The sequence below is a fragment of the Bifidobacterium sp. SO1 genome (genome assembly GCF_018555335.1).
GTDB classification, from domain to species: Bacteria; Actinomycetota; Actinomycetes; order Actinomycetales; family Bifidobacteriaceae; genus Bifidobacterium; species Bifidobacterium simiiventris.
In genome coordinates, this window is sequence record NZ_JAFEJR010000020.1 from 1 (window position 1) to 53,908 (window position 53,908).

The following is a 53,908-nucleotide window of genomic DNA, read 5'->3' on the forward strand; positions in this document are numbered from 1 at the left end:
TACCGCTCGCGGCGCGCCTCGCACATCAGGCTCCGGGTCGCGTACTTGACACCGTCGAACACCCACTTGCCCACCTGATCTCTCCTCTCGGATCATCAGGCGTTGCAACGATCACTGGAACCCGCCATGCCATGATTACCCCCCCCGAGACACGAAAACCAGACAAAATCAGTCCAAAAATCTAGCTGCTACGTAGATCAAACCCCTGTTGCGCAAACGTATTCATTTCACCGATGCAACATTTGGCAAGCGCTTGCCATTGGCTACTTATCTTGATAAGTCAAAACCGTTCGAGACAACTGATATATAAATGTCAACAATTCACCTGCACACGTATTCAAAATGTGATCTAGGCGACACGCCGTCCCCCCGATTCCCCGATCACCCACCGACCCACATCCCGCATAGCGAACACCGCCAGCGCAAAATCCAACCGCCGCACTCGCAATTCCCTCCTCATCCACGCCGCCAGACAAGCCAACCCCAACATGGTTCTCCAAATTGGTTGGAAAACGTAGCAAAATCATCGGTTTTCGGTTTGAAAATGTAATTAGCCTCTACGCGAGAGACTCCGACGGACCGTGCAGCATATCTCGGGAAGGGAAAATCCTGTACGCACCCGTTTATACGATCGGGCTGCTCGAAAACGAATGACTACGCTGCCGGCGCAAATCCGGGGGTGGGCGTATACATAGGCACGTAAGTTTCAGGGAAGGTGAAAATCCTTACTGGCGGTAAACGCGCGGCCGACACCATAACGGCCGTCCAAGCGCAAGCCCGCGACCCGCGCAAGCGGCTGATCCGGTGAGAATCCGGGGCCAACGGTTACAGTCCGGATGGAAGAAACGGAGCTCGATATGAGTGTCTCTTCGCATACCACCAACGCCACTTCTACCGCCGCCGGCAGCGCTTCGTCGCGCCCGGACACCGCGCACTCGACCGGCGTGGCCGACTCCGGCCGCTGGTCCACCCGTCGCATCGCCATGTACGCGCTGTTCGTCGCGCTGGCTATGGCCACCAGTTTCGTGGAGTTCCCGATCATTCCGGGAATCCAGTGGCTCAAGTACGACCCGTCCGGCATCGTGGCGCTGATCGCCGGCTTCGCGTTCGGCCCGGCCGCCGCCGCGATCGTGAGCGTGCTCGGCTTCGTGCCACACCTGTTCATGGATCCGTGGGGCACGCTGATGGCCGTGCTCGTCGCGCTGTTCCTCTCGGTGCCGGCCGCGATCATCTACCGCAAGAACCGCACGCGTAACGGCGCGATCATCGGCCTGATCGTCGGCGCGGTGTGCGCGCTGGCCGTCGCGATCGTCGGCAACCTCATCGTCACCCCGATCTACGCGCACATGACCGTCGCACAGGTCGCGGCGCTCATCGTGCCGGCCCTGCTGCCGTTCAACCTGCTCAAGTTCGCGATCCACGGCGTGGTCACGTTCCTGATCTACAAGCCGATCACCACGCTGCTCGACAAGTAGTCCACGAAAGAACCGATAAACGGTCCGATTCCACCCACTTTTGGTCTCCGCAATGGTCTGAACGGCTCATGGATGGCCGAAAGTGGGTAAATCTGGACTCAAAATCTCACTGAATCTCAAAGGTGGGTATTTCAGCGCCATTTACAACCCGTATGACCGGGTTAGTGGTACGTAAATACCCACCTTTGAGATTTCCCGCTTTCTTGAGTCCGTATTAGCCCACCTTTGAGATTCTTTCGGAATTATGGGGTCGGATTGTTCCACGTTCCACTTCCGTACCCGACTCCACGCCCCCATCATCTATCCCCATCGTCAACCCCATCACTCGCCCCCAATACCGACCCATCGTCGGCCGACATTATTTCGAGGAGTCATGATCGAACCCGCAGCAATCCTCACCGGTATCCGTTTCAGCTATGACGGCGGCGCAAGCTGGGCGTTGGACGGTGTGAACCTCGTCATCGCCCCCGGTGAATACGTGTGCCTGACCGGCGTGAACGGCTCCGGCAAATCCACGTTGGCCCGTCTGATCGCAGGACTCGCCGCGCCCGACGCCGGCGATATCACGCTGCTCGGCCATCACGTGTTCTCGTTGGGTACCGCCGACGAGTTCGGCGCGAATCCCGCGGAATACCGGGCGGCCCGGCGCGGCATCGGCGCGGTGTTCCAGAATCCGGAGGACCAGCTCGTCACCACGGTGAGCGAAGACGATGTGGCGTTCGGCCCGGAAAACCTGGGATTGGACCGTTCGACGATCGGTTCGCGTATCAACGAATCGTTGGATGCGGTCGATATGGCCGCGCATCGGTTTGACGATCCGACAAGGATGAGCGGCGGACAGCAGCAGCGCGTGGCGATCGCCGGCATGTTGGCGATGCACCCGTCCATGCTGGTGCTGGACGAGCCGACCGCGATGCTCGACCCGGCCGCGCGGGCCGAAGTGATGCGGATTCTAGACGAGCTGCATGCACAGGGCACGACGATCGTGCATGTGACGCATCACGATGACGAGATGACGCGCGCGACCCGCGTGGTGCGGCTGGAGCAGGGTCGGATTGTTGCCGATGAGCCATCGCCGGTCTCCCTTGTCGTGTCAATCGCGCAACCCGACCCTGTCATGTCGGCTGAGCGACCCAACCCTGTCATCCCGCCCGAACACCACTCTCCTGTCATTTCGACCGAGCGAAGCGAGCGGAGAAATCTTTCATCGCCCGCGGCTTCAAAAGATTTCTCGACTTCACTGCGCTCCGCTCGAAATGACGGTATTGCAGAGTCAGCAGGGAACGCCATCGTTGTCAGGCATGTGACCTACCAATATCCGGGAGCCGATACTCCCGCGCTTGATGACCTGTCGCTGACGGTGAAAGCCGGCGAGGTCGTAGCGATCATGGGCGAGAACGGTGCCGGCAAATCCACGCTGGCACGCCTGATCTGCGCGCTCGAGAAGCCGCAGTCCGGGTCGATCGCCGTCGCAGGCATCCCTGTGGCTGAAGATCACGGCAAGCGCCCGCCTCGCACGCTCGGCCGCAAGCAACGCGAGGCGTTGCGTCGTGAGGTCGGATTCGTGATGCAGCATCCCGAACGGCAATTGTTTGCAGACACGGTCGCCGAGGATGTGGCATACGGGCCGCGCAATCAAGGTCTGAGCGAGGTCGAAGTCTCCGATCGGGTTGCAGATGCGATGCGTTTACTGCACATCGAGGATCTGGCCGATCGTTCGCCGTTCAGCCTGTCGGGCGGCCAGCAGCGGCTTGCGGCGATCGCCGGCGTGATCGCCTGCCGGCCACGCGTGCTGGTGATGGACGAGCCGACCGCGAGTCTTGATGCCGATGCAAACGCGCGTATTCATGAGCTGATCCGCACGCTCAAGTCACAGGGCGTGACCGTGCTCATCATCACCCATTCGCTCGACGAGGCCCACGCCGTCGCCGATCGCATCATCACGCTGAACACGAGCACAACCAGTCACCGTTCAATCACGTCATCCTCCACGTCACCCCGCCTAGCACATACGTCGTCCTTCGTCACGCGCCTCGATCCGCGCGTGAAAATGGTGTCGTTCCTCGCGATGATGTTCACCGCGTTCGCCATCAACACGCCGGCGCAGCTCGCGCTCGGCGCGGTGCTGGTCGCGGGCATCGTCGCGGCGTCACGCATCAATCCACTGCGATTGCTTGCCTCCGTACACATGTTCCTGGCGATGTTCGTCGTCATGGGCGCGCTCAATATCTTCTTCGTACGCACCGGCACCACGCTCGCCCAGCTCGGCCCGATTCCGATCACCGACGACGGCGTGACCATCGCCATCCTGTACGCTCTGCGGTTCGCACTGGTGATCATCCTCGGCGCGGTCATGCTGGAGACGACCACGCCGACCGAACTGACCGACGGATTCGGCTCGCTGCTCTCGCCATTGTCGAAAATCGGACTGCACACGCAGGAGATCGCGCTGGTGATGAGCCTGGCGCTGCGGTTCCTGCCAACGCTCGGCTCTGAGGCGAAGGCGATTGCCGACGCGCAGGCCGCCCGCGGCGGCAGTATCGAAACCGGCTCGCCCACCGCCCGGCTCAAGGCCATGACCGCGCTGTGCGTGCCGATGTTCGCCGGCGCGATCCGTCACGCCGACAATCTCAGCCTCGCGCTCGACGCGCGCTGCTACGAGGAGGGCATCCGCCGCACCCATTGGCACGAACTGCGCGTTCGCACGGCCGACCTCGCGTTCGCCGCGATCACCGTGATCTACATTGTCGCTCTGGTTGCGATTCCGGGGTTGTTGTACTGATTGGGGTGGAATCGCGCGTCGCGCGATGCTGCTTGTGTTGGCGGCACTGACGTGCCGCGACGCTCCCTCAGTCAGCCCTACGAGCTGACAGCTCCCTCAGCCGAGGGAGCCGAGGCTCCGCCAGCATCACATGTACTGGATCGTCGTACTGACTCACTTGTCGGATCGCACATTGCCTACAAACGCCGCCGGCGTTTGCTTCACGGCAATGTCCCAGTCGAGGGAGCCGAGGCTCCGCCGGATTCATTTCGGGCGATACCGTTCCCTGCTATAGCTAACACGCGTATTCCCAATGGTGCGAGTCGCTGAAGCCCTCCGCGATCCGCCCCGCCAAACCACTACGCCACCGGCGCGGTCCAGGCGTAGCCGACGGGGGCGTCGCCGTCGGAGCGGGTTTTGTAGGTGACGTGGATCTGTTTGCCGCCGAGCACCGTGTCGCAGAAGTCGAGCACGACGGACCAGTCTTCGGGCGTGTAGGCGTGGCCACCTTCGCGGTAATGGATGCCGCAGCGTTCAGGCACGCCGAGGAATCGGTACACTTCGCTGGCCGCCAGCCACGAGACCTGCGTGCCGAACTGGTTGGCCGCGCCGTCGTCCAATCCTTCGACCACGATCAGCCCGCGCGGCGCGGTGCATGCGGCGAGCGTGTTCGCATCGAACGGCATCTCGTTCTCCCGGTACGGCCGCTCGCCGTCCGGCGTGCCGTATGCGGCAGCTTCGGGCACGACCCAGTGCGGGAACCAGTTCGCCATGCGGCCGATGCGTTCGAAATGACCATATCCTTCGCCGAACCGGTTGCCTTGCAGCCGCATCGATCCCATGCCGCCGCAGCCGGAGCCGGCCGGCGCGGTCACTGCCACGCGCGTGTCAGTCAGGCCGCAGCACAGCGCGGTCTTGCCGAACCGTGAGTGTCCGGTGGCGACGATCCGATTCGCATCGATGCAATCGCGGGTCAGCAACCAGTCGATCACGCGGCTTTGCAGCCACGCCCATACGGCGAACGCATGCCACGTATACCCCGGGTATGCGCGGATGCACGGACTTGCGAAGAATCGTTCCGCGTCGTCGGGCGCGGCCTCGTCGATCTCGAATCCGGCGACCGCATACCCGCGGCGCACGGCCTCGCGCAGCATACTTTCCTCAACGCACAACCCACAGCAATGGTCGGGAGCAGCGTAATTCGGCAGCACCAGCGCACCGACCGGCTTCCCGTCATCCGCCGGCCGGCACACGTGCACGTTGAACGAGATCGGCACCCCACCCGGCGTATCGGCAATCGTCAACCGCACCAGTTCGAACACGGCCTTGCCGTCCAGCACCAAGGCACGCTTCACGAACTCGGCCGCAACCTGACCGGCCGCCGGCGCGGGCGGCATCGTGCCGTACAATCCACGCAACGCCAGACCAACCAAGTATTCGCGCTGTGCCGGCCACTGCTCCCCCGTGCGAATCCGCTCCCCGTCCGGCCCCTTGAACGGGTCGGGCAGCAGCCAATCGCCACGCATGGCCGTAGCGTCGTCGATCTTCTTTCCATCACCATCAGTCGTCTCTGCCATCTTGCATCCCCCATTCATGCGATCATCCGCAACACCGGTATGCGATCGAACTTCTGCGGCAGTCGCCTGCCCCGCCCAGTTCCGCAATCTCCGAACAGCCGAGACGCAGCATTCCGCCAAGCTCATCGCATCCACCAGTCTAATCCGTCTCGCAACGATGCGAAAACGTTCGACCAGAAGTCACCTCACAGCATACTTATGGCGTGTCGCCCGCCGCCCGCGCAACAATACAGTCATGACCGATAATCTGATTCACAACGACACCATCGATACCCTCCTCAACCGTCGCTCGATCCGCGCGTTCAAGCCGGAACCGCTCGACGAGCAGACCATCGCCACGCTCGAAACCGTCGCGCAGCACGCCGCGTCCAGCCAGTTCCTCAACGACTGGTCCGCGATCCGCATCATCGATCCGGCACTCAAGCAGAAGATGGCCGAATATGGCCGCCAGCCGTACATCGCAACCGCTCCCCTGCTGTACGTGTTCGTGCTGGACGAACACCGCAACGCCGCCATCGCCAAGGCGAAGGGCATCGACACGGACTCCGACGAGTTCACGCTCAAGACCAGCTATCGGTTCGCGCAGGCGCAGAACGACGCCGTGCTCGCGCTGCACGCGATGGAGACGGCCGCGTTCTCGCTCGGTCTGGGCTGCGTGATCCTCGGCTCGCTGCTCAACGACGTGAACGGCCTGATCGATTCGCTGAATCTGCCCGAATACACGTATCCGGTGCTGGGTCTGGCGATCGGCAAGCCGGATCAGGAGCCGGCCTTGAAGCCGCGCATGCCGCGTTCGATGCAGTTCTTCGAGAACACGTACCCGTCCGACAACGAGGCGACACTCGAACCGCTCGCCGAATTCGACAAGGCGGTGCACGAGTATTACGACCTGCGTCACGCCGACCGTCCGGTGGACGCGTTCAGCGATCAGATCGCGAAGAACGCGACGGCTGACATGTCCGGTCACGCGATGGCCAAGCCGGTCGCCGCGCAGGGCTTCCGTATCGATCGCTGACATCGCGGCACGACGCCGGCCACCGGAATCAGCATCCAGGATCGCGACCGGCCGCCGACTATTGCCAACCAACCGATATCGCGACCGATACAGCCGCATCGGTCGCGATCCGCCCATCTATGACCGCAGGTGACTCCCCGCCGGATCACCTGCGGTTTTTGTTGTCCGTTCACCGGCGCGTTGCCTGCGAACAGCATGACCGCCCGCCTATACTTGGGCGAATGGACAACACATTTGTTATTCGCAGCATAGTCAATGAAGATAGTTCTGCAACTGTCAGCGATTACGGCGCGCACGTGGTCAGCTGGACTCCCGCCGGCGAATCCGCGGTCGTCTGGCAGCCGAAGGCGATCTACCTGAACGAGGGCACCGCGATCCGCGGCGGCGTTCCGGTGATCTTCCCGTGGTTCGGCAAGGGCTACGAGCATGGGCACATGACCGACCGTGCGCCGAAGCACGGCTTCGCCCGCGTGAGCTTCTGGCATGCCGACACCGACACGATGACGGATCGCCACGTGCTGTACACGCTGGATTCCGCCGACATTCCCGCCGACGAGCTCGCGCAGATCACGGACGGCGAGAACCCGCAGTTCCACGCCGAATACGACGTGTCGGTCGGCAAGGAGCTGACAATGGCGCTGACCGTGGAGAACACGGGCGACACGCCGTTCACGTACGAGGCGGCGCTGCACTCGTACTTCCACGTCGGCGACGTGTGCTGCACGCAGATCTCCGGACTGGTCGACACGCATTATTACGACGCGGCCGACGGTTTCAAGGAACGCGAACAGACGACGAGCCCGCTCACGTTCGACGGCAGCATGGTCGATCGCATCTACGATTCGCAGAACACGCTGCTCATCCACGACGAGGCGCTGCACCGTACGATCATGGTTTCGAAGACCGGTTCCGAGGCGACCGTGGTGTGGAACCCGGGCGAGGAGGCCGGCAATGCGATCTCCGATCTGGCGCAGGGCGAATGGCGCGACTTCGTGTGCGTGGAGGCCGCGGCGAACCGCGACCACGCGATCACGCTTGAGCCGGGCGAATCCCATACGCTCAGCCAGACGGTTGTGATCAAGTAGCGAAGACCGTATCGATCTCTAGCAGCATGACGACGGCCGACAATCGGCACGCTGCCGGAGATGACGAAGGCCGGCCGGATCATGGTTTCCCGTGGTTCGGCCGGCCTTCGTCATATGGTCAGATATGCCAGATCTATGGTCGGCATCGCCGGTCTCAGCGCTGGCGCGCGGCGCGGATGCGGAATGCGGCGACCAGCGAAATGATCGAGATCACGCAGATCACGATCATCGTGGCGAACACGCATGCGCCGCCGACCGCCGTGGCATGGCGGAACGCGGCCGATCCTTCCTCGCCGGCGCCGGCCTGTGCCACGCCGAGGATCGTGGAGAACAATGCGGTGCCGACCGCGCCGCCGAACTGCAGCGAGGTCTGGAACACGGCGTTGCCGTCCGGCGTGAACTCATGATCGATGCCGCTCAGTGCGCTGGTCATGATGTTCGAATAGCCGAGCGCATAACACAGGCCGAAAATGAAGTAGAATCCGGCCAGCAACCCGGGCGTCAAATGCATAGAGAAGACAAGCAACAGCACCGGCCCAAGCGTGGCCGTGCCGATCGCGGCGAGCACCGGTCGGGGCGCGCCGAACCGATCGTAGAGCATACCGCCCACGGGAGCGAAGAACGCGCCGATCAGCGCGCCCGGCAGCACGAGCGCGCCGGCCACGAACGCGGACGTGCCGAGCGACATCTGCGCCACGTTCGTGATCACGTATCCGAAACCGATGCCGTTGATCGGCATGAGCAGATACGGCAACAGGTGCAGCAGCACGACCGGATCGCGCAGCCACCCGAGTCTGATCAGCGGCGAGAACGAACGTTTCGACGACCAGCCGAAGAACAACAGCGAGCCGACGCCGACGACCAGACTGACCGCGGCCAGGATCGCGGAGCGAACCGCGCCGGATCCGCCGGACACGGCCTCGCCGACCGCCACGCCAGCCTGGTTGAGCGAGAAGATCAGCCCGCACAAGGCAAGCACGATCGCGGCGAACTGCAGCGGGTTGAGCTGGGCGGCCTCGGTCGGGCGGGTCTGACGGATGCACTTGAGACCGACCGGCAGGGACAGCAGCAGCACGATCGGAATGACGATGACGAAGATCGCGCGCCACGGCAGCACGCTGGAGATCGCACCGCCGACGGTCGGGCCGATGGCCGGCGCGACGGTAATGACCAAGGAGCCCACGCCCATGAGCTGGCCGACCTTGGAACGCGGCGCCTGCTGGAGGATGATGTTCATCATGAGCGGCGTGGCCACACCCGAACCGACGCCCTGGATGACGCGCGCGAGCAGGATGAGCGGGAACGCATGGCCGACGATCATGATGAGCGAGCCGGTGACGGCCAACACGACGGCCGCGATGAACAGCGTACGCAGCTTGAACCGGCGGTTAAGGTACGACGACAACGGCATGGTGGCGGCCACAACAAGCAGGTAGATCGTGGTGATCCACTGCACGGTGGCGGTGTCGACGTTGAATTCGACCATGAGCTGCGGGAACAGCACGGTCATGACGGTTTCGGTGAGGATACCGACGAAGGCGAGCGAACCGACCGCGACGATCGAGCCGATCAGGCTCAGCGGGATGCGTTCGCCGGGTTGCGTGACGGCCGCGGAGCTGCTCTTGAGCGCATTGGACGCGTGTGCACGCGCGGCGCCGGTATTCGTGGTATGTGTGATGTCGGTGCGTTCCGTTTCGGTATTGCCTGTCTGATGCGTCGTAGGCGATTCCATACGTACTCCCGTTTCCTGTCTCTCAACGCTCATGACGGCAGTCGCATGGCGGCGACCACATGCGGTCATGATATCTGCGGAATGTGGTTTGCCAACCGTTCGGGCGTCTTGTCTCGACGGATCGCAACCGGTGTTCGGCCATCCGTTTCCGCCCCTAACCACCGCACACCTTAGTCGATCATGCTGGACAATCACGCCGACCGGACGATACGGCCGTGCATCTCGTTTCGGGGAGCGTCACTCCCCTTCGTGAAGGATTTTGCGGATCTTCTCCAGTCTCGGCTTCACCTCATGCTCATAGCCACGGTCGTTGGGATGATAGTATTCCCGCCCGCGCAGCTCCTCGGGCAGGTATTCCTGCGGGGCGACCGCGCCGGGCCAGTCGTGCGCGTACTTGTAGCCTTCGTGGTTGCCCCACTCCTTCATGAGCTTGGTGGGCGCGTTCCTCAAATACAGCGGCACCTGGCCGATCAGCCCGGCATCCACATCAGCGAGCGCGGCGTTGATCGCGTTGTAGCTGGCGTTGGATTTCGGAGCGGTGGCCACGGCGATGGTCGCCTCGGCGAGGATGATGCGCGCTTCGGGCATGCCGATCATCGCGACGGCCTGCGCGGCGGCGACCGTGACTTGCAGGATCTGCGGCGCGGCCATGCCGACCTCCTCGGCAGCGGCGATCATGATGCGCCGGGCGATGAAGCGCGGATCCTCCCCCGCCCGCAGCATGCGCGCAAGATAGTGGATGGCCGCATCCGGGTCGGAGCCGCGCATCGATTTGATGAACGCGGAGATCACGTCGTAATGGTCGTCGCCGTCCTTGTCGTAACGCACGGTCGCCACATCCATCACCTTGCTGACGATGTCGGGCGTGATGATCGGCCGGCGCGCGCCCTTCTTGCGCTCCTGGTCTCCGGTGGCAGCGCCCGCCGCCGCCTCGAGGATCGTCAACGTCTTGCGCGCGTCCCCGCCGGCAAGGCGAACGATCTCGTCGACCGCCTCGTCGGTGATCTTCACCTCGCCCTTGAGCCCGCGCTCGTCTTCGACGGCACGGGTGATGAGCAGTTTCAGATCATCCGGCTCGAGCGATTCGAGCTTGACGACGACCGACCGGCTGAGCAGCGGCTTGATCACCGAGAAGCTCGGATTCTCGGTGGTGGCGGCGATGAATGTGACATCCCGGTTCTCAACGCTGGGCAGCAGCGCATCCTGCTGGGATTTGGAAAAGCGGTGCACCTCGTCGATGAACAGCACCGTCTCCTTGCCTTCGGCGACCAGACGGTGCCGGGCGCGGGCAAGCACATCTCGCACGTCCTTGACGCCGGAGGTAACGGCCGACAACTCCTCGAACGCACGGCCGGACTGCTTGGCCACGATGTACGCCAACGTGGTCTTGCCCACGCCGGGAGGCCCGAACAGGATGATCGAACTGGGAGCGGTCAGAGACCCGCGCGAAGCGGGATTGGCCAGACGACGCAACGGACTGCCCTCGCCGAGCACCTGCGACTGCCCCACCACCTCGTCGATGGTGTTCGGCCGCATGCGCACCGCCAGCGGGCGCGTCATCGCCTCGTCGCCGCCGGCACTCGCCTCAAACAGATCGTTGTCGCTCATGCAGTCCACCATACCCCAAGACTCGAACATTCGTTCGAGTCGGAGTGTTTGGCGGTGTACCCGTGGTCGATCACTCGCCTGCGGTGGCGTCCGACTGCGTTGCGGTACCGGCGTTCGCGTCACCGGATGCCGTACCGGATTCCTGACCAGCCGTGCCGTTCGCCGTTCCCTCGGTGGTTCCGGTGCCCGAACCGGAGCCGCCGGTGCCGTTCTCGGTACCACCTTCCGTGCCGGTGCCGCCGTTTTCGCCGGTGCCACCGGTGGCTCCCGAATCGGTGCCGGGAGTCGTGGTCGTGCCGGAACCGGCGTTGCCGTTGCTGCCCGTGTTGCCGGCATTGCCCGAGTTGGTGGCGCCGCCATTGCTCTCGGATCCGGAGTCGCCGCTACCGGTATTGGCGTTGTTGTTGGCGTTACTGTTGGCGTTGTTGTTCGCGCTGCCGCCGTTGCTTGAATTGCTCGAATTGTTCGAATTGCCGGCGCTGCCAGAGTTCGTGGTGCCGCCGGCGTTGCCGGTGTTGGCGTTCTGCTGCGTCTGGGACTGCTGGGACTGTTGCTGCTGTTGCGCCTGCTGCTGGGCTTGCTGTTGCGCCTGTGCAGCCGCCTGCTGGTCCGCCTGTGTCTGCGCGGAGGCATTCACGTCGTCGCTGGCCGTCTGTAGCGCCTTAAGTGCCGTCTCAAGCTCTTTGACCGTCGGTTTGTCCTTCTTGAGCAGGTCGCTCGCCGATGTGATCGCCGTCTGCAGCGTTTCACGCGTTGTTTCATCCGCCACGGCACCGAGCGTGTTGTCAAGCAGCGTCTGCGCGTCGGTCACGGCGGCGTCCAGCTTCTTCTTGGCCGCGTCGCGTTCCTCATCGGTCTTCTTCGTCTGGCTCTCCGTCACCGCGTCGGCGGCCTTGGTCAACGACGTCGCCAGCTCTTTCGCCTTGTCGGTCGCATCGTTGACGGCGGCGGTCTGCTTGGTCAGGTCGTCCACGCTGGCATCGGTGCCGCATTCGCTGACAGCCGAGAGGTTCTTCGCGTTGCTGACGACGGTCTTCAGCGTCTCGACGGTCGTCTTGTCAACGACTTGGCTGGCAGTGACCTTCTGCGTGACGACGGTGTCGTTGAGTGCAGACTGTAACGCGTCGGCCGCGTCCTGGTACTTCTGGTACGCGCTCTGGCATGCGGCCAGTTTGGACGCCTGCGTCTGGTCGGATTGGCGGACGTTCCATACATGCGCGCCGCCGATGGCCAGCGCGATGACCGCGACGAGCGCGACACCGCAGATCGCGATCATCTTCGGATTGAATCGGCCGGACGCGGCTGCGGCGGCCGCCCCCTCGACGTTCCCCGCATGTTCCGAGGCGCCGGAGGATGCGCCTGCGCCCGTCGCGGCGCCCTGCGGAGGCATGATCGGCCCTGTCTGCGAGATGCCGGAAAAGTCCTCGGCGCCGGCGTCGACCACGTTGCTGCTGCCGATGATGTCGGCCGGCGCGCCCGGTACGGTGTCGTCGCCCGGCAGCGCCGGATTCAGCGGCAACGCCTGGGTCATGGGCGGATTCGGCACCGGCGGGGTCGGCGGCATCACTTTGGTCTGACCGTCGTCGACGGCACCGGCCGCGATGGTCGACGGATCGCCGATCACCATCGTCGGCGCCTCATCGAGGGCCGTCTCCTGACCGGCACCGGCCGTTCTGCCGGTCTTCATCCCATTGTCGGCCGTCGCAGCCGGCATCACGCGGGTCTCGCCGTCGTCCGCCGCGTTTGCGGCATCCGACGCATTCCGCGCACTATTCGCCGCATCATCGGATCCAGCGGCATCGTCCACGCCGATCGGCTCCAGTACGGGCTTCATATCATCGTCCACCGTCCACTGGCCGCCGATCGGGGGAATCGAAATCGTCGGGATGTCGGTCGACACGTCGTCGTTCGGCAGTAACGATGTCGGCGCATCGTCGGACAGCACGCTGGGCACCGCCACCGATCCTGTCTCGATCGACGGAAAGCTGAAATCCACCACTGTTTCGGGCTCTTCGGGCTCTTTCGACACGTCGAACGACAGATCCGCCTTGTCCGGGCCGTTCGTACCATCAACGGCCGGGTTCACCACACCGTTCCCATCCGTCTTCACGCCGGCGTTCTCGTCGTCCCCCGCCGGATTCACCACGTCGTTTGCCACTGTTGTTGTCCTTACTCGCTGCCGTGACCGACTACACTCGTGGTTCATCATAATAGGGGGCGTGCAACAAGTCGGCCCGTTCGCTCGCGGATCGGCGCACGATCCGCATTCCGCGCCACGCAACGGCCCGCGTATGCCACAGGCTGTCTCAGACAACGCTCAGGAAACGTTCACGAACATCGTACCGACCGGGCAGGTTCGATCCAGTCACGATCCAGCCCGCTGCCACGATGACGCGGTTTCATAACGGTATCGGATCGCCCAAGTTCGATCCGCAAGGAAAGCACAAGACCATCAACTAAACGGAACCGCGCCGGACGCGCCCGTCCAGACGGACGCCCGCACGGCACCCGCGCAAAGGATCATCATGTTCGTAGTGAAAAACGCATGGCGAAACGTCATACGCAACAAGGGGCGCAACATTCTCATCGCCATCATCGTCGCGATCATCGCGGCGGCGGCCACCATCGGTCTGGCCATCCGTCAAGCCGCGGTGACCGCGCGCGAGACCGGCCTCGAGAACACCACCATCACCGCGCAGATCAGCTTCGACCGCAGCAAGGCGATCAGCGAGATGCGCGAGTCGTCCAGCTCGTCATCCGATTCGTCATCCTCGTCGGACAGTTCCGACTCGTCCAATTCGTCCGACTCCAAGCCGGACTTCGACGCGATGCGCGAAGCGATGAGCGACAAGCAGCTTTCGCTGTCCGACTACGAGAAGTACGCGAAGGCGTCCAGCGCGGTGAAGTCGACGTATTACACCGAGACCGCGGGATTGGCTGAAACCGACGACGTGCAGCCGGTCGAGGATTCCTCGTCGTCTTCGTCATCCAGCTCGTCCTCGTCGTCATCGTCGTCCAGCTCTTCCGACTCGTCCGACTCTTCCAATTCTGACAGCGACTCCAACGGCGGCAACAAACAGTCCGGCGACGGCCAGCAGGGCCAGCCCGGCGGCGATATGGGCGGCGGCATGGGCGGCATGACCATGACCTCCGGCGACTTCTCACTCGTCGGATTCTCCTCCGACGAGGCCGTGGCCAACGCCGAGAACGGCACGTTCACCATGAGCGACGGCGAGGTGTTCGGCTACGACTCCGATTCGGACGGCGACGTGATCATCTCCAAGGAACTAGCCGACTTCAACAACCTCAAGGTCGGCGACACGTTCACGCTCGAGAACACGAGCGACGAGGACACCACCTACACGTTCACCATCGTCGGCATCTACGAGAACAGCACCGAATCGTCCAACCAGATGGGCGGGCCGATGGGCTCGACCGCATCCGACCCGGCGAACGCGATCTACACGTCCGTCTCCACGCTGAAGTCGCTCGGCCTCGACTCCGACTCGACCACCTCCTCCACCGATTCGAACGGCAACACGACCGAGACCGCGGCCGCGCAGCTCAACTACACGTATGTGTTCTCCAGCAAGGACGATTATGAGCAGTTCGTCTCCGACGCCACGAAGGCCGGCCTGAGCGACGACTACACCGTCTCCTCCGCCGACGTGGAACAGTACGAGTCCAGCCTCGTGCCGCTCGATAACCTCGCGCAGTTCGCGCTGACCCTGCTGTGGATCGTGCTTGGCGTGGGCGCGGTGGTGCTCGTGGTGCTCACCCTGTTCAACGTGCGCGAACGCAAGTACGAGGTCGGCGTGTTGACGGCGATCGGCGTGAAGAAGGTCAAGGTGGCCGCGCAGTTCACGTTCGAGCTGCTCGTGGTCACGATGATCGGCCTGGCGCTTGGCGCGGCGGGCGGTGCGATCGCCTCGGTGCCGGTGTCGAACCAGCTGCTGGCCGCGCAGGTCGAACAGCAGGAGTCTCAGGCGTCCAGCCAGAACGCGCAGTTCGGCCGCGACATGCAGGGGCCGGGTGCGCCGGGCGGCTCGTCATCCAGCTCTTCTGATTCGTCCGACTCCGATTCGTCCAGCAACAGCTCGTCGTCTGACAGCTCGTCGTCCTCCGAGTCGAACTCGAACAGCGCGCCGAGCCAGCCGAGTGGCAACGGGCCGCGCGGCATGATGGGCCAGGCCGTGAACTACGTCTCCAGCGTGAACGCGACCGTGAACCTCAAGATCGTCGGCCAGCTCCTGCTCATCGGACTCGGTCTGACTTTGGTCGCCGCGCTCGTCGCCGTCGTGTTCGTCATGCGCTACGAGCCGCTGCAAATCCTCGCGGACCGCTCGTAATCACCGGCCCATGGCTCCCCTCCCGCCGAGGGGAGCCATCCATCACACTTCATCGCACAAGGACTTTCATCATGACTGAACCAACCCCTATTCTCGAACTCGACAACGTCAGCTACTCGTACACCAAGGGCGGCAAGAAGGTGCTGAACAACATCAGCCACACCTTCCGCACCGGCGAGGTGTATTCGATCACCGGCCCGTCCGGCGCAGGCAAGACCACGATGCTCTCGCTCATCTCCGGACTGACCTCCCCCCCCACCGGCGGCAAGGTCGTCTACAACGGCAAGGACCTCGCCAAGCAGGATCGCTACGACTACCGCAGCCACGACATCGGCGTGATCTTCCAGAGCTTCAACCTGCTGCCGCAGCTGACGGTGGCGGAGAACATCATCCTGTCGATGGACGCTTCGGGCAAGACGTTCGACAAGCCGAAGAAGGACATCGCGGTGCAGCTGCTCGAACAGGTGCATCTTCCGGCCGAATACGCGAACGAGCGCATCCTGCACCTGTCGGGCGGCGAGCAGCAGCGCGTGGCGATCGCCCGGGCGCTAAGCTACGATCCGAAGGTCGTGGTGGCGGACGAGCCGACCGGCAACCTCGACATGGCCACGCAGGACGATATCATGTCGATCTTCCGGTCGCTGGCCCACGACGAGGACCGCTGCGTGATCATCGTGACGCACAGCCCCGAGGTGGCCGCCGCCTCCGACGAGGTCTTCGAACTGGCCCCGCTGCGCCGCCATCGCTGACCGGGTTTCGTGATGCATGATGAAAAGCTCCCCGCGAGAATACGTTCCCGCGGGGAGCTTTCGTCATGACGGCGACGGCAGGCTGACGATGCGAACCGATTACGAAAGCAGCGGCTGGTTCCAGAAGCCGGTCTTGATGGCGACCGCCAGCGCGAACACCGGCACGACCACGGCGATCACATAGCCGACCGCGTCAATACCATGCAAACGGGAAACACGAGCCTGCGAGCGCGGCCGGTCGGAGCCGAAACCGCGGGCCTCCATCGCGGTGGCGAGCTTGGTGGCACGGCGAATCGAGAGCACCAGGAGGCCGAACGCCTGCGCCATCGCACGCTTGACCGCGCCTTCATCGCCGAGACCGCGCGAACGGCGCGACAGGCCGAGCGCGCGCCAGTCGTCCTGCAGGAGGGTGAACATGCGCATGCCGGCCAGACCGCCGTACACGAACCGGGACGGCAGATGCACGAGCTGGACGAGTCCGTCGGCCAGATCGGTCGGGTCGAGGCCGAGAATGAGGATGACCGATGGCATGGCGATGGCGAGCACGCGCAGGAACATCGCGCAGCCGAGGTACAGGGAGCCTTGCGTGACATGGATGACGCCAAGCTGGAGGTAGCTCGCGCCGGATGCCTGACCGTACAGGACGATGGAGATGAACGCGCCGGCAGCGCCGACCCAGATCGGCCAGGTCTTGCGGCAGACGGCGAGCGGGTTCACGCCGCCGATCCACAGCAGGATGAATTCGAGGCCGAGCGCGATGGACGCGCTTACCACGTCGAGGCTGAAGAACATGGGGATGCACATGATCAGGCCCATCGCGAACCGGGTGACCGGGTTGAGTCTGGCGACGAACCATGACGGCGACGCCGGTTTGGCCGCCTCCACGCGTTCGGTCGTCGGAGTGACGTGCACGGTCGCGACGATGTCTCCATCATGAGAATTCGCCTCACCAGTGTCATTTCGACCGGAGCCGGCCTCACTCATGTCATTCCGGCCGGAGCGAAGCGGAGCGGAGAAATCTTTCCGGACGCCATCACGCGAAAGAAGATTTCTCGACTCGCTCCGCTCGCTCGAAATGACAGGGTGAGGACCATGCTCGCTCGAAATGACAGGGTGAGGACCATGCTCGCTCGAAATGACAGGACGGGAGCCATGCTCGCTCGAGACGCCAGCGCGCAGACCGTCCTGCGTGAACATGATGCGGCGGGCACCGAGCGCCTCGACGAGCGGTTCGTCGTGCGTGACCATGATGACGGCGGAGCCTTCGTCTCGTGCGATGGCGATGAGCCGCATCATTTCGGTCCATGTGGCGAAATCCTGGCCGAACGTGGGTTCGTCCATGATGAGCACGCGCGGCGCGGCGGCCAGCATGGAGGCGACCGAAAGCCGTCGTTTTTCGCCGCCCGAGAGCGTGTACGGGTTGGCCGGCGCGAAACGGGTCAGGCCGAGCCGAGCGAGCATGTCGTCGGCGATGCGGTTCGCCTCCTCGTCCGTCTTACCCATCGATGTGGGGCCGAGCGCCACTTCGGCGCGCACGCTCGCCGTGGCGAACTGGTGTTCCGGTTCCTGGAACACCATGCCGACCCGGCCGAGCAGTTCGCGGCTCTTCCATTCGTGCGGGTCGTCGCCGCGCCCGTCCGGCACCATGTCGGTGCCCACACGCACATGCCCGGCGATCGGTGGCAGCAGTCCCGCCAAGGTGAGCGCAAGCGTGGACTTGCCCGCGCCGTTCGGCCCCATGAGCGCATACACTTCGCCGCCGTAAAACTCGAGGTTCACGTGTTCGCCGAGCGCCTTGCCGCGGCCGAACGACAAATCGTCGGCGCGCAGCACCGGTTCGCCGGCATGTTCGGGGTCAATATGGGATGCCGGGTTGAGCGGCCGCATCCGCCCGTTCGGATCGCGGTACTCAGTTGGGATGCGACGACCGGGCACCCACGCGCCGCCGGCCGCGAGCACGTCGCCGACCGTGGAGAACACCCCATCGGGCGTGCCGTCGGCGATCACGCCGCCGGTCAGATCGTCCGGGTCGGGCTTGCCGAGCACGATCACCCGGTCGATCAGGTCGAGCCATACGTCGATGTGATGTTCGACGACGATCATCGTCTCATGCGTGGTTTCGAGCACATGCCGAACCGCGTCGTGCACCTCGCGCACGCCGGCCGGGTCGAGGTTCGCGGTCGGCTCGTCGAGCAGCAGCAGTCCCGGATGCATGGCGAGCACGCCGGCAAGCGCGAGCCGCTGACGCTGACCGCCCGACATGTGTTGCGTGGACCGGTCGAGCGCAAGGTCGCCAAGCCCGACGATGTCCAATGATTCGTGCACGCGCTTCCAGATCTCGTCGCGCGGCACGCCGAGGCTTTCGCAGCCGAATGCGGCGTCGTCGCCCACCCGTTCGAGGATGATCTGCGAATCGGGATCCTGCAATACCAGTCCGGCACGGCCTCGTGCGGCCCGCGCGTCAAGTCCGTCGACGGTGAGCGTGCCTTCCTCTTCGCCGTCGTCGGCACCGCCGAGCACGCCGGCGAGCGCAGCCATCAACGTGGATTTGCCTGCGCCGGACGCGCCGAGCAGCAGCACGCGTTCGCCGGGCCGGATGTCGAAGTCGACGTGCCGCAATGCGAAGTCGCGCCGCGTGGTGTGCCGCCATCCCCAGTCGTGAGCGCTGACCGCGGCCGGCGCGATACCGGTTTGCGGAGTCGATGCGATGGCAGGCATGGTATCGGCCGTGATGTCAGACGCACCGTCGGCCGCGGGATCAGCAGGGGAAGAACTGGTCATCGAATGCTCGACCATTGGATCGCGCCTTTCCTCTGGGACGCCGGCCAGATGGCCGAACGCCAACGAATATCAGGCACGGGAAGGCGACATCCGTACGCCGGCATTACCCGGTCACGTTCAATCGGTCGGGACGAATCCCATCTCAGCCATGCCGTCGCGGCCAATACCCGCAACGGTTCGCAGCTCCCGTGTCAACCCCACGAGCATAACCCACCCCGAAGTCAAGGTCAGCGGGTCTTGAAGTAGCGGAAGAGTTGGGATTCGCGGACGAATAGTCCGGCGAGGACGGCCGCGAGCATGCTGGCGGCGAACAGCGCGAGCGGCGCGCGTATCGCAGACAAAAGGATTGCAACGGGGTCGCCGGCCGCCATGCGCCAGCAGTAGGCGGCGATGAGGCTGCACGCCGATATGGTCCCGAGCCCGCTCCACGTGAGCGTCTCCAAGCCGATGCCGAGCAGTTGCGCGCCTTTGGATTGGCCGCAGTGCAGCGCGCCCGCGTATTCGAGCCGGCGTCTTCGCACGCCCACGACGCCGATCAGCAGTCCGGCCGCGAGTCCCGCGCAGGGCATCCACCGGGTCATGCGGCTCGTGTACGAGTCGTGCGCGTCGTAGTGCGAGTCGAATCCCTTGTTGACCGCCATGACGCCGGCCTGGCCACCCGTCGACTCGCCGGAGACGATCACGGTCGAATACAGCAGGTTGTCGGTCTGACCACTGGCGGGCCATTGCCTGGCCCAGCATTCGCCGAACGGCGCGGCTGACGCGGACACCGGCACGACGAGCGCGTATGCGAGACGCGTATCGCGCCCGTCGTTGGGCCATGCGAACACGCCCGCCACCGTGGCGCCGCCGTGGTCGGTGGCGAGCCGGGAACCGACCGTCAGGCCGAAATCGTCGGCGAGATCGGTGGACACCCAGATGCCGGACGCATCGACCGTGTCCGATACCGGCGTGGATGACGCGTTCGCCTGACGGTCGCCGGCGGCGAGAATGCGCAGCAGTCCGGGCGTGACCTCGTACGACGCGATGTCCTTGCCCGGCGTGGACAAGGGCGTGACCTGGTCGCCGGCACGCAACGCGCCGGACGCGTCCGGGCCGTTCGCCGCGTCCGGCAACCGGTCGCACACGGTCCCGTCGATCAGATCGCCGGACGCGATGATCATGCGCGTGTCGGCCAGCGCGTTGATGCGCGTGACCGCCTGCGTCTCCAGGCCGACGACGCCCACCGCCTCGTATCCGCCCAGCAGCAGTCCGGAACAGAGCACGGCGAGCATCATCGCGACCGCATGCGTGGTGCCCGACTCGATGTCGCGCACGCATTCCGAGACGATCGAACCAATCCTCATGACACACCACCCCGCTCACCCGCATCACCACCGGCCGGCATGTCCGTATCCTCGCCGGGGCGCGGCGCGTAGTCGGCCAGGTCGATCACGCGGCCGCACGCGTCGCGCGTGTCCGGATCATGCGTGGCGACCAGCACGATCATGCCCTGACCGGCCAGATTGCCCAGCACATGGCTGACCGAACGCGCGGTGCGCGTGTCCAATTGCGCGGTCGGCTCGTCCACCAGCAGCAGATCCGGTCTGGAGCACACCGCGCGCGCCAGCATCAGCCGCTGCGCCTCCCCGCCCGACAGATCCGAGAACCTGCGGCCGGCCGCGTACTCCAGATCGAACAATCCCATCGCGGCCAACGCCTCGGGCTCCGCGTCACGCCGACGCATCCCCTTGGCCAACAAGGGGAACACGACATGATCCAACGCGGTACGCCGCGCGACCCCGTACGGGTTCTGGAACACCCAGCCGACACGCTCCACGCCCACGCGCTCCACCGTGCCCCGATACGGCTTCTCCCAGCCCGCCAGGATCGACAGCAACGTCGATTTGCCACAGCCCGAAGGCCCGCACACCGCGACCGTCTGCCCCGGTTCCACCGTGAAATCCAACCGTTCGAACAACACGTCCGTGCCCGGGAACCGGTGCGCCAGCCCATGCGCCGTCACGCGCCTGCCCTCACCCCGCGCAGTCCCCGGCACGATCCGCGGGACCACGACGTCGTCCGCGGCGCCTCCCGCGCCACCGGCCGCCACGCCGCGCATCACCGGCAGCTTTCAGCCGCGATGCGGCTGCCGATCGCCACGCGGGCGATCGACGACACGTCAGGCCCGCCATCCCCGGTCCGCACCAGGCTCGCGCCCAGTTCGGAACCCACGATCGACACCCTCACCACGTCAAACGCGCCCGCATCATCCGGGGAACCGTCCCTCGGCACCGCGACGCAACCCTGTGTACCGTCCACGCCGAACACCGCGCCGGCCGGCACGCGCAGCACCGTCACCGGCTCGGCCAACGCGAGCGACGCGCCCAACCCGGCCGCCAGCGTCGCCTCGTCCATCAGCCGGTAGTCATCGCTCGCCGCGACCCTGTCCAGGAACGCCGCATCCGTGATCTCGACGGACCCGGCCGGCAGCGTACCGGTCTGGCCGAGCACGCTGACCGTACGATCCATATCCGCCGCCCGCCCGTTCTTGACCGTCAACCTGGTCAACATGCCGGGCACCTGGCCGACCGCCATGCCCGCCGTCACACCGACGCCCACGACCGCGTCCCACGAGCCGACCCGCACCGACACGGCCGGAATCCACAACACGTCCGCGATCCGCAGACCCCCGTCCGACGTGTCGCCCCGATCGTTCATCAACCGGCGCACGCCCTCGGACGTGTCCCACAGATACTCATCCGAACCGGGCACGCCGCCATACCCCAACCGGTTCAGCTCGTTATTCAACGCGAGCACGTCATCGCCCCTGTCCCCGACGACCAGATCACGATACAAGGGAGTGGCCGTGCCCAACGCGACCACCACACGATCGTTCACCCTATACGCGGCCTTACCCGACTCCAAACCGCCCGCGGACCAGTCCGCGGTCACCGTGCCCGACACGTTGCCGACCAGATCACGCGCCGACGACACCGTCGGAACCAACGTCACCTGCTGCGAACCCGCATACTCCTGCACGCCCACCGGCACGCTCGTCACCTCCCCAGCGGCACCCAACAACCCCGGAGCACGATCAGGCAACCACAACGCACACGCCCCCACCGCCAACGACACCGACACAACCACCGCCAGCAACACCCACGTCACAGACAGACATCCGCCGCGCCGCCGAATGTCCCGGTTCGTCGCGGCACCCTTGCCGTCCTTGTCATCATGAGACATCTTCTTCCCTTCCGTCAGACCGGAACACCCCTATGACAACGATTGCACGACTCGCCCGCGACGCCCGAAGGCAGCCGCCGTTTTCCGTAAGAACCATATCCCGCAATGGCATGGATTCACCCTCACCACAATTGCTCTTTGTCGTCCCCGGGACGATACGACAACATGTTGTTGGCGACTTCGCACGATTGCACGTCGGGATTGCTTCGGTCAAATGAATATGGATCGTTTTGTCCGTCGTCGCGCTTATGTTCATCATCATAATCTTCGCGCGAATAGGTTCTAGGAACCAGACCATTGCGATGCAGACAATCCACAAACCCGTCCTCTATGTTTTCGTAAAGATTCGGGTTACCCTGTTGGACCCCGTACACGTCGTCCACGTAGGAGATGTACTCATCAAAGCACTCACCGGAATCCTGCTCGTATTTCTTTTCCTGAGCCTCGGTTCCCGCCGAACGCGCGGCCTCGGCAAACATACCGTTGGAATACTTGATGAGCTTTAATCCGGTGTATCCTTTGCCGACCATGCAGGTCTTGTATCCGGACCATGCCTGCTCATAGTCAGAAGTCGACACGCTTCCTGACTTCAATGCACGGCGCAGTATGTCCCGCTGGAAATCAGAAAGATCGGGCATATCTGCAAATCCTTCGATATATGAGGAAAGCGACGATGCCAACTTTCCGGAAGGCGCGGCATTGCCATCGTCATCGGCAACAGTCGCGCCTTCCCCGCAACCGGAAAAAAGCAGTATCATACACATCATGTACAGGACGATCACTCGTCCTGTACATGAGCCAAGGTCATTCCTCATAATCACCATTCCTCATAGCAACGAGTAATCCGCGAGATCATTCACATACGTCTTACCGCCGTAGACCTCAACGTATACCTATGGAAGCTCCTCGCAGCAAAGATTTTTTACGGATATTCATGAGAAACCTCTTCCTTCGAGATTGTTTCGACCCATATATTGTTTGACAAGATATGTGCGATACGCAACCCATCGTCTACTGCTTTTGTGTAGAGATAATAGAGGGCATCGCCGTGGTTCATACACAAATGCAGTACTGGCCTTTTGCTCGGGAACAACCTCCGCCATATAATGTCACAAACCTATCTAGGAGGATATCGTGTCAAAGTTTCTCATTGCTCTGCTAACGATTGCATTGTCCTTCGGTACGACGGCACCAACCAACAGCAGCCCCAGCACGCTCGAAACCGCATATTCCGCCAGCCTCTTCGTCGTCTGTCCGCCATATCTGTGGTGGTGGTGCGGCAAAAGATCCTGACAACGTCGGCGTGGCATGATTCGGCAGCCGCAAGCGTCGTCACTCTGGCTGGCAGACAGCCAACCACCTGTGTATTACCGACGAGTAGCCATCGTTGACAACGATCCGCGATCGTTGGCCTCCCTGCGAACGTTGATCAAGGAACAACTTGCTCGATCTTCGGTGATATGGACCACTGCGAACGGCAGTGAAACCGTACAATTATGCTCACAAACCGAGACCATGCCGAATCTGCTCATGCTCGACATGTCCTTGGAAGGGCTGCAGGGACCGGAAGTGATCAGACGAATTCGCAGAGTCTCCGGCAATACCGCGATTCTCGCCATCACCAGTTTCTCCTTGCCGAGATACACATATAAGGTTCAGCGCGCGGGAGGGCAGGGCATAGTCAGCAAAAACAACGAAAATGATATACTCAATGCCGCAGCCGCATTACTGTCCGGACAAGTGCAAAACGGATTTGAATCCCCCAAAATGGCCCATATTCGCATCACTCATGAGCAGTCCACGCAACCTGCTTTGACCATCAGGGAAGCGGAGATCATCGACCTCGTTGCGAACGAGGGACTGCTTGACGCAGAGGTCGCCACAACGCTCGGCATATCCGAAGCCACGGTACGAAAACATATGCAGAACATCATGACCAAACTCGGCGCCCGAAGCTCCCGGCAGGCTGTGGCCTTATGGATGAACCGCAATGATTGCTGACCATCAGGAAATGATATGAACATGATCATCGCCTCGCTTTCCCGATACCGGATCTATCGGGTACGCGCGCTGCTTTCCCTCTTCGTGTTGCTGCTGTTCGTCTGGGAATGGTCGCAGTATCCACCACACGGCATGCTCGACACGATACTCGCCCTTGTTGCCGGCAGCGCCATCGCCCTGACGATTCCGTTCCCCATTCCGGCAAGCTGCTGCATCTTCGTCGTCGATATTCTAGTGACGATGCTGTCCGGAAGCGGCCCCACCACGATGTGGGCCTCGCTGCTCGCCATCGGTCTTATCGCCTATCACAGTTCCGCTGGTATCATTTGCGCGACGGTCGTGTGCGCATGTCTCGCGCAATACGTCATGATGCAGCTGCCGACTCCTCGCGATGTAGGCCGGGAAAGCATGTTCTTCTTCGGTCTGATGTTCTTCTTCGCCGCATTTGCCGGGAGAGCGCTGCATTGGCGAGAAGAGGCGTTCCAACACCGGCTGCAGACTGAGCGATTCAGGCATCGCGAACAGATCATGGAAGCCAATAATCATGCCGCTCAGGAGATACATGATTCCGTCACCGGCGATCTGTCGCTCATCGCGCGCACGGCTCAGCGGCAAATACGAATCGGATCACAGGAACGCGAGCAATGGGAAGCCGTCGAACGATATGCGATGGAAGCACTGACGGATGTACACCGTGTGATCGAACAGTTGGCGAGCACGAATGACGACGCCAACGAACAGCCACGGTCCGACGTGGCCGTATCGATACGCCGATTGATAGACGACAATGAGCAGCGTCTGCATGATGCCGGATTCAACGGACGATGCACCTTCAACGTGGATGATGACGCCGCAGCACTTCCTGACGGCCGACGCACTATCGCGATCGGGCTCATTCGCGAAATCTACGCCAATATCATCCGCCACGGCAATCCAAACGAATCGTACGAGCTTTCCGTAGTCTGGAACGTCCGAGGTATCGAAATCACCGAGTGCAACACCGTCGCATCGCAGGACGATCTCACCGACGGTCACGGCATCGTCCAATACCGCCAGTCCATCGAACGCATCGGCGGCGTTCTCGATTGCGAACGGAACGGCGGCGAATGGGTCACCTTCGCGCAAATTCCCGCCTGACTATCCCATCGGATCCCACACCGGATCGTCCATACCGCCGGATACCGAACCATTGGCGACCATGCACCCCCGCACATGCATATCAGAGAAATCGACCGATGACTCTCCTTCGCTTGCGGAACGATCCTTCTGGTATGTTTCCAGTGAATACTCCTTTGGCACCAGATTCTCCCGGTGCAAACAGTCCACGATTGCCTGATCGATGTCCATCCACAATGAAGAGTTGCCGACCTGCACGCCATACGTGGTGTTCACCCACCCGGAATACAACGCGGAGCACTCCCCTGTATCCCGCTGCAGACGCTTGTCCTGCGCCTTGCTCAACCCGCTGATATCCACGGATGCGACACTGACCATCCCATTCGGATAATGGATCAGTATCGGTTTGGTCCATCCCCGATCCACGATGCATTGCGAGAAGTCCGACCACACTCGCTCATAATCGGCGACCGTAATCTTCCCCCCGTTATCCAACGCCCGCTCCAGCACGGCCCGCTGTGAATCGGCCATCGGAGGATCGTTCGCCAGTCCTCCCTCAAGCTGACTGGATACGAATGATTCCGCAGAGGACGCCAGTTTCATGCCATCCGTCATCTGCTCCCCTTTGTTTCCATCCTGCGGTGATGCAGAAGGCTGCGGGTTCTCCATATTCACAGTCTGCCTTTCGCCGTCCATATCTGCCGGTTCAGAACATGCCGACAACCCCGTTATCATCCAAAATGTCAGCATTCCAATCCCAAAAAGAGATATGATTCTGCTCATCTGCTTCCCCATCATTTACAATAAAGTATTTATTCATCCGCACGTGGAATATTACAAATGGTTTATCTTTAACAATGATTCCAATAAGCCAGTATCAGCAAAGACTGTCGGAACCCTAAATATATAGAATTTATAAAGCTCATCCAGATTTTATATTAATACTGGCTTATCGGAATCTAATACATGAAAGTCTGAAGATAACGTCCGAAGTTTTGCTTATGCGGAATTTCATAGCAAACCTTTACTCTCAAATATCTGTATAGCGTGCAACTATATTGCTGTCAATTGGTACCGCGCTTGCAACATTGCTTCGACATGCCTTGTGGGCTTTACCTAAAATTAAGAATACAATACAAACAACATTAATATAAGAAGCCATCTACACAATATGAGTAGCTTCGCCGATCGGCAACCGGACCAAGCTTCGGTCCTGCCACAACGGCCGGTTGCGGGGCAAGTCACTGCTTCGTTGCACGACTTGCCCCACAACCAGCCGGGCACCGTCTACTTGCCGAGTTTGGCGAGCAGGAGTGCCTCGGTGATGACGTTGTGCTTCAAACCGTAGAGGCTGATGGACTCGTTCGGGCTGTGCGCGTTGGCCTTCGGGTCCTCCGGGCCGGTGACGAGCACCTGCGCGGACGGGAAGATGCGCTGCAGTTCGGGGATGAACGGGATGGAGCCGCCCTGGCCCTGGTTGATCGGCTCCACGCCGAACGCCTCGCGCATGGCCTCGAGCGCGTCCTTGGTGGCCTCCGCGTTCGGATCCATCGCCCAGCCCATGCCGTTGTCGGTGGGCTTGACCTCGACCTCGGCGCCGAACGGGGCGTGCGCGCGTAGGAAGTCCGCGAGCGCGGCCTGCGCCTCTTCCGGGCGCTGGCCCGGCGCGGTGCGCAGGGACAGGCGGAACGTGGTTTCGGGGGCGATCACGTTGAACGAGCCTTCGACCGGGTGAGCGTCGAAGCCGATCACGGTGATGCTCGGCTTGGTCCACAGTCGCGAGGCGAGCGATCCGGTGCCGGCGAGACGGTAGCCGTCGACCACGCCCGCGTCGGCGCGCACGCCGGCCTCGTCCACGTCCTGCTGCAGGCCGCCGACCGGCTCCTGCGCGAGCACGCCGGGGATGGCGAGGTCGCCGTTGGCGTCGTACATGGAGGCGATGAGCATCGCGGCGAGCGTGTTCGCGTCGAGGATCGGGCCGCCGTACTGGCCGGAGTGGACCGGGTGGGTCAGGGAACGCACGGTCACGTCCACGCCGGTGTTGCCGCGCAGGGACGTGGTCAGGGACGGGATTTCCGCGGACCAGTTGCCCGAGTCGGCGACGACGATCACGTCGGACTCGAAGTCGCTCTTGTGCTCTTCGATGAACGGGATGAAGCTGGCGGAGCCCATCTCCTCCTCGCCTTCGATGAACACCTTGATGTTCACCTTGAGATCGTCGCCCAGGGCCTTGAGCGCGCCGGAGTGGATGGCGATGCCGCCGCCGTCGTCCGCCGAGCCGCGGCCGTACAGGCGGTCGCCGACGGTGGTGGCGACGAACGGGTCGGTGTCCCACGCGGACGCGTCCGGCACGGGCTGCACGTCGTGGTGCGCGTACAGGAGCACGGTCGGGGCCGCCGGGTCGACGATATGCGAGCCGATGACCTCCCATGCGCCGGGCGTGCCGTCCGGATTGTGCGACTGGACGACCTTCGCGTCGACGCCGACCTCGCGCAGCTCCTCGGCCACGAATTCGGCGGAACGCTTCATATGCTCGCCAGTGATGCCCTGTGCGGAGACGGATTTGAGCGCGATCTTGCGTCCGAGCAGATCGACGATGCGGCCGAAGTCGGCTTCGACGCGCGAACGGATCTCATCGGCGGTGACTGATGCCATGATGCTCCTTTATATAGTGCGTGCAAACGGTATGTCTCAAGCCATTGTAGCGGTCTCGTCGGCGGGCCGGCGGCGTCGAGGCGTGGCCGTACTGTGGGCTGACATGACATGGAATCCGTTCAAGAAGAAGGAAGAGGCCGACAAGCCCGCGGACGCGCAGGCCAAGGCCGAACCCGCGAAGTCCCCGCAGGAGAAGAAGGGCCGTCCGACTCCGAAGATGAAGCAGGCCCAGGCGCAGAACATCCGCCCGCTGGTGCCGGCCGACCGCAAGGCCAGCGCGAAGGAGGCCAAGGCCCGTCTTCGCGCCCGTGAGGACGCCGAGTACGAGGCGATGCAGAAGGGCGACGTGGCCCATATGCCGAAGGCCGAGCGTCTGCCGTGGCGTGTCTACATCCGCGATTACGTGGACGCCCGTTTCAACCTGGGCGAGTTCTTCATCCCGGTGGCCGTGGTGATCATGTTCGCGTCGATTCTGGTGACGACCGTGGCGCCGCAGCTGTCGTTGCCGCTCATGATCCTCATGTACGTGTACCTGTTCGCCGTGATCATCGATGTGTGGCTGATGTGGCGCAAGCTCAAGGTGAAGCTGGTCGAGAAGTTCGGCGAGCGTTCCGTCGCCCGCGGCATGCGTTCCGGCTCGTACGCGTGGAGCCGCGCGATTCAGGTGCGCCGTTGGCGGCTGCCGAAGCCGCGCTATCCCAAGCGCGGGCATTTCCCCGAGTGATCGTCATGGCTCCCTTTACGGGAGCCATTTTTCTTATCAACTCTCGGCTCCCCTTGTTAAGGGGGGGGCTGTCAGTCTTCGACTGACTGAGGGGTAGCCAAAAGCTTCGGAACGTACCAGGGCTTCGACGCTCCCCCAGTTAGCTTCGCTGACAGCCCCCTCAGCCGAGGGGGCCAAGAAATCGGCAAGGAGGCACAACGTGGAACAGCGTGTGGAACAATTTGACATCGCGATCGTCGGGGCGGGTCCGGGCGGCTATTCGACCGCGCTGCGCGCCGCGCAGCTGGGGCGCTCGGTCGCGCTGGTCGAACGCGACGCGACGCTCGGCGGCACGTGCCTCAACCGTGGCTGCATTCCGTCGAAGGCTCTTATCACCGCCACGCACACGATCGATACCGTGCATCGCGCGGCCGAGCTCGGCGTGAACGCGTCGGTCGATGGCATCGACTTCGGCAGGCTGCACGACTATCGTCTGCACATCGTCGACACGATGACCAAGGGCCTGGCCGGACTGCTCGCGCACCGCGGCGTGACGGTCTTCCACGGCGAAGTCACCGGACTGGATGATGCCGCGCCGGCCGGCACGACACCAGCCGATGCAACGCAATCCTCCTCCCCCGCCCGGCACACGCTCACCGTCACTGGCCGCGACAGCTCCCCGGTCGAACGGTTCGTCAAGGCCGGCGTCCCGCAACCGCTTGAGCCGACCGTCATGATCGAAGCATCCGACGTCGTCGTCGCGACCGGTTCGCGTCCGCGTCCGCTGCCGGGCATCGACTTCCGCGGAGCGCTCATCGACTCCACGCAGGCGCTCGAACTCGACGAGTTCCCGGCCAGCGCGGTCGTCATCGGGTCAGGTGCGGTCGCGCTCGAGTTCGCGTCGATGTGGGCGACGGCAGGCTGCGACGTAACGTTGCTCATCCGCAAGGACCGCGTGCTCTCAGGCTGGGACCGGCGTGCGTCGGTGACGCTCACGCGCGAACTGAAGCGGCATGGCGTGAAGATCGTCACGCACACGGCCGTCACGCAGGTCGACACCGGCGCGAACCTTGGCGCGACCGTGCACTACACGCGGCAGGCTGGTGCCGATCAGTCCGAACAGCTGACGGTGTGGGGCGAGATCGCGCTGGCCGCGATCGGCCGTGACCCGATCACCGACGCCGACTGGATAACGCGCAGCGGACTTACGCTGGATAATGCCGGCATGGTCGTCACCGACGACTTCGGTCGCACGAATCTGCCCGGCGTGTGGGCGCTCGGCGACATCACCGAAGGCCCCGCGATGGCGCATCGCGCGTTCGAGCAGGGCATCGTCGTGGCCGAGTCGATCGCGGGGCTCGACCCGAAGCCGGTGGACGATACGAGCGTGCCGCAGGTTGTGTTCTCCTCGCCCGAGGCGGCGAGCGTAGGGCTGACGCTCGATCAGGCGCAGGCGCGCGACGACCTGGAATCCGTGACGGAGACCGTGTATCCGATGCTCGGCAACGCGCGAATGCTCATGTCCGGTTCGGCCGGCTCATTGTCGATCGTGTCGGGTGCATACGAGGCTGATCCGGATACGCCGGTCGTGCTCGGCGTGCACATCGTCTCGCCGCTGGCTTCCGACCTGATCGCGGAGGCCGAGCAGATCGTCGGCAACCGGGTGCCGCTGAGCGAGGCGGCCCGTCTCGTCCACCCGCATCCCACATTCTCCGAAACGCTCGGCGAGGCGCTGCTCAAGGCCGACGGACGGCCGCTGCACACGCGCTGACGGCACGGCACCGTTACCCCGACGGCACGGCGATGTCGGGGTAACGGTGCTGGTAGAGTGGTGAGATAGTGTGTCAACCTTTGAAAGGTGAGGAATTACATGGCTGAGAAGGAAGCGAAGCCGAAGAAGAACGGCATGTTCGCGCGCATGGCCACGACCGTCAACCAGATCAAGCAGATCTACCAGTACACGGCCGCCGAAGACAAGTCGCTGCCGTGGATGATCAGCGTGACGCTCGCCGCGCCGGTCGTGCTGTTCATCATCCTGGGCATCGTGTTCCACTGGTCGGTGATCTCGTGGATTCTGCTCATGATCACCGCCGTGATGCTTTCCATGCTGCTGGGCACCATGCTGCTCACCAACCGCGCCGACAAGGTCGGCTATGCGAAGATCGAGGGCCGTCCGGGCGCTGCGGTCGCCGTGCTCAAGAACATCAACAAGGCCGGTTTCAACTTCCCGGAGCAGCCGGTGTGGGTCGATCCGAAGACCAAGGACATGATCTGGCGTGGCACCGGATACAACGGCATCTACCTGCTCGGCGAAGGCGACTACAACCGCGTCAAGAACGCGATGAACCGCCAGGAGGCCAGCATCAAGGGCGTCACCGCCGGCTCGCAGATCCCGGTCTACCGCATCTACGTGGGCACCGGCGCGAACCAGACCCGTCTCAAGGATCTGCGCAAGACCGTCGTCAAGCAGAAGGCGTACCAGCCCAAGTCCAAGCCGACCGGCTGGTGGGACACGATGTGGTACAAGATCAAGCCGACCACGCGCTTCATCCTTACCAAGAGCGAGCTGGACACGCTCAACAAGCGTCTCGACACCCTGCAGACCCGCGCCGGCTACGGTATCCCGAAGGGCATCGACCCGACGCGTCCGCAGCGCGCGAGCCGTCGCGCCATGCGCGGCCGCTGAGCTTGAGGCCGACTTTTCAGGGGTTGCGATCATTGCGATCGCAACCCTTTTTTCATTCCTGATCTCATTAATCGAACACGCAAACGGTCGCTTACGTAACATGCCGTAACACGGCAATCGCGTCATTCCGCGGCACAGGCCGACCGAACGTCCCTGATTCGCCGTCTCGAAACATTCTCGTAACCGAAACGACGAGCGGGCGAAACGCACATTCCTAGACTGTAAGCCTGTAAGTAACTTCACGAAAGGAGCGGTCCCGTGACCGAACTCAAGTCCAAGGAAGACGCCGAGGCCCTTATCAACAAGGAAGGCATCGAGTATGTCTCCGTCCGTTTCACTGATCTGATCGGCGTGCAGCAGCACTTCACCGTGCCGGCGAGCGAGTTCCTCAAGGACGCGTTCACCGACGGCATGCCGTTCGATGGTTCCTCCGTCGAAGGCTTCCAGGCCATCAACGAGTCCGACATGAAGCTCGTGCCGGACGTCACGACCGCCTTCGTCGATCCGTTCCGCAAGCACAAGACCCTCGACGTGGCCTTCTCTATCGTCGACCCGCTGACCGACGAACCGTACTCGCGTGACCCGCGTCAGGTCGCCGGCAAGGCCGAGGCCTACCTGAAGTCCACCGGCATCGCCGACACCGCGTCCTTCGCTCCGGAGGCCGAGTTCTTCATCTTCGACAAGGTGCGCTACGAGAACTCCATGCAGCGTTCCTTCTACGAGGTCGACTCCATCGAGGCCCCGTGGAACACCGGTCTTGACACCGAAGAGGACGGCACCCCGAACATCGCGTTCAAGAACCGCGTCAAGCGCGGCTACTTCCCGGTTCCGCCGATTGACCACACCCAGGATCTGCGCGACGACATGGTCGCCAACCTGCAGAAGGTCGGCCTGATCCTCGAGCGTTCCCACCACGAGGTCGCCGGCGCCGGCCAGCAGGAGATCAACTACCGCTTCAACTCCCTGCAGCACGCAGGCGACGACCTGATGAAGTACAAGTACGTCGTGCACGAGACCGCCGCTCTCGCCGGTAAGGCCGCGACCTTCATGCCGAAGCCGCTCGCGGGCGACAACGGCACCGGCATGCACTGCCACCAGTCCCTGTGGAAGGACGGCAAGCCGCTGTTCTACGATGAGAAGAACTACGGTGGCCTGTCGGACATCGCCCGCTGGTACATCGGCGGCCTGATCAAGCACTCCTCCTCCGTGCTGGCCTTCACCAACCCGTCGCTGAACTCCTACCACCGTCTGGTTCCGGGCTTCGAGGCCCCGGTCAACCTGGTGTACTCGGCCCGCAACCGTTCCGCCGCCATCCGTATCCCGCTGGCCGGCACCTCCCCGGCTGCCAAGCGCATCGAGTTCCGCGCTCCGGATCCGTCCTGCAACCCGTTCCTGGCCTTCTCCGCCCAGCTCATGGCTGGCCTGGACGGCATCCTCAACCACATCGAGCCGCCGGAGCCGGTCGACAAGGACCTCTACGAGCTGCCGCCGGAAGAGCACGCGGGCATCAAGCAGGTCCCGAGCTCCTTGGCCGAGGCCATGGACGCCCTTGAGGCCGATCACGACTTCCTGACCGCCGGCGACGTGTTCACCGACGACCTGATCGAGACGTGGATCGACATCAAGCGCGGCGAGATCGACCAGGCCCGTCTGGCCCCGACCCCGCTGGAGTACGAGCTGTACTTCCACATCTGATCTTCGGATTCAGATCGCTTGCAGAAGACCCCGACCGATTCGATATCGGCCGGGGTCTTCCCGTATGTGCCAGCGTCCGTCCGTTGATGGGCGGCGACGTCCGTGGCACGCGTGTGTCAGAAGCGGATCAGCGACTTGATGACCTTGCGCTGGTCCATCGCCTCGTAGGCATCTTGGATGTGGTCGAGATCGTATTCGCCGGTGAACACGCGACCGGGGTTGATCTCGTGCTTGAGCACCGCGTCGAGCAGACCGGACGCCAGATCATAGTGACGCACCGGGGCCGGGCCACCCTTGATGCCGATGTTGCCGTAGAACGTGCCCTGCGCGCTGATTTCCACGTTGTGGGGCAGTCCGACGCGGCCGATCACGCCGCCGCGGCGGATCAGGCCGATCGCCGTGTCGAACGACTGCTTCGATCCGACGCATTCGAGCACCGCGTCGGCGCCGTAGCCGCCGGTCATCTCCAGCACCTTATCGACCGCGGCCTGATCGCGTTCGGCGACGATGTCGGTCGCGCCGAACTCGCGGGCGACGGCCGCACGGTCCTCGTGCCGGCTCATCGCGATGATACGCTTCGCTCCGAGCATGTGGGCAGACAGCACGCCGCACAGGCCGACCGCGCCGTCGCCCATCACCACGGCGGTGTCGCCCGGCTTGACTTCGGCGGAAACGGCGGCATGGTATCCGGTCGACATCACGTCGGCGATGGTCAGCAGCGAGGCGAGCGTCGCGTCGTCGTAGTCGTCCGGCGAACCAGGCACCTTGACGACCGTGCCGTCGGCCTCGGGCACGCGCACATATTCGGCCTGGCTCGCGCCGAAATAGCCGCCGTGCGGGCACACGGACTCGAAACCGGCCTTGCACACCGGGCAGATGCCGCAGCTGTACGGGAACGGCAGCACCACGAAGTCGCCCGGCTTGACGGATTCAACTGCGGAGCCGGTCTGTTCGACCACGCCGATCGACTCATGGCCGATCTGCGCGTGGCGCGGATGGTCGGACAGTCCGCGGAAATACCACAGGTCGGAACCGCACACGCAGGCGCGCACCACGCGCACCACGGCGTCGGTGTCGGCCTCCAGCGCCGCTTTCGGCACCTCTTCGACGGCCATGCGGCCGGGTTCGACGAAGATCGCCGCTTTCATCATCGCGCTCATATCAATCTCCTTAGTTGATGGTCGAACGTTGGTTTCACGAACGCCTTCAACGCTAGGAAGTTCAAGCACTTGAAGTAAAGCGGGCGACACGCCGGGCCCGGCCGCATGGTCGGTTCGGTTCGGTTCGGATCGGATCAGGTAAGGAAGGAAGAGGAGGAGACGGGGACGATGGGGAGGCTTGAGTCGTGGTGGTGACAATGGTCGGGATGACCGGCCGGCGGCGCGGCGGTCAGGCGCGGCGGCTTGCGGCGGCGCGCGAGCGGATCTTGACGATCACGTACCACACGGCCAGCACGACGATGATCGCGGCGACCGCGACCTGGAACCGGTCGAGGAAGCCGAGGATGTTGCACCAGCTCGAACCGAGCAGGTAGCCGGCCATCACGAGGATCGTGTTCCATACGAGCGAGCCGAAGGCGGTGAGCAGCGTGAACCGCAGCAGGTTCGTGCGCGCGATGCCGGCGGGGATGGAGATGAGGCTGCGCACGATCGGGATGACGCGGCCGATGAGCACCGACGCGGAACCGTAGCGGGCGAACCATGCGTTCGCCTTGTCGATGTCGGACGCGTCGGTGAGCGGCAGTAGCGCGAACAGGCGGCGCATGCGTTCCGCGCCGATCGCGTAGACGATGCCGTACAGCGCCCACGCGCCGACCACCGAGCCGGCGGTGGCGCCGCCGATCGCCTCGACGAGCGTCATATGGCCTTGGGCCGCGGTGAAGCCGGCGAGCGGCAGGATGACCTCGCTGGGGATGGGCGGGAACAGATTCTCGAGGAAGACGGCCACGCCAGTGCCCAGACCGCCCATGACGGTCATGAGGCCGACGAGCCAGTTGGTGATCGCACCGATGAAACCGCCGGTATCGACGGGGCAGGACGTGATGGCGAGCGCGGGCGCCGCGATGGTGAGGGGTTCTGTGATCATGACCCTCACGCTACGGGGCGCCCGCTTAGGCAACGCTAACCGACGCGACACGCGCGACGCGTGGCGAGGATCGTCCGTCACCGTCCCACGTGCCGAACCGTATCCGTTGACGCGCGTCGGATCACACGCGCAGCACGACCTTGCCGAACACGTCGCCGCCCGCCACCTTGGCGAATGCGGCCGGCGCGTCGACGAGCGCATACGTCGAGTCGATCGCCGGATGCAAATCGGCGTGTTCCACGAACCGCAGCAGCCGCGCGAAGTCGTCGCGCGATCCCATCGTGGTGCCTTGCACGCGGATGTCCTGGAAGAAGATGCGGGTGAGTTCGGCGCCGGGCTGGTCGCCGGTCGTCGCACCGCAGATCGCGATCGTGCCGCCGGGACGCACCGATTTGACCGAATGGCTCCACGTGGCCGCGCCGACCGATTCGATGACCGCGTCGACCTTGCGCGGCAGTCTCGCGCCCGGCTCGAATGCCGCGTCCGCGCCGAGGCCGAGCGCACGCTCGCGTTTGCCGGCGTCGCGCGAGGTGACGAACACCTCGAGTCCGGCCGCATGCGCGAGCTGGATGGCCGCAGTGGACACGCCGCCGCCCGCGCCCTGCACGAGGATCGTGTCGCCGGGTTTGACGTTCGCGGATGTGAACACGAGCGAGTAGGCGGTCAGCCAGCTCGTGCCGAGCGCGGCGGCCTCCTCGAGGCTCAGGTTGTCGGGCTTGGCGAACACGTTGGCGCTCGGCACCTGCGTCTTCTCGGCCATCGTGCCCTGATAGCGCTCGGAGAGGATCGTGCGGCGTTCGCCGGGCATGACGCCCGCGTTGTCGGTGCCGACGACCGTGTACAGCACGACTTCGCTACCGGCCTTGAGTCCCTTGCGCACGGGGATGTCGTCGTCGAGGATACCGGCCGCGTCGGTGCCGAGGATCATCGGGGTCTGTTCGGCGGCCAGTCCCACGCCTTTGAGGCTCCACAGATCGTGATGGTTGATGGTCGCGGCCTTGACCGAGATAGTCGACCAGAACGGGCGTGGCTCGGGTTCGGGGCGTTCGCCCACCGCGAGTGCGTCCAGCGGGTGTTCGGCGTTGACGCCTGCTGCATATACGGCCTTCATTGGCCCTCCTTGTCGTCGGTTCCTTTCCTCGGCTCCCCTTGTCAGGGGAGCTGGCTCGCACAGCGAGACTGAGGAGTAGTCACAAGCTGAAACATTCTTCTGCCACTATACCGGTCTTGCCGAATGGATAAGGATGCGAAATCGCCGACGTCCTTGTTCACCACATGAATATACGGAGATGTTGCGGGTATTTGCGAGAATCGCCGGGCCGTACGGCATGCCATGCGTTAGGGTGGTGCATTTGGAACAGCGAGAAAGGGGCAACTGCGTTATGAGTGGTGGGATGTTGCATACGATTCACGGCCCCGCCGACCTGCACGCCCTTGACGCCTCGCAACTGCCCGCCCTGTGCGCGGAGATCCGCCGCACGCTGATCGCATACGGCCACCATCACGGAGGCCATATCGGCTCGAACCTCGGCATGGTGGAGGCCACAGTCGCCCTGCACCGCGTGTTCGATTCGCCGCGCGACAAGATCGTGTTCGACGTGTCGCATCAAAGCTATGTGCATAAGATGCTCACCGGCCGCGCTGACGCATATCTTGACCCGACCCGCAATGATGAGGTGACCGGCTTCACCAATCCGGACGAGTCCGCGCACGACCAGTTCGTGCTGGGCCACACCGGCACGTCGATCTCGCTCGCGTGCGGTCTGGCGAAGACGCGCGATATGACCGGCGGCCACGAGCACGTGATCGCGGTGATCGGTGACGGCTCGCTCAGTTCGTCCATCGCGTTCGAGGGACTGAACAACGCTGCCGCGCAGGGCGGCAATCTCATCATCGTGTTCAACGACAACGAGATGTCGATCGCGGAGGATTACGGCGGCATGTACGGCCCGCTCGCGCGCCTGCGCGAGTCCGGCGGCACCGCGGAACCCAATATCTTCAAGGCGTTCGGCCTGGACTACCGGTACGTGGAGGACGGCAACGACGTGGCCGCGCTCGTGGATGCGTTCACTGCGGTGCGTGACACCGATCATCCGGTCGTCGTGCATATTCATACGCGCAAAGGTCTGGGATTGCCGGTTGCGGACGGTACCGATACAGTCGATGCCGCCGCCACGACGACGTGTTCCGTGACTGCGGACGGTACGAATACGACGGATTCGTCGGCCGCGCTGGCATCCGGCGATGACGACAATGACAGCGATTCCGGCGACGCCGTCGTGGCCGCCGAGGATCTGGCGGTCACCGAAGGCCGTTGCGAGGCGAACCATTGGATCAACCCGGACAGCGCCGCCGGCCGTCCGCTCGGCGCACGCAAGCATTACGGCCAGCTCGCGATGGCCCAGCTGGAACGCCGGTTCGCCGCCGAACCCGGACTTGTGGTCATCTCCCCCGCGACCCCCGGTTCGAACGGCATCACGCGCGCGTTCCGTGCCCGCGCCGGCAAGCATTACGTCGACACCGGCATCACCGAGGAACACGCGGTCGCATTCGCGTCCGGCATCGCCCGCGCCGGCGGCCGCCCGGTGCTGGCCACATCGGCCACGTTCTTCCAGCGCACGTTCGACCAGCTGCAACAGGAACTCTCGCTCAACCACACGCCGGTCACGCTGCTCGACTTCGGAGGCGGCCTGTCCGGTGCGGACAACACGCATTCCGGCGCGTTCGACATCGCGATGTTCGGCAACATCCCCGGGCTCACCTGCCTTGCGCCGACCTCGGGCCAGTCGTTCCTCGACATGCTCGCGTGGTCCACGAGCCCGGCCAACGACTCCCCCGTCGTCATCCGCGTCCCCGGCGACACGATCCTCACCACCGAACGCGCGAACAATGATCACGTCGTCCTATCTTCCCGTCATTTCGAGCGAAGCGAAGCAACACAATGTCATTTCGAGCGAAGCGAAACGACACACGACTCCCGTCATTTCGAGCGAAGCGAAGCGGAGTCGAGAAATCTTGTCGGCGCGACGGCCCCTCGCAAGATTTCTCCGCTCGCTGCGCTCGGTCGAAATGACATGGACAAAACAGCTCATCCGTGGGAACGGTACCGCACCGATCACGCGGGATCCAAGGTCGCGATTCTCGCGCTCGGCAACGAGTATCCGCTGGGACGGCAGATCGTCGCCGCACTGGCCGACGGTCACGACGACACCGACGGTCACGCCGCGAACCATTCCCCGATCAACGCGACGCTGATCGACCCGCAACAGTTCTCCACGATCGACGAGGCCACACTCACCGCACTGACCGAGCATCACCGACTCATCGTCACGCTGGAAGACGGCCAGCTCGAAGGCGGCTGGGGAGAGAAGATCACCGCATGGTACGCGAACCACGCCGACTCCCCCGCAACCGCGCGCATGCGCGTGCTCAACTTCGGCGCGGCCAAGGAGTTCACCGACCGCGTCCCCCTCGCCAAACTCAACGACCGCTACGGCCTGACCGTCGCCCACGTCACCGACCGCATCCGCGCCACGCTCGGCCGCTAATCGCATTCAGAAAGCGTCCAGAAAACTTCCAGAAGCTGTTGCCGCAGCCGTCAGCCGTCCTTTCGCGACACTCCAGAGCGCTCCACAGAAAGCGTCGTTTACTGGAGTCATCCAAGCGAAAGGATGCGATCATGAACAAGAACAAGCGCACAGCAGCCCGTCGTAACGGCCCCGCCGCAAACCGCGCAGCACTTGCCGCACGACCGACGCTCGCCACCTATAAACTCATCGCCATCGCCGCAGCCGTCGCGCTCGCCGGCGGCATGGCCGCAGGAGCCGGCACCGCATACGTCGTCCGCCGCTCCAACGGCTCCTCCGCCAACAGCATCACCATGAACGCGCCCGGCGGCATGGGCGGCGGCGCGAACACCATGAGCTACGACTACGCCGGCTCCTACACCGCCGCGCTCACCGCAGACGGCAAGGAGGTCACCTCCTCCGGAGAGACGACCACCGCCACCGACTCCGACCAGAACGCGGCGCTCGCCCAGAACGGCGGCACGCTCACGATCGAAAACGCCACGCTCACCAAATCCGGCGACTCCGACAACGCCGACAACAACAACTTCTACGGCACCAACTCGATCTCGCTGACCGTCGGCGAGGATTCCAAGACGATCATCTCCGGCAGCAAGCTCACCGCGTCCAGCTCCGGCTCGAACGGCGTGTTCGCCACCGACTCGGGCACCGCGCTCGTCTACGACACGACAATCAGCACCACGTCCGACAATTCGCGAGCGCTTGACGCAACCTACTCCGGCACGATCCTGGCCGGCAAGGTCACGGCCGACACGCAAGGTGACCACAGCGCGACCGTGGCGACCGATCGCGGCGGCGGCAACGTGTCCGTCACCGATTCCGAGCTCTCGACGGCCGGTTCCGGCTCGCCGCTGCTGTACTCGACCGGCGACGTGCAGGTCAACAACGTGACCGGCACCGCGTCCGGCAGCCAGATCGCCGGCATGGAGGGCTACAACACGATTCTCATCAGCAACTCCACGCTGGAAAGCACGAACACCGGCAAGACAGGCTCCGATCCGATCGCCAACGGCGTGATCATCTACCAGTCCACGTCCGGCGACGCCGAATCCTCCACCGGCGAGCACGCGACGTTCCAGGCGAAAGACTCCACGTTGAAGTCCGCGATCGAATCCGGCTCGATGTTCTACTTCACGAACACGACCGCCGACGTGGTACTGTCCAACACGACGCTCGACTTCGACACGAGCAAGGCCACACTGATCAACGCGTCCGGCAACGACTCCAACAACTGGGGTTCGGCGGGCTCGAACGGCGCGACGGTCACGTTCACCGGACGCGACCAGACGCTGGAGGGCGACGTGACGGCGGATACGATCTCGTCGGTTGATCTGTATCTGCTGGAAGGTTCGATATGGACGGGTGCGGCCTCGATCACCGAGAACTCGTCGGCGGCGAACGGTTCGACCAGCGATGCGCCGATCACCGTGAACGTTGACGGTACGTCGACGTGGGTGGTCACCAAAGATACGACGATCTCCGCGCTGAACGTCGCGTCCGGCGGCAAGGTCGTCGATTCCGACGGCAAAACCGTGACGATCGTCGCAAACGGCAAGACCGTGGTGTCGGGCGACAGCGACATCACCGTGACCGTGACCGGCACGTACTCCACGACCGTGGACGCCGGCTCCGATACGGAACTCGCGACCGAGACGATCGACCGCTCTGACTTCGACAGCCAGTTCGGCACCAGCACCAGCTGGACGATGGCGTAACACTCCCTATTCCCTCAACCATCACATCACGCACTTCATACAACAAAGGAATCATCATGAGCAACGAGAACACCATCAAGAACACCGACACCACCACTGCCGCCACCGAGGCCACGACCCCGATCGAGTCGGCGAAGCGCACCGACTGGCAGTGGAGCCAGGAGGAAACGCGCGTCCAGCAGCCGGCCGTGCAGGCCACGACCGCCGCCGAATCTTCCGCCGAGACGCAGGCCGATCAGACCGATCGGGCCGACGCCCAGCAGGCCACGCCGCAGTACGCCGCGCAGGGGCAGGATTACGGCACCGCCTACGGTCAGCAGTATGGGCAGGCTTACGGCCAGCAGCCGTACGGGCAGTATGGCCAGCAGTATGCGCAGCCCGGCCAGCCGAACGGCGGCAACCCGTTCGCGCCGAACGGCCAGCAGCCGTACGGGCAGCCCGGCCAGCCGATGCAGGGTCAGGTCCCGGCCCCGCACCAGACCAATCCGAAGACCAGGTTCTGGGCGATCGTGGCCGGCGTGTCGCTAGTGTGCGGCCTGATCGGCGGCGCGTGCGGCGCGGCGATCGTGAACGCGGTCAGCGGCGGCAATGACGGCAACGGTTCGAGCCAGCAGATGCAGATGCCCGGCGGCGGCATGGGCGGCCAGTCCGGCAACTCGAACGGCGGTCAGTCCGGCAACGGCCAGATGGGTGAACCGCCGAGCATGCCCGGCAACGATTCAAGCGATTCCAATGGTTCCGGCCAGTCCGGCAACTCCGGTCAGTCCGGTTCCGGTAGCTCCAACGGCCAGTCCGGCAACAGCTCGTCCAACGATTCGAGCAGCTACACCGGTACCGATTCCGATTCGATCGAATCCTGATCATTAGTCAAGACGCGAGTGGGCCTCGCCGTGCATCACATCATGCATGGCGAGGCCTACTCGCGTCTTGCTGTCCCATCGCCGCCGGCAGAGTCGTTACAGAATGATCGCGGAGACGAAGGTGAGCGTGAGCAGCGAGCACAGCGTGGTCACAAGCACGAAGCCGACGCCGTATTCGGGCATGTTGTTGGTGCGTCCGGTGAACATGGCGATCGTGGTCATGGTCGGCAGGGCGGAGACAAGCGTGATCATGAGGATCATGTCGTGCGTGATTGGCATGGGCAGGAAGCCGGCGATCGCGTTGAGCAGCGCGTAGAAGCCGAGCGGGAACGCGACCATCTTGACCAGCATGCCCACGTACAGTTCGTAGCGTGTGAGCACCGTCCACCAGCGGGTGAGCGCGAACAGGCCGCCGAGATAGATGAGCGACATCGGGGTCGCCATCGCGCCGATCCTCTGCAGCGGGGCGAGCACGATCTGCGGGATCTGAATGCCGATGAGGATGAGGATCAGCGCGGTCATGTTGCCGACGAACGCTGGATTGACGAACCGTCGCAGCAGGGCGAGCACACGTCTGCCGAATGACGGTCGTGCCGAGCGTACGGCTGCGGCTGTTGCGGCTGCCGTCGTTGCGGTAACGTTGTCAGTCGTAGCCGGTTCTCCCCCATCATTGTCCGCACCGCCGTGCGTACCGTCCTTGACCGGATCGCACAGCCATACGCCGTACGTCCACAGGATCGTCTGGTCCACGAACGACATCAGCGCCACGAACAGCGCGGCCTCCTTGCCGAACAGCGACAGCAGGATCGGGATGCCGATGAATCCGGCGTTGCCGAAGATCATCGAGCATTGGAAGATATGCGAACGATTGCCGCGCAGCCGCAACACATGCGCGACGACAAAGAACACGGCGATCAGCAGCGCGTACATGATGATCGTGAGTACGATGTCGCCGCGGTTGTCGATGAGCTGTGTGCGGGTCGTGCCGTCCACCGCGTTCGAGAACACGAGCAGCGGGATGAGCACGCTCAGCAGCAACGAGCACATGCCGTTGAGCGCGGTCTGGCCGTACAAGCGCAATCGCACGCAGATGTAGCCGACCATGAGCATGATGAAGAAGCCGACCAACTGGCCGACCACGATTTCGAATTGTCCCATTTCCCTTGTTTCCTCTTCCTGACGAGCGCACCGCTCACTGCACGTACCGACGGCGCGCGTAGATGCCCCAGTCCGGCCGCGGCTCGTGCTCGCGGATGCTGGTGCGCACGTCGCCGTAGAAGTCGAGCTTGCGCAGCACGTGATCATAGGCGGCGTCGAGCGCGCGCCGCTGCTCCTCGATCGCCTCGCGGCGGTGCTCGAGCAGGGCCATCATCTCGTCGATGTGCCCGGCCTCGTCGGCCTCGTAGGTGAAGAACCGCTTGAGTTCGTCGATGGTCATGCCGGCGTCCTTGAAACAGCAGATCGAGCCGAGACGGTCGACGTGCTCGCGCCGGTAAACGCGCTGGCCGGTCGCGGTGCGGCCGACGTTCGGCAGCAGTCCTTGGTCCTCGTAGTAGCGCAGCGTCGACGGTTCCATGTGGAACCGATCGGCCATCTGCCGGATCGTGTAGGTCTCCTCACGGTCGTCGCAATCGGTCATCGTATCGTCTCCCCGGCTCGTCTTGCGTATCCCGTACGACTTTACTCGCAACGTTGCGACACGCCGACAGACGATTCTCGGTGCCACAATTTGCGTTCAAGCGTACTTGAAGCGCAATGATAGTACTAACAGCTATCGGACACGCGTTTCGTATGACAATATGCGACCGTGATACGAGCCGCACGTCCGGCAGCCGACGACCGTACACCAGCCACGACACCACCGTCGCGGCCGTCATCAATGGGAGGATGATATGTTCGAACCGACTTTCGACTACACGCCCGCAGCCACTCGCTACGATTCGATGCGCTACAACCGCTGCGGCACCAGCGGACTGAAACTGCCGGCGATCTCGCTCGGCTTCTGGCACAACTTCGGCGACATCACGCCGTACGAGCAGATGAAGTCGCTCGTCTTCACCGCGTTCGACCACGGCATCACGCACTTCGACCTCGCCAACAACTACGGCCCCGAGCCGGGTGCGGCCGAGAAGAGCGCCGGCCGGCTGATCCATCAGTACTTCGCCAAGCACCGCGACGAACTGATCGTCTCCACCAAGGCCGGCTACGAGATGTGGTCCGGACCTTACGGCTTCGGCGGCTCGCGCAAGTACCTGATCTCCTCGCTCGACCAGAGCCTCGAACGGCTCGGCCTCGACTACGTGGACATCTTCTACCACCACTGCCCGGATAACGACACCCCGCTCGAGGAGACGATGGGCGCGCTCGCGCAGATCGTCGCCAGCGGCAAGGCGCTGTACGTCGGCCTGTCGAACTACGACGGCGAGCGTCTTGCGAAAGCCAGCGCGATCCTCGACGAGCTGCACGTGCCGTTCATCATCAACCAAAACAAGTACAACATCCTCGATCGCACGGTCGAACGCAACGGTCTGAAGGACACGGCCAAGAAGCTCGGCAAGGGCCTGATCACGTTCTGCCCGCTTGAGCAGGGCCTGCTCACCGACCGCTATCTCAACGGCATTCCGGCCGATTCGCGCGTGGCGCACGATCCGCGCTTCCTGCACGAGGACCGCGTCGAGAGCGTGCATGCGAAGATCGTGGCGCTTAACGAGATCGCCTACCAGCGCGGTCAGACACTTGCGGAGATGAGCCTCGCCTGGCTGCTGCGCGACGACACGGTGACCAGCGTGCTCGCCGGCGCGTCCAAGCCGCAGCAGATCCTCGACAACATCGGCGCGCTGAAGAACACCTCGTTCAGCGATGAGGAGCTCGCAGCCATCGACAAGATCGCGCTCGGCTGAGCACGGAGGGTGTTTTCCGCGACCGCCAACGACGGCGGCACGGCGCCCACCCCTTTGCCAACACCCCTTACCGGTGCCCATGCCGGTGCATTTCATCTAACCAATGGACGATACGCACCGGCATGGACACATCAGATGGCGCATATCATCCAGGCGACAGACGACACGCACCGCTCACATTGTCGAACATATGTTCGACAATAGTCTGCATGACCGCCACTCGAACGTATCTCGCCATCGACCTGAAGTCGTTCTACGCCTCAGCCGAGTGCGCCGACCGCGATCTTGATCCGTTGACCACCAATCTGGTGGTGGCGGACGTCACCCGCACCGAGAAGACGATCTGTCTCGCGGTGTCCCCCTCGCTCAAGGCGTACGGCATCGGCGGGCGCGCACGCCTGTTCGAGGTCGTCGAGACGCTGAACCGGGTCAACGAGGAGCGTAGGATGCACGCACCCGGCCACCGGTTCACCGGCGCATCGTCCGACGCAACGAGGTTGGCGAACGATCCGCAGCTGAAAATCGATTACATCGCGGCTCCTCCGCGCATGTCCTACTATCTGAAGACCAGCGGGGACATCTACGGCATCTACCTGCGCTATGCGGCCGCCGAGGACATCCACGTCTACTCGATCGACGAGGTGTTCATCGACGCGACGCGGTATCTCAAGCTGTATCGCGTCACCGCGCACGAACTGGCACGTCGGATCGTGCAGGACATCATCGATGCGACCGGTATCACCGCAACGGCCGGCATCGGCACGAACATGTACCTTGCCAAGATCGCGATGGACATCGTCGCCAAGCATATGCCCGCGGATCGCGACGGTGTACGCGTGGCCGAACTCGATGAGGACTCGTACCGCCGTCTGCTGTGGGATCATCGCCCGCTCACCGATTTCTGGCGCGTCGGGCGCGGGTATGCGCGCCGGCTCGAATCCGTCGGCCTACTCACGATGGGCGATGTGGCGCGTTGCTCGCTGGGCCGTGCGAACGATTACTACAACGAGGCCCTCCTGTACCGTATGTTCGGTGTGAACGCCGAATTGCTCATCGACCACGCATGGGGCTGGGAACCTTGCGAAATCGCGGATATCAAGGCATACCGGCCCGCGGAGAATTCCCTGAGCAACGGACAGGTGCTGCATCGGCCGTATTCTGCCGATTCGGCACGGCTGGTCCTGCGCGAAATGGCGGATGCGATGTCACTGGAACTGGTCGACAAGGGACTGGTGACCGATCAGGTCGGCCTGTACATCGGCTACGAAGGCAAGGAGGGGTTCGAAGGTTCCGCGCCGGTGTCGACGAACCGCTATGGCAAGAAGGTACCGCGACCAGCAAACGGCTCGTTGGAATTGGACGAGTATACGTCGTCGACAACAACGATCATCGACGCGATGACGCGCCTGTACGACCGGATCATCGATCGGACGCTGATGGTGCGGCGACTCAACATGACGGTCGGCCGGCTGCGCCCGGACTCCGGATCCACGGACGGCATACACGCCGCAACATCGCACACGGCCGAACGCCATGAGGAGCAGCTGAGCCTGTTCGACGAGGTCGAACGGGAGGACGTCCGACACACCGATATGCGTCGCGAACGCAACGTGCAAGAGGCACTGCTCGCCGTCAAACATCGGTTCGGCAAGAACGCCGTGATCAAGGGCATGAATCTCGAACCGGACGCCACCGGCCGAGATCGCAACAACCAGATCGGCGGCCACGCCAGCGGCACCGCCGCCTCGCTGCGAGAAAACCGCCAACAGGCCAATAACCAATCCGGTGAACCGGCCAGTGGCAAGTCCATCCCGGTCCACTACATGTCCCCATTCGCCCAGCATCCCGATCATGACGACGCTACTCCATCAGAACTCCGACCCCGGTCAACGCTACGCATCACCCACCGATACGACGACATCATCGACTTGCCGCACCATGCCTCCGCCGAGCACCCGCCCATGACGCGTCTCAACCGCGCCGCCCAGTTCATGCCGTTCGCGGCGCTCACCGGCTATGATCAGGTGCTCATGCAATCTCTGCACGAGCGCGAAACCGCCATCCATGCCGCCGAGACCGCCGGCGACACCGACTGGGGCAGCTAAGTACAGCTAGCGTCTACCACATAGGGCACGCCCAGCAGCTCATTGCCGCCAGTCGGTGGTGCCGGAGAAGAAGCCGGAGATGCCGGAACCGGCCGAACCGGAGCCAGCGGGCGCGACTTCGTACATCTCGACGATGCGCGGGTCGCCCGACTCGGCGGCCATCTGCGTGAACAGGCGCTGCGCCTGCCAGCGCGACGCGCCCCAGATCAGATACCACAGCACGCCGGTGCCGAACACCATCATGAGCAGCGTCCAGTGGAACAGCCCGTACCCGTAGGCCACGAGCGCCACGGCGGTGATGAACAGGATGTACGCGCGGCGGATGCACAGCGTCACCGCATTGCGCATCACCGACAGATACCTCGCCTTCGGGTATTCCACGATCAGCACCATCGCGATCGAGAACGCGGCGAACAGGAACACGAGGCATACGGCCAGCGCTGGCGTGACGTACACGCCCCACGGGAACTGCGTGAACAGCGCGATGTTGTAGACGAGCGCGAACCCGACGAGCGCGCAGCTCGCCCCGGCCGCGAGCGCACGCGGGAAGAGCCGCGCATAGGCGCGGAAGTACGGGCGGAACATGGCGACGGCGACATCCTGGCGCACGTACAGCCCGGCGATCCAGTCGGGCGGGAACGCGGCCACCTCACCGTCGGGATGACCTCCATCGGCGCGGGCAACCTCGGCCTCCAGCATGCGCTTGACGCGCACCCGCGAACCGCGCGCGAGCAACGCCGGATGGTCGCGGAACATCGCGTACAGCGCCGCAACCGCCGGCGAGGAGAGCCCCGCGGCCGCGAAGTACAGCGGCCAGTAGTTGAGGTCGTTGACCACCAGCATGACGATCACGAGCGGCAGCGCGGCGATCAGGCAGCAGATGCCAGCCAGGATCATCACCACCACCGAGTTGACGATATGCATGAACGCGTCGGCCTGGAACCACTTGTTGGTCGCGTCGGGCGAGGCGTTGTTGTTGCTGCGGTCTTCTGAACTCATGATTGCAACCTTACTGCGTTGCGCGGCGGATGGCCGGCGGTGCGACGGATAACAGAAAAACGGTCTGCATGGTTACAGGCACACCATGCAGACCGTGTGTGGATTTCGGCCGACCCAGCGGCGCAAGGAGGATAACGCCGCCGAACCGGCCGGCCGAGGGCCGAAGAGCCGATCGGAAGGAGGGATCAGCCCTTCATGCCGGAGGTGGCGATGCCTTCGATGAACTGCTTCTGGCCGATGAGGAACACGACCAGGATCGGCAGGATGGAGAGCACGGAGCCGGTCATGATCATCGCGTAGTCGGCGTTGAACTGGCTGATGAACGTCTTCAGGCCAAGCTGGATGGTCTGCAGGTTCTGGGCACGCAGGTAGATCAACGGGCCCATGTAGTCGTTCCACGTGTTGGTGAACGTGATGATGCCGAGGGCGGCGATGGACGGTCCGGACAGCGGCAGCACGATGCGCGAGTAGATGCCGAATTCGCTCAGGCCGTCAAGGCGGGCGGCTTCGGAGAGCTCTTCGGGGATCGTGTCGTAGAACTGCTTCATCATGAACACGCCGAACGCGCCGAACGCCTGCAGCAGGATGATCGACCAGCGGGTGTCGACCAGACCCCAGCTGGAGAGCATCTTGAACTGCGGGATCATGTAGGACTGCCACGGCACGGCCATAGTGGCGATGTAGATGAGGAACAGCGTGTTGCGGCCGGCGAACTTGATGCGCGAGAAGCCGTAGGCGGCGAACGAACCGGTGAACACCTGCAGGAAGGTCACGCAGATCGCGAAGAACACGGTGTTACCGACCCACAGCAGCATGTCGGACTTGGTCCAAATGTTGATGTAGTTCTCGAAGTGCCATACGCTCGGCAGCCACTTGAACGGCACCATGAACACTTCGTTGTTCGGCTTGACCGAGGCGAGGAGCATCCAGACGAACGGCAGCAGCGTGAACGCGGCGACGGCGATCATGGCCACGTAGCCGATGACGGTGCCGACGACCTTGAGTGGGCTGACGGGCTTCTTGTTGAACGGGATGTCCGCGGAAGGAGACTTGGCTCCCGCGACCGGGGTGATGCTTGCGGCAGTCATCTTACTTCTCCTTCTTGTTGTTGTACCAGAACTGGATGAGGGTCACGACCATGCACAGTGCGAACAGCACGAGCGAGACGGTGCCCGAGTAGCCGAAGTCGGAACGGTCGAAGGCCACGCGGTAGACGTACTGCGCGAGCATGAGGGTCGCGGTGCCCGGGCCGCCGTCGGTCATGACGAGGGTCAGGTCGAGGATCTTAAAGGACTGGATGGTGAGGGTCACCATGACGAAGAACAGAGTCGGACGCATGCACGGGACGGTGATCTTCCAGAACTGCTGCCAGCCGTTCGCGCCGTCAATGGACGCGGCCTCGTACAGTTCGCCCGGAATGGTCTGCAGGCCGGCGAGGATGAGGATCATGAAGTAGCCGACCTCACGCCAGGTGGCCACGATGATGACCGCGACCATGGCCCACTTGGTATCGCCCATCCAGCCGGGGGCCCAGCCGCCGGTGAAAACCTTGATGACCTGGTTGATCACGCCGCTCTTGGCGTCGAACAGCATGTTCCACACCTGCGCGGCGGCGACGATCGAGGTGATATATGGGAAGAAGGCGACGGTGCGGAAGAACGCGCGGCCCTTCAGGTTGGTGTTGAGCAGCACGGCCAGCGCGAAGGCGATGGCGAGGGTGAGCGGGATGTGGACGATCGAGTAGACGATGGTGTTGATGAACGCCGCATGGAAGTTTGAATCACGCGACAGTCGCGACCAGTTGGTCAGACCGTTGAACACCGGGTCGCCGAAGGCGCTCCACTTGGAGAAGCCGATGTAAAACAGCTGAATGACCGGGATGAGGATAAGAACGAGGAAACCGATGAAGTTCGGCGCGATGAATGCGATGCCGTTGATGAGATTGCGCCGGCCGATGGCCTTGTTGGCCTTGCTGTGGTCGGGCGGTGCGACATGTGACTGTGCAGCCGAGGTAGCCTGTGTCATCGCTGCAACACTCCTTTGTATATAGTGCGGTGAAGTTGGAAACGAAAGTGATGGCGGGCATGATGAACGGGGGTCGGACTGTTTCCTGATAGGTACAGCCCAGACCCCCGTTCATCGGTGTCCGGTCGGCGGGACCGGTTCAGATGGATCGTCCTTACTCGACGACGCCCTGATCCTTGACGTCCTGCGTGGCCTTGGCCAGTGCGTCATCAACGCTGGAGGTCTTGGTCATAATCGAGGAGTTGGCGGTCTTGAGCACGTCCTGGATGGTGTCGGTACCCTTGCCGACCGGGTTCTCCGGGTTGGTCTTGTGGGTGGTCCAGGCCTTCTTGGACAGATCGTCGTTGGCCATGCCGTCAGTGCCGAAGTAGGTGTCGGCGACGGAGTCGGAGAAGTAGGCCGGGGTGGTGCCGATCTTGGCGAGCGCTTCGGAGCCCTTCTCACCGGAGGCCCACTTGACGAATTCCTTGGCGGCGGCCAGTTCCTGGCCGGAGATGTTGGAGGAGACGGCGAGGCCGGTCGGATCGGCGAAGGTCACCGGGGTGTCGGAGGTGGAGGCGTCCGGGTTCTGCGGGATCGGAGCCATGCCCCACGTGAACTGGTCGGCGTCGCCGGACTTCTGCTGGCTGACGAGCGTGGCGGCGAACCAGGTGCCCATCGGCAGCATGGCAGCCTTCTGGGTGCCGAACTGCGCTTGGTACTGGACCTTGGTGGAGTTCGAGGTGTTCCAGTCGATGGTCAGGCCCTCGTCCTGCCACTTGAGCGCACGCTCATAGTAGGGCTTGAGGTAGCTGTAGTCGCCCTTGAAGAAGTCGTCGTAGGCGCCGTCGGTCTGTGCCACCGCGAAACCCTGGACCACGGACTGCCAGTTGTGCTGGTACATCGGGTAGACGGAGTTGGCGTCGTAGCCGGCCGCGGGCAGCTTCTTCTTGAGTTCCTCGGCGGCCTTGGTGTAGTCGTCCCACGTCCAGGTGCCGTCAGGGGTGCTCACGCCGGCCTTCTCGAACATGTCCTTGTTGTAGAAGAGCACCCAGGAGTCCTGGCGGTACGGCATCGCGTAGTACTTGCCATCCTCGAGCTTGTACTGGGAGACGTCGATGTTCTTGTCGCCGTCGTAGCCAGCCGCGATGTCCGAGAGATCCGCGAGACCGCCGGATTCCGCGGCGTACGTGTAGTACTTCTGCAGGTTCTTGATCGGGAAGACGTCGGGCTGGCTCTTGCCGGAGATGTCGGAGGTCAGCTGCTTGTCGTAGTCATCGGCGGAGTACTGCTTGATCTTGACGGTGATGTTCGGGTGATCCTTCATGAAGCCGTCGGCCAGGGTCTGGAACTCCGGGGTGGTGTCGAGCGACCAGCCGGCGAAGGTGATCGTGGTCTTGGCGTTCTCGTCCAACGCCTCGGTCTTGCCGCCGCTGGCGTTGTTGCTCGAACCGCAGCCAGCGAGCAGCATCACTGCTGCACCTGCAAACGCGGCCGTCTTGAAGAGCGGAGAGACTTTCCTCATGGTGTTTTCCTTTCCTTCCATTCCGACATCATTGCCGAAACCCGCTTGGTGAGCGTTCGTTGTGGTCACCTCGTAGTGATCACTGCTGCACCTTGCGCTTGGTTTTGATTATTCACTGATTGATCGTTCCTGATAGTCGTTTGCCAAAATTTTCCATGTTTGCGATCACCGACGATTGACACGATCAAATTATCCGTTATCGTTCACAACGTAGTGACGACCGCCTATGTACCGCTACAAATCAACCGATCGGCGTCACATGAGCCATGATCATTTCGCATGCGCGCATGTCTCACGAACCAGCAGTCGCGTGGGCAAGACAACCGGCCGCGAGATGCCGACGCTGCGGTGCCGCACCTGATCGATGAGCAGTCTGGCCGCCTGCTGCCCCATCTCACGCCACGGCGTCGCCACCGAAGTCAACGCCGGCGAGATCAGCGAGCCGAGTTCGATGCCGTCGAACCCGATCACTGACACCGACCCCGGCACGTTCACGCCGCGGTCGCGCAGTTCGTTGACGAAGCCGATCGCCATGAGATCGTTGTAGGCGAACACGGCCGTGGTTGGGTTCGCGAGAAACGCGTCGACCGCGAGCGCACCGCCCTTGCCGGTCGGCGCGTTCCCGTCGATGCGCCGTAGTCGGATACGCGCCGCCGCGCATTTGGCGTACAGCGCCTGCCATCGGGTGCTTTCGCTCCAAGACGCCTCCGGGCCGGCCAGATACGTGATCTCGCGATGGCCGAGACCGGCCAAGAGATCGACCGCCTCGCCAATGCCCTTGGTGCAGTCCGCGATCACCGACTGAATACCGCGCACCGTGCGGTTGACCATCAATACGGGCTTGGTCTGCGCCACTTTGCGGATCGTCGCGTCCGAAACGCGAGAGGAAAGGAACACGAATCCGTCCGCATGCGGCAGGGTGAGGCTGGCAAGCTTGCGCTCCAATACATTGCCCTCCTCGGTGTCCACGATCATCAGCCCGTAGCCGTTGCGCAGACATTCGTGCTGGATGCTGTGCGCGAGGTCAGAGAACAGCGGGTTCCTCAGATCAGCCACGAACGCGGCGATCAGACCGCTCGGCTGGTCGCGCGAGAACGGTTCGACCGTCTCGTTGCGATACCCCAGTTCGTCGGCGATCAGCCGGATGCGCTTGGCCGTCTCGGCGTTCACCCTGCCAGGACGCGACAACGCGCGCGACACGGTGGATACGGACACGCCGGCCGCGAGCGCAACGTCGTTGATCGTCACCCGTCCTTGTGCCATGACGAACTCTCCTTGCTTCATTGCGATCATGCATATGCTCGATGTGCAATCAAGTCTAATGCAAAAAAGTGCAACAACGATCATGATCGAACATGATCGTGATATGGTATGCCGTAATTCATGATCACGCGCCGACGAAGGTGTGCGACATGCGCGTCGAAAAGCACGTGCGACGAATGCACGGGCACGATGCGGCAGCAGGAAAGCGAAGAGGCAATGACCGTTCTCACCGAAACAGCCACAGGCACGTCGGAGGCCGGCGCAACCGGCACCGACGAGAAGAAGTATTTGCCGGCCGAGCGGCAGGACATCATCCTCGGCATGCTCTCGCGCGGCATCGTCGTGCGTGTCGACGAACTCGCCAAAACACTGGACACGACGCCGATCACCGTGCGCCGCGACCTCAACACACTCGCCAACGCTGGCCTGATCCGTCGCGTGCGGGGCGGCGCAACCGCGCTCGGCGACGATACGCAGATCGCCGACTTCTCCGGCGACGCCGCATCGGCCCCGCCATCGCCCGTCCGCCAGTCCGCAGCCTCCCGCGCAAATCGACCGTCCGCGGCGGTCGCGTCACTGTCATCACTGCCGTTGCAACCGTCCGCCTCGGCCATCCCGCCACTGTCGTCCCCGCAAGCCTCCCGGTTCGCCGACGCCCAATCGCACGGCATGACTCCCACGCTGTCGGGCACGATCGGCGTGATGTTCCCCGAACCAAGCTTCAACTGGCCGGTCACGTCGCAGGCCATCGACAAGGAGGCCGCCGCTCACGACCTCGGCGTCGAAACGCGATCGACCACATACGACAACGGCGACGAGATCGCCATCGTGGAGGATCTCCTGTCCGATTCGTCGGTGATCGGGCTGATTCTCGCGCCAAGCGTGCGCATGCAGGGATCGGATATCTGGCAGTGGCTCAAGGACGCTCCGGTGCCGGTCGTGCTGGCCGAACGCGAGCCGCCGTTCGGTGTGGACGGACTGGACATCGTAATGACCGACTACCGCACCGGCGTGCGGCAGGTGATCGACCGGTTCGTCGCGCTCGGGCACCGCCGACTGGGACTCGCGCTCACGCATACGCCGGTGTCGGACTACATCGAGGACTGCTGGCGGTCGGTGACCAAGCGACTGGACACGGTGGACAGCGCGTTCGTGCGCACCAACGTCGCGCCGTACGATTCGGTCGGCGTCGAATCCGTGGCCAAGCAGGCGATCGACGAGGGCACCACGGCGATGCTCGTCCATTCCGACTGGCTGGCGATGTCGCTTGCGCAGACGCTGGAGCGGCACGGCGTGGCGATGCCGGCCGATCTGTCGATGATCTCGGTGGACGGCTACATCACGCCAAACTCGCGTCCGCTCACGGCGATGCGTTCGGTGCACCGCGAGCTGGGACGGGTGAGTGTCGACCTGCTCATTTCGCGGTACCTGCATCCCGAGCGGCCGGCGCGACGCGTGATGGTCGCGCCCGAATTCGTCGAACGAGGCTCGCTCGCCCCTGCCAGATAGCCGCCGGGCCGAACCTCACCGTGTTTGGTTGTTTGATGGGTTGAGTGGCGACGCTGACGCTCGCACCATGCGTGGTGTTGTTTGAAAACCTACGCGTGGGAGCGGACGTGGCGTGTTAGCGCGTGCCTCGTCGGATGGCTCGT

39 protein-coding genes, 1 pseudogene and 2 riboswitches are annotated in these 53,908 nt (G+C 63.4%); of the genes and pseudogenes, 19 read left to right on the plus strand and 21 right to left on the minus strand.

Annotation, left to right across the window (positions count from 1 at the left end; all coding sequences use genetic code 11):
• Nucleotides 1-698: 698 nt before the first annotated feature.
• Nucleotides 699-852: riboswitch (FMN riboswitch) on the plus strand.
• Nucleotides 853-857: 5 nt separating this feature from the next.
• A complete protein-coding gene (locus tag JS541_RS12525; RefSeq protein WP_214374823.1) occupies nucleotides 858-1,475 on the plus strand; it encodes an ECF transporter S component in 618 nt (205 codons plus the stop codon).
• Between the two features lie 373 nt (nucleotides 1,476-1,848).
• Entirely contained in the window at nucleotides 1,849-4,257 is a 2,409-nt protein-coding gene (locus JS541_RS12530) for an energy-coupling factor transporter ATPase (RefSeq protein WP_214374824.1), read from the plus strand.
• A 338-nt stretch (nucleotides 4,258-4,595) separates the two neighbouring features.
• On the opposite strand, the gene JS541_RS12535 is transcribed toward JS541_RS12530, so the two are convergent.
• Nucleotides 4,596-5,813, minus strand: coding sequence for a hypothetical protein (locus tag JS541_RS12535; protein WP_214374825.1), 1,218 nt, complete (start codon nucleotides 5,811-5,813; stop codon nucleotides 4,596-4,598).
• Nucleotides 5,814-6,060: 247 nt separating this feature from the next.
• On the opposite strand from JS541_RS12535, the gene JS541_RS12540 reads away from it, so the two are divergent.
• Nucleotides 6,061-6,828: a nitroreductase family protein gene (locus JS541_RS12540; protein ID WP_214374856.1), complete on the plus strand. Its 768-nt coding sequence runs from the start codon at nucleotides 6,061-6,063 to the stop codon at nucleotides 6,826-6,828.
• Between the two features lie 221 nt (nucleotides 6,829-7,049).
• Entirely contained in the window at nucleotides 7,050-7,913 is an 864-nt protein-coding gene (locus tag JS541_RS12545) for a D-hexose-6-phosphate mutarotase (RefSeq protein WP_214374826.1), read from the plus strand.
• Nucleotides 7,914-8,067: 154 nt separating this feature from the next.
• On the opposite strand, the gene JS541_RS12550 is transcribed toward JS541_RS12545, so the two are convergent.
• From JS541_RS12550 to JS541_RS12560, 3 genes are all read right to left on the minus strand, one after another.
• Entirely contained in the window at nucleotides 8,068-9,645 is a 1,578-nt protein-coding gene (locus JS541_RS12550) for an MFS transporter (protein WP_214374827.1), read from the minus strand.
• Nucleotides 9,646-9,882: 237 nt separating this feature from the next.
• Nucleotides 9,883-11,253, minus strand: coding sequence for a replication-associated recombination protein A (locus JS541_RS12555; protein ID WP_214374828.1), 1,371 nt, complete (start codon nucleotides 11,251-11,253; stop codon nucleotides 9,883-9,885).
• Between the two features lie 70 nt (nucleotides 11,254-11,323).
• A complete protein-coding gene (locus tag JS541_RS12560) occupies nucleotides 11,324-13,411 on the minus strand; it encodes a hypothetical protein (protein ID WP_214374829.1) in 2,088 nt (695 codons plus the stop codon).
• 367 nt (nucleotides 13,412-13,778) lie between these two features.
• Between JS541_RS12560 and JS541_RS12565 the strand changes: the two genes are divergently transcribed.
• Nucleotides 13,779-15,602 carry an ABC transporter permease gene (locus JS541_RS12565; RefSeq protein WP_214374830.1) on the plus strand — a complete coding sequence of 608 codons (1,824 nt, stop codon included), beginning with the start codon at nucleotides 13,779-13,781 and terminating at the stop codon, nucleotides 15,600-15,602.
• 71 nt (nucleotides 15,603-15,673) lie between these two features.
• On the plus strand, nucleotides 15,674-16,351 hold the full coding sequence (locus tag JS541_RS12570; protein ID WP_214374831.1) for an ABC transporter ATP-binding protein: 678 nt from the start codon (nucleotides 15,674-15,676) through the stop codon (nucleotides 16,349-16,351).
• 99 nt (nucleotides 16,352-16,450) lie between these two features.
• On the opposite strand, the gene JS541_RS15060 is transcribed toward JS541_RS12570, so the two are convergent.
• From JS541_RS15060 to JS541_RS12595, 5 genes are all read right to left on the minus strand, one after another.
• Nucleotides 16,451-19,069 carry an ATP-binding cassette domain-containing protein gene (locus JS541_RS15060; protein WP_214374857.1) on the minus strand — a complete coding sequence of 873 codons (2,619 nt, stop codon included), beginning with the start codon at nucleotides 19,067-19,069 and terminating at the stop codon, nucleotides 16,451-16,453.
• A gap of 134 nt (nucleotides 19,070-19,203) precedes the next feature.
• Nucleotides 19,204-19,332: riboswitch (TPP riboswitch) on the minus strand.
• A 27-nt stretch (nucleotides 19,333-19,359) separates the two neighbouring features.
• Entirely contained in the window at nucleotides 19,360-20,478 is a 1,119-nt protein-coding gene (locus JS541_RS12580; RefSeq protein WP_214374832.1) for a hypothetical protein, read from the minus strand.
• Nucleotides 20,475-21,137 (minus strand): ATP-binding cassette domain-containing protein, encoded by a 663-nt coding sequence (locus JS541_RS12585; RefSeq protein WP_338023527.1) that lies wholly within the window; start codon nucleotides 21,135-21,137, stop codon nucleotides 20,475-20,477. Before JS541_RS12585 ends, JS541_RS12580 begins: the two co-directional genes overlap by 4 nt.
• A gap of 95 nt (nucleotides 21,138-21,232) precedes the next feature.
• The gene (locus JS541_RS12590) at nucleotides 21,233-22,357 is read right to left on the minus strand and encodes a hypothetical protein (RefSeq protein WP_214374834.1); all 1,125 of its coding nucleotides are present in this window, start codon (nucleotides 22,355-22,357) and stop codon (nucleotides 21,233-21,235) included.
• Nucleotides 22,358-22,479: 122 nt separating this feature from the next.
• The gene (locus tag JS541_RS12595) at nucleotides 22,480-23,172 is read right to left on the minus strand and encodes a hypothetical protein (RefSeq protein ID WP_214374835.1); all 693 of its coding nucleotides are present in this window, start codon (nucleotides 23,170-23,172) and stop codon (nucleotides 22,480-22,482) included.
• Between the two features lie 493 nt (nucleotides 23,173-23,665).
• Here JS541_RS12595 and JS541_RS12600 point away from each other — a divergent pair, with 493 nt between their 5' ends.
• Both JS541_RS12600 and JS541_RS12605 read left to right on the plus strand, forming a co-directional pair.
• The gene (locus JS541_RS12600; protein WP_214374836.1) at nucleotides 23,666-24,358 is read left to right on the plus strand and encodes a response regulator transcription factor; all 693 of its coding nucleotides are present in this window, start codon (nucleotides 23,666-23,668) and stop codon (nucleotides 24,356-24,358) included.
• Nucleotides 24,359-24,373: 15 nt separating this feature from the next.
• Nucleotides 24,374-25,495 (plus strand): hypothetical protein, encoded by a 1,122-nt coding sequence (locus JS541_RS12605; RefSeq protein WP_214374837.1) that lies wholly within the window; start codon nucleotides 24,374-24,376, stop codon nucleotides 25,493-25,495.
• Here the strand turns inward: JS541_RS12605 and JS541_RS12610 are convergent, their stop codons facing one another.
• Both JS541_RS12610 and JS541_RS12615 read right to left on the minus strand, forming a co-directional pair.
• Nucleotides 25,496-26,257, minus strand: coding sequence for a hypothetical protein (locus tag JS541_RS12610; protein ID WP_214374838.1), 762 nt, complete (start codon nucleotides 26,255-26,257; stop codon nucleotides 25,496-25,498). It lies immediately after the preceding gene.
• A 504-nt stretch (nucleotides 26,258-26,761) separates the two neighbouring features.
• Nucleotides 26,762-28,129 (minus strand): dipeptidase, encoded by a 1,368-nt coding sequence (locus tag JS541_RS12615; protein ID WP_214374839.1) that lies wholly within the window; start codon nucleotides 28,127-28,129, stop codon nucleotides 26,762-26,764.
• A gap of 103 nt (nucleotides 28,130-28,232) precedes the next feature.
• Here JS541_RS12615 and JS541_RS12620 point away from each other — a divergent pair, with 103 nt between their 5' ends.
• The 4 genes from JS541_RS12620 (at nucleotide 28,233) to glnA (ending at nucleotide 33,213) form a co-directional block, all read left to right on the plus strand.
• A complete protein-coding gene (locus JS541_RS12620) occupies nucleotides 28,233-28,853 on the plus strand; it encodes a DUF3043 domain-containing protein (RefSeq protein WP_214374840.1) in 621 nt (206 codons plus the stop codon).
• 199 nt (nucleotides 28,854-29,052) lie between these two features.
• A complete protein-coding gene (locus JS541_RS12625) occupies nucleotides 29,053-30,603 on the plus strand; it encodes an FAD-dependent oxidoreductase (RefSeq protein WP_338023528.1) in 1,551 nt (516 codons plus the stop codon).
• Between the two features lie 99 nt (nucleotides 30,604-30,702).
• Nucleotides 30,703-31,518: a DUF4191 domain-containing protein gene (locus tag JS541_RS12630; protein ID WP_214374841.1), complete on the plus strand. Its 816-nt coding sequence runs from the start codon at nucleotides 30,703-30,705 to the stop codon at nucleotides 31,516-31,518.
• A gap of 258 nt (nucleotides 31,519-31,776) precedes the next feature.
• Entirely contained in the window at nucleotides 31,777-33,213 is a 1,437-nt protein-coding gene (glnA, locus tag JS541_RS12635) for a type I glutamate--ammonia ligase (RefSeq protein WP_163229209.1), read from the plus strand.
• 116 nt (nucleotides 33,214-33,329) lie between these two features.
• On the opposite strand, the gene JS541_RS12640 is transcribed toward glnA, so the two are convergent.
• The 3 genes from JS541_RS12640 to JS541_RS12650 all read right to left on the minus strand — a co-directional run bounded on the left by JS541_RS12640 (nucleotide 33,330) and on the right by JS541_RS12650 (nucleotide 36,409).
• On the minus strand, nucleotides 33,330-34,373 hold the full coding sequence (locus JS541_RS12640; RefSeq protein ID WP_214374842.1) for a zinc-dependent alcohol dehydrogenase family protein: 1,044 nt from the start codon (nucleotides 34,371-34,373) through the stop codon (nucleotides 33,330-33,332).
• A 229-nt stretch (nucleotides 34,374-34,602) separates the two neighbouring features.
• Nucleotides 34,603-35,298, minus strand: a complete 696-nt coding sequence (locus tag JS541_RS12645) for a DedA family protein (RefSeq protein ID WP_214374843.1) — start codon at nucleotides 35,296-35,298, stop codon at nucleotides 34,603-34,605.
• A gap of 121 nt (nucleotides 35,299-35,419) precedes the next feature.
• A complete protein-coding gene (locus JS541_RS12650; protein ID WP_214374844.1) occupies nucleotides 35,420-36,409 on the minus strand; it encodes a zinc-binding dehydrogenase in 990 nt (329 codons plus the stop codon).
• Nucleotides 36,410-36,680: 271 nt separating this feature from the next.
• On the opposite strand from JS541_RS12650, the gene JS541_RS12655 reads away from it, so the two are divergent.
• The 3 genes from JS541_RS12655 (at nucleotide 36,681) to JS541_RS12665 (ending at nucleotide 41,460) form a co-directional block, all read left to right on the plus strand.
• The gene (locus tag JS541_RS12655) at nucleotides 36,681-38,846 is read left to right on the plus strand and encodes a 1-deoxy-D-xylulose-5-phosphate synthase (protein ID WP_214374845.1); all 2,166 of its coding nucleotides are present in this window, start codon (nucleotides 36,681-36,683) and stop codon (nucleotides 38,844-38,846) included.
• A 131-nt stretch (nucleotides 38,847-38,977) separates the two neighbouring features.
• Nucleotides 38,978-40,600, plus strand: coding sequence for an adhesin (locus tag JS541_RS12660; protein WP_240539365.1), 1,623 nt, complete (start codon nucleotides 38,978-38,980; stop codon nucleotides 40,598-40,600).
• A gap of 56 nt (nucleotides 40,601-40,656) precedes the next feature.
• Nucleotides 40,657-41,460, plus strand: a complete 804-nt coding sequence (locus JS541_RS12665; RefSeq protein ID WP_214374846.1) for a hypothetical protein — start codon at nucleotides 40,657-40,659, stop codon at nucleotides 41,458-41,460.
• Between the two features lie 96 nt (nucleotides 41,461-41,556).
• Here the strand turns inward: JS541_RS12665 and JS541_RS12670 are convergent, their stop codons facing one another.
• Both JS541_RS12670 and JS541_RS12675 read right to left on the minus strand, forming a co-directional pair.
• Nucleotides 41,557-42,618 (minus strand): AEC family transporter, encoded by a 1,062-nt coding sequence (locus tag JS541_RS12670; protein ID WP_214374847.1) that lies wholly within the window; start codon nucleotides 42,616-42,618, stop codon nucleotides 41,557-41,559.
• A 34-nt stretch (nucleotides 42,619-42,652) separates the two neighbouring features.
• The gene (locus tag JS541_RS12675; RefSeq protein WP_214374848.1) at nucleotides 42,653-43,099 is read right to left on the minus strand and encodes a MerR family transcriptional regulator; all 447 of its coding nucleotides are present in this window, start codon (nucleotides 43,097-43,099) and stop codon (nucleotides 42,653-42,655) included.
• A gap of 253 nt (nucleotides 43,100-43,352) precedes the next feature.
• On the opposite strand from JS541_RS12675, the gene JS541_RS12680 reads away from it, so the two are divergent.
• The 3 genes and pseudogenes from JS541_RS12680 (at nucleotide 43,353) to JS541_RS15065 (ending at nucleotide 46,465) form a co-directional block, all read left to right on the plus strand.
• On the plus strand, nucleotides 43,353-44,360 hold the full coding sequence (locus JS541_RS12680; protein WP_214374849.1) for an aldo/keto reductase: 1,008 nt from the start codon (nucleotides 43,353-43,355) through the stop codon (nucleotides 44,358-44,360).
• 209 nt (nucleotides 44,361-44,569) lie between these two features.
• Nucleotides 44,570-46,093 (plus strand): annotated as a pseudogene (locus JS541_RS12685) (type VI secretion protein ImpB); the annotation flags it as partial.
• Nucleotides 46,094-46,258: 165 nt separating this feature from the next.
• Nucleotides 46,259-46,465, plus strand: coding sequence for a hypothetical protein (locus tag JS541_RS15065; protein ID WP_214374860.1), 207 nt, complete (start codon nucleotides 46,259-46,261; stop codon nucleotides 46,463-46,465).
• 39 nt (nucleotides 46,466-46,504) lie between these two features.
• Here JS541_RS15065 and JS541_RS12695 read toward each other — a convergent pair whose 3' ends face one another.
• The 5 genes from JS541_RS12695 to JS541_RS12715 form a co-directional block, all read right to left on the minus strand.
• Nucleotides 46,505-47,464, minus strand: coding sequence for a hypothetical protein (locus JS541_RS12695; RefSeq protein ID WP_214374850.1), 960 nt, complete (start codon nucleotides 47,462-47,464; stop codon nucleotides 46,505-46,507).
• A 185-nt stretch (nucleotides 47,465-47,649) separates the two neighbouring features.
• Nucleotides 47,650-48,552, minus strand: a complete 903-nt coding sequence (locus tag JS541_RS12700; protein WP_214374851.1) for a carbohydrate ABC transporter permease — start codon at nucleotides 48,550-48,552, stop codon at nucleotides 47,650-47,652.
• Nucleotide 48,553: 1 nt separating this feature from the next.
• The gene (locus JS541_RS12705; protein ID WP_214374852.1) at nucleotides 48,554-49,489 is read right to left on the minus strand and encodes a sugar ABC transporter permease; all 936 of its coding nucleotides are present in this window, start codon (nucleotides 49,487-49,489) and stop codon (nucleotides 48,554-48,556) included.
• Nucleotides 49,490-49,643: 154 nt separating this feature from the next.
• A complete protein-coding gene (locus tag JS541_RS12710; RefSeq protein ID WP_214374853.1) occupies nucleotides 49,644-50,993 on the minus strand; it encodes an extracellular solute-binding protein in 1,350 nt (449 codons plus the stop codon).
• Between the two features lie 270 nt (nucleotides 50,994-51,263).
• Nucleotides 51,264-52,256, minus strand: coding sequence for a LacI family DNA-binding transcriptional regulator (locus tag JS541_RS12715; protein WP_214374854.1), 993 nt, complete (start codon nucleotides 52,254-52,256; stop codon nucleotides 51,264-51,266).
• A 216-nt stretch (nucleotides 52,257-52,472) separates the two neighbouring features.
• Here JS541_RS12715 and JS541_RS12720 point away from each other — a divergent pair, with 216 nt between their 5' ends.
• A complete protein-coding gene (locus JS541_RS12720) occupies nucleotides 52,473-53,765 on the plus strand; it encodes a substrate-binding domain-containing protein (RefSeq protein ID WP_214374855.1) in 1,293 nt (430 codons plus the stop codon).
• The last annotated feature ends 143 nt before the right edge of the window (nucleotides 53,766-53,908 follow it).

What these genes read in the sequence shown, in the direction of transcription:
- JS541_RS12580 (WP_214374832.1), bottom strand. Translation starts at nt 20,478, where the DNA reads ATGAGGATTGGTTCGATCGTCTCGGAATGCGTGCGCGACATCGAGTCG.
- JS541_RS12710 (WP_214374853.1), bottom strand. Translation starts at nt 50,993, where the DNA reads ATGAGGAAAGTCTCTCCGCTCTTCAAGACGGCCGCGTTTGCAGGTGCA.
- JS541_RS12650 (WP_214374844.1), bottom strand. Translation starts at nt 36,409, where the DNA reads ATGAAGGCCGTATATGCAGCAGGCGTCAACGCCGAACACCCGCTGGAC.
- JS541_RS12620 (WP_214374840.1), top strand. Translation starts at nt 28,233, where the DNA reads ATGACATGGAATCCGTTCAAGAAGAAGGAAGAGGCCGACAAGCCCGCG.
- JS541_RS12535 (WP_214374825.1), bottom strand. Translation starts at nt 5,813, where the DNA reads ATGGCAGAGACGACTGATGGTGATGGAAAGAAGATCGACGACGCTACG.
- JS541_RS12700 (WP_214374851.1), bottom strand. Translation starts at nt 48,552, where the DNA reads ATGACTGCCGCAAGCATCACCCCGGTCGCGGGAGCCAAGTCTCCTTCC.
- JS541_RS12570 (WP_214374831.1), top strand. Translation starts at nt 15,674, where the DNA reads ATGACTGAACCAACCCCTATTCTCGAACTCGACAACGTCAGCTACTCG.
- JS541_RS12715 (WP_214374854.1), bottom strand. Translation starts at nt 52,256, where the DNA reads ATGGCACAAGGACGGGTGACGATCAACGACGTTGCGCTCGCGGCCGGC.
- JS541_RS12670 (WP_214374847.1), bottom strand. Translation starts at nt 42,618, where the DNA reads ATGGGACAATTCGAAATCGTGGTCGGCCAGTTGGTCGGCTTCTTCATC.
- JS541_RS12555 (WP_214374828.1), bottom strand. Translation starts at nt 11,253, where the DNA reads ATGAGCGACAACGATCTGTTTGAGGCGAGTGCCGGCGGCGACGAGGCG.
- JS541_RS12605 (WP_214374837.1), top strand. Translation starts at nt 24,374, where the DNA reads ATGAACATGATCATCGCCTCGCTTTCCCGATACCGGATCTATCGGGTA.
- JS541_RS12695 (WP_214374850.1), bottom strand. Translation starts at nt 47,464, where the DNA reads ATGAGTTCAGAAGACCGCAGCAACAACAACGCCTCGCCCGACGCGACC.
- JS541_RS12720 (WP_214374855.1), top strand. Translation starts at nt 52,473, where the DNA reads ATGACCGTTCTCACCGAAACAGCCACAGGCACGTCGGAGGCCGGCGCA.
- JS541_RS12590 (WP_214374834.1), bottom strand. Translation starts at nt 22,357, where the DNA reads ATGTCTCATGATGACAAGGACGGCAAGGGTGCCGCGACGAACCGGGAC.
- JS541_RS12615 (WP_214374839.1), bottom strand. Translation starts at nt 28,129, where the DNA reads ATGGCATCAGTCACCGCCGATGAGATCCGTTCGCGCGTCGAAGCCGAC.
- JS541_RS12565 (WP_214374830.1), top strand. Translation starts at nt 13,779, where the DNA reads ATGTTCGTAGTGAAAAACGCATGGCGAAACGTCATACGCAACAAGGGG.
- JS541_RS12680 (WP_214374849.1), top strand. Translation starts at nt 43,353, where the DNA reads ATGTTCGAACCGACTTTCGACTACACGCCCGCAGCCACTCGCTACGAT.
- JS541_RS12655 (WP_214374845.1), top strand. Translation starts at nt 36,681, where the DNA reads ATGAGTGGTGGGATGTTGCATACGATTCACGGCCCCGCCGACCTGCAC.
- JS541_RS15060 (WP_214374857.1), bottom strand. Translation starts at nt 19,069, where the DNA reads ATGCCTGCCATCGCATCGACTCCGCAAACCGGTATCGCGCCGGCCGCG.
- JS541_RS12550 (WP_214374827.1), bottom strand. Translation starts at nt 9,645, where the DNA reads ATGGAATCGCCTACGACGCATCAGACAGGCAATACCGAAACGGAACGC.
- JS541_RS12600 (WP_214374836.1), top strand. Translation starts at nt 23,666, where the DNA reads ATGATTCGGCAGCCGCAAGCGTCGTCACTCTGGCTGGCAGACAGCCAA.
- JS541_RS12665 (WP_214374846.1), top strand. Translation starts at nt 40,657, where the DNA reads ATGAGCAACGAGAACACCATCAAGAACACCGACACCACCACTGCCGCC.
- JS541_RS12530 (WP_214374824.1), top strand. Translation starts at nt 1,849, where the DNA reads ATGATCGAACCCGCAGCAATCCTCACCGGTATCCGTTTCAGCTATGAC.
- JS541_RS12705 (WP_214374852.1), bottom strand. Translation starts at nt 49,489, where the DNA reads ATGACACAGGCTACCTCGGCTGCACAGTCACATGTCGCACCGCCCGAC.
- JS541_RS12640 (WP_214374842.1), bottom strand. Translation starts at nt 34,373, where the DNA reads ATGAGCGCGATGATGAAAGCGGCGATCTTCGTCGAACCCGGCCGCATG.
- JS541_RS12660 (WP_240539365.1), top strand. Translation starts at nt 38,978, where the DNA reads ATGAACAAGAACAAGCGCACAGCAGCCCGTCGTAACGGCCCCGCCGCA.
- JS541_RS12645 (WP_214374843.1), bottom strand. Translation starts at nt 35,298, where the DNA reads ATGATCACAGAACCCCTCACCATCGCGGCGCCCGCGCTCGCCATCACG.
- JS541_RS12595 (WP_214374835.1), bottom strand. Translation starts at nt 23,172, where the DNA reads ATGAGGAATGACCTTGGCTCATGTACAGGACGAGTGATCGTCCTGTAC.
- JS541_RS12675 (WP_214374848.1), bottom strand. Translation starts at nt 43,099, where the DNA reads ATGACCGATTGCGACGACCGTGAGGAGACCTACACGATCCGGCAGATG.
- JS541_RS12525 (WP_214374823.1), top strand. Translation starts at nt 858, where the DNA reads ATGAGTGTCTCTTCGCATACCACCAACGCCACTTCTACCGCCGCCGGC.
- JS541_RS12630 (WP_214374841.1), top strand. Translation starts at nt 30,703, where the DNA reads ATGGCTGAGAAGGAAGCGAAGCCGAAGAAGAACGGCATGTTCGCGCGC.
- JS541_RS12545 (WP_214374826.1), top strand. Translation starts at nt 7,050, where the DNA reads ATGGACAACACATTTGTTATTCGCAGCATAGTCAATGAAGATAGTTCT.
- JS541_RS12610 (WP_214374838.1), bottom strand. Translation starts at nt 26,257, where the DNA reads ATGAGCAGAATCATATCTCTTTTTGGGATTGGAATGCTGACATTTTGG.